Genomic DNA, 54536 nt, shown 5'->3' with positions numbered 1-54536 from the left:
CAGGCGACCGCCTCGATGACCGTCACGCCGAGCGCGGTGAACCCGCTCACCGGCGACTCCGGTTTCGAGGAGGTCGAGATGCAGACCGAGATGGCCACGATGGCCTCGCAGCGCATCACCCTGCGGGCCGCCGCCCTGCTGCAGGACGTCCCCGTCGAGGAGGCCGACCCCGCGCTGGCCGAGGACCTGCTCGAGCGGCTCTCGACCACTGCCCCGGACGACACCCAGGTGCTCCGCGTGACGGTGACCGGCGACGACCCGAACCAGGCCGCCGAGCGCGCCAACGCCCTGGCCACCGCCTACCTCGCCGACCGCGGCGAGGACGTGCAGACCACCGCCGACGACACGCTGAAGCGCATCGACGAGTCCATCGCCGGCCTCGAGCGCAGCGACGACGACTCCTCCAGCCTGCGGCAGCTGCGCGAGCAGCGCACCGCCCTCGCCCTCATCGCCCCGACGCCGGGCCGCGTGATCAGCGAGGCCACGCCGCCGCAGGAGCCCTCCTCGGCCGGCATCCCGCTCTTCGTGGCCGGCGGCGTGGTGGGCGGCCTGGTCCTCGGCGCCCTCGCCGGGGCGTTCCGGGAGCGCGCCGACCGCAGCGTGCGCCGGCCCGACCGGCTCGCCGACGGGACCGGTTCGCCCGCCGTGGTGCTGAACTCCGTGGATGACGAGGACGGCGCACTCGAGCTGCTGCGCCGGCTCTCCCAGGACGAGGACCGCGCGGTGCCGCGGCCCGGCTCCCGGATCGCCGTGCACTCGGCCCTGCCCGGACAGGCCACCGTGGTCGTCCAGGCACTGGACGCCGTCGTCTCCTCGTGGGGCGGCACCGTGGAGGTCGTGGACACCCGCACCCTCACGGACGCCGTGGGCCCGCTGGGCGACACCGACTGGCTGGGCATGGACGACACCACGCCCTCGCTGCTCGTGGCCACGGTCCCGCCCCGCGCGGGTGCCGCCGAGCTCGCCGCCCTGACCGACCGGGTGGACGGCGTGGTGCTGGCCGTGGAGCCCCGGGGCCGGCTGCGCCGGTTCCAGGAGCGCTTCGAGCGGCTCAGCGGCCGCGGCGCCGCCGTGGTCCCCGCGTTCGTGGTGCAGCGCCAGGTGCGCCCGGGCACGGACGCCGCGCCGCAGCACCGCTGATCGTCCGCCGGCGCCGCCTGAACCCGGGAGGTCAGGTCAGATCCAGGCGCCGGCGGTCGGAGGCCAGGGGTCAGGGAGCACGCACCGCGAGAGCGGGCGCTCCCTGGCCCCTGAGCACGTCCGCGAGGTCCTCGGCCGCGGCGGCGTCCGCCACCAGGTGCGCCACCGTGGGCCCGGACCCGGATACGAAGCTCGCCAGCGCGCCGGCGGCCGCGCCCGCGGCCAGCACCGGCCCCAGCTGCGGCGCGAGGGACAGGGCCGCGGCCTGCAGGTCGTTGGCCAGCAGCGGGGCCAGCTCGCCGGCCGCCCCGGTGCCCAGGACCGCCTCGAGGTCGCCCGGCAGCCGCGGCGCGGGGACGTCCTCGTCCGCGCGCAGCCGGTCCAGCTCCGCGTAGACGGCGGGCGTCGACAGCCCAGCCTCGGCCGCCACCAGCACCAGGTGCAGCGCCGCCCCGACCGCCACCGGGCGCAGCCGGGATCCCGTCCCGGTGCCGACCGCGGCCCCGCCCGTCAGCGCGAACGGCACGTCGGCGCCGAGACCGGCCGCGAGCTCCAGCAGCGCGTCGTCGTCGAGCTCGGGCTCCCCCGAGACGCGGGCGGCGAGCCGGTTCACGGCGACCAGGGCCGCCGCGGCGTCCGCGGAGCCCCCGCCCATGCCGCCGGCCACGGGCACGGCCTTGTCGAGCTGCAGGTGCAGCCCGCCCGCCAGGGGCGGGAAGCGGGCGAGCACGGCCTCGGCGGCCCGGACGGCCAGGTTGGACCCGTCGGTGGGCACGGCGTCCAGGGAGAACGTCCCGCGGTCGAGCTGCTGGGCCACGAGCGAGCCCGGGACCGCCGCCACGCCCACGGTGGTGCCGGTGCCCCGGGTCAGCGTGGCCGTCAGGGTCTCCCCCGTGCTCACCGCGCAGTACAAGCTCGCGACGTCGTGGTAGCCGTCCGGTCGCGGCGGGCCCGCGGCGAAGAACAGGTTGACCTTGCCGGGCGCGCCGGCGCGCTCCGTGAGCAGCACCGCGGTCATGCCCCGCACACCCCGGCGGTCAGGCCCGCGGCGGCGCCGGCCCGCGCGATCCGGGCGAACTCGTGGACGTCCAGCTTCTCCCCGCGCTCCCCGGGGTCGATCCCGGCGGCCTCGAGGATCTCGCCGGCCGCCGCGGCGGAGCCCGCCCAGCCGGCGAGGGCGGCCCGCAGGGTCTTGCGCCGCTGGGCAAAGGCGGCGTCCACCGCGGCGAAGACCAGCTCCCGGTCCACGTCCGCCACCGGCTGCTCGCGGCGGACGAAGCGCACCAGCCCCGAGGCGATCTTCGGCGCCGGCCAGAACACGTTCTTCCCGATCGTCCCGGCCTTGGTGACCTCCGCGTACCAGGAGGCCTTGACCGACGGCACCCCGTACACCTTGGAGCCCGGCGCCGCGGCCAGCCGGTCCGCGACCTCCTCCTGCACCATGACCAGCCCGCGGCGGATCGAGGGGAAGCGGGCCAGCAGGTGCAGCAGCACCGGGACGGCCACGTTGTAGGGCAGGTTCGCCACCAGGGCGGTCGGCTCGGCGGGCAGCTCCTGCACGCGCATGGCGTCCTGCTCGAGCACGGTCAGCCGCCCCGCCCGCTCGGGGCGCAGCCGCTCCACCGTGTGCGGCAGCTGCGCCGCCAGCGGGGGGTCGATCTCCACCGCCACGACCTGATCGGCGGCGTCCAGCAGCCCCAGGGTCAGCGAGCCGAGGCCCGGTCCCACCTCGAGCACCGTCTCGTGCTCCCCCAGCCGCGCGGCGGCGATGATCCGCCGGATCGTGTTGGGGTCGATCACGAAGTTCTGCCCCAGCGTCTTGGTCGGCCGGATCCCGAGCTGCTCGGCGAGCGCCCGGATCTCCGCGGGCCCCAGCAGGGCGCGGGCGGCGGGCTCTGGCGCGGTGGATTCTGTCACCGCCCCATCGTATCGGCCCGGTGCCCTGGCACCCCTCGCCCCCTCCTGACGCCGAGCCCACACATTCCGGCCCCCTCGCCGCCGAGCCCCCACTGCGGCTGCATATCCCCAGCATTCCTCTGGGGATATGCAGCCGCAGTGGGGGCTCGGCGAGCACCGCATTCGCACTCCCCATTTCCCTGCGGCGCGGTCCCTCCGGATTGTTGTTCCCCGTTGCGGCGGCACCGGCCCGCCCGGCCGGCGCCGGACCTATCACGGAGTCATGACCGAGCCCATGAGCCTCCACCAGCTGCACGAGACCGGCCTCAGCAGCCGAGGGATCCGGCGCCGCCTCCGCGACGGAGATCTCCACCGGGTCCACCCTGGCTACTTCACGGCGTCGGACGCCTATCTGCGACTCAGACCCGAGGAGCAGGCGCTGCTCCGGCACCGGGCGCTCAGCCGGGCCGCCTCCGTGCCGCCGATCTTCTGTCTCGCCTCGGCGGCCCTGGTGCACGGCCTGGATCTTCGGCGCGTCCCGGCCCGTCTGCACACGCTCACCCGGCCGGGGCAGGGAACCCACAACGGATACGCCGGCATCGTGAGGCACCAGGAGCCCCTGCCGGCGTCCGACATCGTCACGGTCGGCGGGCTGCGCGCGACCACAGGTGAACGAACTCTGCTGGACTGCGCCCGCCTGCTGCCTTTCACGGACGCCGTGGTCCTGGCGGACCAGGCGCACCGTTTCGGTCTCACGCGGGCCCGATTGGAGCAACGACTGCCGGAGTGGGCCGGCCGACGCGGCGTGCGCAGAGCTCGGCGCGTGCTCGCCGCGATGGACACGCGCTCTGAATCCGTGGGTGAGACCCTTACCCGCCTCATGCTGGCGGAGTCCGTCCTGCCGGCGCCGGAGCTGCAGTGGGTGATCGTGGGCCGGACGGGGACCTACCGGGCCGACTTCGCGTGGCCCGCGCAGTGGCTGGTGCTCGAGTTCGACGGCGAGAGCAAGTACAGCGACTCCGCGGCCACGGTGATCCGCAACGAACGGCGGCGCGAGGTCGAGATCCAAGAGCTCGGGTGGACCGTCATCCGGGTCGGTTGGCACGACGTCGTCCGTACCCCGGCCGCGACCGTCGACCGGATCTCGGCCGCACTGCGCCGCACGGCAACGCCCCGCTGACCCAGGCTCCATCCCTCCCGGCCCGCCGCGTACCCGCCACTGGCCCGCCGAGTCCCCAAAGTGCTCGCATTTCCCCAGAGAGTTTCTGGGGAAATGCGAGCACTTTGGGGACTCGCCGCGTAAAGGGGCCAAGCTGTGGGGACTCGGCGGGTCGGGGAGGGGAAACGGGGGCGCCGCGGGTCAGAAGGGGCCGTACACCCCGAGGGTGTTCGCCCAGAGGCGCTCGCACAGCGGCTCGAGCTCCTGCTCGAGGATGCCCGCCATCCCGCGCACCGTGTAGTTGACCACGTAGCTGGCGTTGGGCCGGCCCCGGTACGGGTGGGGGGTGAGGAACGGCGCGTCGGTCTCGGTGAGCACCAGTTCGGGGCGGGCGGTGCGCAGCGCGGCCTTGAGGTCGTGGCTGTTCTTGAAGGTGACGGTCCCGGAGAAGGACATGTACCAGCCGTGCTCGTTGCAGGTGCGCGCGAGCTCCTCGTCCCCGGAGAAGCAGTGGAACACGGTGCGCTCGGGGGCGCCCTCCTCCAGCAGGACGGCGACGACGTCGGCGTGGGCGTCCCGGTCGTGGATCTGCAGCGCCTTGCCGGTCTCCTGGGCGAAGCGGATGTGCTCCCGGAAGGACCGCTTCTGGTGCTCCCGCCCCTCCCCCTCGGTGCGGTAGTAGTCGAGACCTGTCTCGCCGAAGGCCCGGACCCGCTCGTGCTCCCCCAGGGAACGGATCGCGGCGAGCGCCTCGTCGAGGGTCCCGGCGGCCGCGAGCTTCGGCGCCTCGTTGGGGTGCAGCGCCACGGCGGCCAGAACCCGGGGGTCGGCCTCGGCGGCGGCCACGGCGAAGCGGGAGGAGGGGACGTCGCAGCCGACCTGGACGAGCCCGCCCACCCCGGCGAGGGCGGCGGCGTCCGCGGCGTCCCGGACCGAGACCTGGACCCGGCCGTCCTGCAGGTCGAGGTGGGTGTGGTTGTCGGCCACCGGGTGCGGCAGCGGCTCCGGCGCCGGCGGGTAGGAGAGGTTGCGGCGGCGCCCGTCGTCGGCCTGGGCGGAACGGCGCCGGGTGCCCTCCCCCGCGGGGACGTCCTCGGGCACGGCGTAGTGCTCGGGCTCGTAGGCGGCGGGGGCCGCGCCGGGGGCGGGAGCGGGGCGGGCGGCGGGGTCGGGCCACAGGGAGGCGGCGAGGAGGGTGGCGTTGGGGTCGGTCACGGGCGGCACCTCAGGAGGTCTCGGGGAGCGGATCGGGAAAGAGGACGGGACAGCGGACAGGAGAGCCGACGGGAAACACGCGGGCACCGACCAATCTACGAGCTGGGCCCGGGCAGACATACTGGGAGCTGCAGACGCGAGCAGGAAGCCGAGGAGACCATGGAGTCCTTCCCCCAGTACACGCAGGCGATCCTGGACCGGATCAACGCGGTGATCGACGGCAAGCCGGAGGCGGCGCGCACGGCCCTGAGCGTGCTGCTGGCCGGCGGGCACCTGCTGGTCGAGGACGTGCCGGGCGTGGGCAAGACGATGCTGGCGCGCACGCTGGCCACCGCGATCGGCGGGACGGTCTCGCGCGTGCAGTTCACCCCGGACCTGCTGCCCACGGACATCACGGGCGTCTCGGTCTACGACCAGGCCCGGCGCGAGTTCGAGTTCAAGCCCGGCCCGGTGTTCGCCAACGTGGTGATCGGGGACGAGATCAACCGGGCCTCGGCCAAGACGCAGTCCGCGCTGCTCGAGTGCATGGCGGAGGGCCAGGTCACGGCGGACGGCACGACCTACCGGCTGTCGACCCCGTTCATGGTGGTGGCCACGCAGAACCCCGTGGAGATGGACGGCACGTTCCCGCTGCCGGAGGCGCAGCGGGACCGGTTCACGGCCCGGATCTCGATGGGCTACCCGGACACCGCGGCGGAGATGACGATGCTCACCGACCACGGCGGCGGCTCCCCGCTGGAGGGCCTGCAGCCGGTGGTCTCCCTCGAGGACGCGGCCCGCCTGGTGGCGCACGTGCGCGGCATCCACGTCTCGGACGCGGTGCGCGCCTACATCGTGGCGCTGGGCCAGGCCACGCGCTCGCACCCGCAGATCCGGCTGGGCGCCAGCCCGCGGGCCCTGCTCCAGCTGCAGGCCGCGGCCCGCGCGGAGGCCGCCCTGAGCGGGCGCGAGTACGTGCTGCCCGACGACGTGCGGGCGGTCGCGGTGCCGGTGCTCGCCCACCGCCTGATCCTGGACCGGCGCGCCGGCACCGACTCCGCGGAGGAGCTGGTGCGAGCGGTGCTGGACGAGGTGCGGGTCCCGGCCGAGCACACCCCCCGGACCCGATGAGGCGCCGGCCGGCGCCGGGACGCACGGCGGAGGGCGAGCGGGCGGAGCAGCCCGTGGACTCCCGCGCCCGGTTCACGGGGCGCGGCTGGGCCTTCCTGGGGGCCGGCGCCCTGTGCCTTCTGCTGGCCACCTGGCTGGGCCGCAAGGACGTGCTGGCGCTGGCCCTGTTCCTCGGCGGCGCCCCCCTGTTCGCGGCCCTGTCCCTGTACGTGGTGAAGCCCAGGGTGCTGCTCAAGCGCGGCGTGGACCCGGCGCTGGTGACGGCCGGGGACTCCGCCATGGTCCGGCTGCGCGTGCGGCACCGGACCCGGCGCGGCGGGACGGTCACCGGGGCGGTCGCCGTGCACGAGACGGTCCCGGAGCCGCTGGGCGGGGACCGCGAGCTGGTCGTGGAGGCCGGCGGGGAGCCCGCCGCCTACACCGTGCGCCCCCGCCGCCGGGGCGTGTACGCCCTGGGGCCGGCCACCGTGCGGGTGGCCGACCCGTTCGGCCTCGCCGCCGAGCTGCTCGACGCCTCCGAGCGCACGTCCCTGCACGTGGCGCCGGACGCCGTGGAGCTGCCGGAGATCAGCGCCGACCGGCTGCGGGAGTCCGGCACCGACCCGTCCCGGACGGCGCAGCCGCAGCCGGGCCCGGACAACGTGACCACCCGCGAGTACCGGCACGGCGACCCGATGCGCCGGGTGCACTGGGCCGCCTCCGCGAAGCAGGGCCGGCTGATGGTCCGCCAGGAGGACCCCCGCAGCACCCGCCGCCTGACCCTGGTCCTGGACCGCGACGAGGCCTCCTGGCCCGGGGAGCGCCTGTGGGCCGGCGTGCTCCCCAGCACCGCCGAGTTCGAGTGGGCCGTGTCCTTCACCGCCGCCGTGCTCGAGCACCTCACCCAGCGCGAGACCGCCCTGCACGCCCTCGACACCTTCGGCCGCCCGCTCCCCCGCGGCGGCGAGGACGACGACGACGCTCCCGCCCGCACCCGCGCCACCGCCGTCACCGACGACGGCGCCGAGGACGCCCGGCACGGGCTCGCGCGCGTCCGCCCCGAGCCCGCGCCCCGGGAGACGGGGCCCGGCGGGACCGCGGAGGACGCGCTGGCCGAGCGGTTCGACCGCGACGGCATGGTCCACCCCGTGCTGCTGGTCTCGGGGGACCTCTCCGCCGCGGCCGCCGAGCGGGTCCTGGGCGGCACGCAGCGGGCGGCCGCCGGCAGCGCCGTGCTGGTGACCTCCTCTCCCGACCACGTCCCGGACGGGGCGGGGGTGCTCGAGACGGCGGGCTGGTCCGTCGTCGTCGTGCCGGCGTCCGCCGCGCCCGAGGACGCGTGGGCGCAGCTGGGCTCCGGGACCCGCGCGGCCGGGGCCGTCCGGTGAGCGCCGCCGTCCGCGCCCCTGCGCCCACCCGCCCGCCGGAGACCGCCGGACCGCCGGAGGACACCAGGACGGGCCGCCGCCCGGTGCGCGCCGTGCTGGGCCTGGCCGGCACGGTCCTCGTGGCGGTCGGGCTGTCCCTCGTGGCGCTGACCGGGGTCCTCGACGGCGCGGGCTGGGTCCCCGGCGCGCTGCTCGCGGCCCTCGCCGTGGTCGTGGCGACCACGACGTCCCGCCTGCTGCGGCTGCCGGGCCTGCTGGCGCCCCTGTTCGGCGCCGGCGCCCTGACGCTCGTGCTCACGCTGCTGTTCCTGCGCGAGCCCGCGCTACTCGGCCTCGTGCCCACCCCCGGGAGCCTGTCCCTCGGCGCGGAGCTGTGGCGGGAGGCGGCCGGGATCGTCGCGGAGCGGCCGGCCCCGTACCCGGGGGGCGCGGCGCTCGCGTTCGTCGCCGCCCTCGCCACCGGTCTCGTGACCCTGTTCGTGGACACGGTGCTCGTGGCGCTGCGGCTGCCGGGGGTCAGCGCGCTCGGCGTGCTGGCGCTGCTGGTGGTGCCCGCCCTGGTGCTGCCCGGGAGCGTGGGCGCGGCCGGGACGGCGGCCGCGGTGGTCGCGGCTCTGGTCCTGCTCGGCGGCGGACGGCGCTTCGGCGCGGTCCGCGAGCCCCGCACCGCCGCGGCGCCGGGCAGCTGGCCGCGGGCCCTCGTGGTGGGCGCCGGTGTGCTCGCAGTGACGCTGCTGGTCCCGGGCCTGGTGCCCGGCTTCGTCAACGGCGCGTTCCCCCAGGGCAGCGGTCTCGCCGGCGAGCGCGCCTCCGGGGTGGGCCCGCTGCGGGCCGTGGGACAGGACCTGCGCTCCGCGCAGCAGCTGCCGCGCCTCGAGTACACGACGAGCACGGACGAGCCGGAGCTGCTGCGGGTCCTCACGCTCTCCGACTTCTCCGGGGCGGAGTGGTTCCCGGACACCACCGGGCTGGACCCCGAGCTCGACGACCTCGGGCCCACGCCGCTGCACCCGGTGGGCGGGGGCCCCGAGCGCAGCACCTCCGTGGAGCTGCGGGACTGGTCCGAGCGCTGGCTTCCGCTGCCGTGGGCGCCCGTGGACGTGGCGGGGCTCGAGGACGGCGGCTGGGCCTGGAGCCCGCTCGACCTCACCGTGCACGGGGCGCAGGTCCCGCCGGAGGGCACCGCCTACGAGGTCCGCTCGATCGTGCCCGAGCCCACGTCCGCGCGGCTGCGCGAGGCCCCCGCCGCGCCGGACTCCCCGGAGCTCGCCCCGTTCCGCGAGCTGCCGGGCGGGACCCCGGCCGCCCTCCGGGACGCGGCCCGGGAGCGGGCGGGGGACGCCCCCACCGCCTTCGACCAGGCCCTGGCCCTGCAGGAGTGGCTGCGCTCGGACGAGTTCCGCTACGACGTGGACGCCCCGCTCGCGCAGGGCTACGACGCCGGCGGCATGGCCTCCCTCGAGGAGTTCCTGGCAGTGCGCACGGGCTACGCCGGTCACTTCGCCCCGGCGATGGCCGTCATGGCCCGGGAGCTCGGCATCCCCGCCCGCGTGGCGGTCGGCTACCTCCCAGCCACCGGCGCCGCCCCGGACGGGTCGGCGGACGCCGACGAGCCGTTCGGGGACGCGGCGGAGGCGGGCGCCTTCACGGTCCTGCCCCGCGACGCGCACGCGTGGCCGGAGCTGTGGTTCGAGGGCTCCGGGTGGGTGCGCTTCGAGCCGACCCCCGGCACCGGCGACCTCCCCGGCTACGCCGCCGAGGGGCCGCAGGACGGGGACGGGCAGTCGCAGGAGGGCGAGGGCACCGCGGAGCCCACCGGCGCCCCGACCGACGCCCCCACCCCGGCGAGCACGGCGGACAGCCCCGACGAGGACGCCCCCTCCGCCGAGCCGACCGCCGTGCCCACCCCGGAGGCCCCCGCCGCGCCGGAGGCCGACGACGACGCCGGACCGGCCGGGTGGCTGCCCTGGCTAGCCGGGATCCTGACCGCCGCGCTGCTCGCCCTGCTGGCCGCCCTCCCCCGGCTCCTCCGGTCCCGGCGGCGCCGGCGCCGGATGCGGGTGCTGGGCGACGCGCAGGCGCCGGCGGCCGATCGGGCCCTGGCGGGGTGGGCGGAGGTCGAGGACCTGGGTGTCGACCACGGGCTGGGCCGCGCCGCCGCGGAGACGCCCCGGGCCTACGTGGACCGGCTCGGCGCCGTGGTCCCGGCCGCCGCGCCGGCGCTGGGGCGGCTCGGCCGGGACGTGGAGCGGGCCCTCTACGCGCCGGGCACCGCGGAATGGACCCCCGAGGCCGGCCCGGAGGACGTCACGGCGCTGCGGACGGGTCTCGCCGAGCGCGGCGGCCCCGGCGCACGGCGCGCCCGGTGGCTCCCCCGCTCGGTGACGACCCGCTCGGCGACGCCCCGCCGCTGAGCGGCCCGACCGCCGAGTCCCCCCGGTGCTCGCAGTTCCCCCCGATCGATCCGGGGGAACTGCGAGCATCGGGGGGACTCGGCGGGCCACGGGGTCAGGGGCGGGGCGTCACCACTTGTAGTCGAGGAACTTCCCGTCGAAGGTGACCACCACGCGGTCGCCGTCCGGGTCGGGCCGGCGGGAGACGTCGACCCGGAAGTTGATGGCGCTCATGATCCCGTCGCCGAACTCCTCGTGGATGAGCTCCTTCAGGGCCGGCCCGTACACGGAGAGAGCCTCGACGAAGCGGTAGACCGTGGGGTCCGTCATCCGCGCCGGGTCGCTGCCGCGGGACGGCTGCTGCTGCAGGCTCTCGGCGACCGTCCCGTCCAGGCCCAGCAGGTCGCACACCTGCCGGGCCTGCTCCGGGGTCATCGGGTGCTGGCCCAGCAGCGCGGCGGTCGTCCAGACGTGCGGGGCGCGGATCTCGTCGGCGATCTCGCGCCAGGACAGGCCGCGGCGCACCCGGGCGGCGACCACGAGGTCGGCGGCGTCGGACTTGGTCAGGATCGGGGTCATGCGGGGCTCCTCGGGAGTCGGCGAGCTGGTGGGGGCGGGTCGGCCGGATCCGGCGCTCACGCGACCGGGACGCGGTCCTCCTGCGCCGCCGGCCGGATGCGGGGCGCCCCGGTGCGGGCGTGGGTGGCGTAGAGGGTGAGCCCCACGAACGTCAGCCCGCCCACCAGGTTGCCGAGCACGGTGGGGATCTCGTTCCACACGAGGTAGTCCATGACCGAGAAGTCGCCGCCGAGGAGCAGACCGGAGGGGAACAGGAACATGTTGACGATCGAGTGCTCGAAGCCCATGTAGAAGAACAGCATGATGGGCATCCACATCGCGATCACCTTGCCGGAGACGCTGGTGGACATCATCGCGGCGACCACCCCGGTGGAGACCATCCAGTTGCACAGGACGGCGCGGACGAACAGCGTCAGCATCCCGGCGGCGCCGAACTCGGCGTAGCCGACGGTCCGGCCCTCGCCGATCTCGCCGATCTGGCGGCCGACCTCGTCCGGGGGCAGGGAGAAGCCGTAGGTGAAGATGATCGCCATCAGCACGGCCACGACGAACGCCCCGGCGAAGTTGCCGGCGAACACCAGGCCCCAGTTGCGCAGCATCGAGCGGACGGTGACGCCGGGGCGCCTGTCGATGAGCGCGAGCGGCACGAGGGTGAACACGCCGGTCAGGAGGTCGAAGCCCAGCAGGTACAGCAGGCAGAACCCGACCGGGAAGAGCACGGCCCCGAGCAGGGGCTCGCCCGTCCGCACGGTGACGGTGACGGCGAAGGCCGCGGCGAGCGCGAGGATCGCACCGGCCATGAACGCACGGATCAGGGTGTCGCGGGTGGACATGGCGACCTTCGCCGCTCCGGCGTCGATCATCTTCGTGACGAAGTCGGCGGGCATCACATAGGACATGGCATGGCTCCGTTGCTGGACGGACAGGAGGATGCCGGGTCCCGCGCGGCACGTGCCCCGCTCCCGGCACGTCCCAGTCTGGACGGGCCGTGTTTCCGCACCGTGTCCCCGTCCGCTCCCGGGGGTCAACTCGGCCTCACCGGGGCGCGGCGAGCCTGTGAGGCGACGCCCGGGCCGGACCGCCCCTATGCCTTGCGGGCCGCCAGCACCGTCTCGTAGAGCTGCCGCTTGCCCACGCCCGTGCGCTCGGCCACGCGGCCGGCGGCGTCCTTGAGCCGGGTCCCGGCGGCCACGAGCGCCTCCACCTCGGCCACGAGGTCCTCGGGTCGCGCGGCCTCGGGGGCGGGGGCACCGGCGACGACGACGGCGATCTCCCCGCGCACCTGCCCCTGCCCGCACCAGTCCACGAGCTCGGTGAGCGAGCCCCGCACGACCTCCTCGTGCAGCTTGGTGAGCTCCCGGGCGACGACCGCCCGGCGGCCCGGGCCGAACGCGTCCCGCAGCGCGGCGAGCATGACCTCGAGCCGGTGCGGGGCCTCGTAGAAGACCATGGTGCGCCGCTCGCCGTCGAGCTCCGCCAGCCGAGCGGCACGCTCCGAGGACTTCCGCGGCAGGAAGCCCTCGAACGTGAACCGGTCCGTGGGCAGGCCGGACACGGCCAGTGCCATGAGCACCGCCGAGGGGCCGGGGATCGCGGTCACGGTCAGGCCCTCGGCGGCCGCGGCCTCCGCGAGCCGGTAGCCGGGGTCGGAGACGGTGGGCATCCCGGCGTCGGAGAGGACCAGCACGGTGCTTCCCGACCGGACGGCGTCGAGCAGCTCGGCGACCCGTCCGGCCTCGTTGTGCTCGTGGTGGGTGAGCACCCGGCCGCGCGTGGTGACCCCGAGCCCGGCGGTGAGCCGGCGCAGCCGCCGGGTGTCCTCCACGGCGAGCACGTCCGCGGTCTCGAGGGCCGCCCGCAGCCGGGGCGGCGCGTCCCCGAGGTTGCCGATCGGGGTGCCCGCCAGGACCACCTGCCCGGGGCCCGCGGCGGCGCCGTCGGAGGCGCCGTTCCGGGCGTCGGCGGCGTCGGTGGGGGCGCCGTTCCGGGCGTCGGCGGCGTCAGTGGGGGCGTCGGCAGGAGTGTCGTCGTGGGGTTCCGTGTGCACGGGTCCACTCTACGGCGCGCTCCGCGGGCCTCCCCCGCGGCTCAGCGGGCGCCGGGACGCGTCCCCTACGATGACACCGTGAGTTCCTCGGTGCGCGCCCCACTCCTGGCGCCGGAGCCTCGGCCGGCGGCACCGGTGGGCACCCTGCGCCGGTCCCTGGCCCCCGCCGCCCTGCGGGAGCGGCTGCTGCCGGCCCCCGCGGCGGTGGCCCGGCTCGCGTGGCTGGGGCCGCTGCTGGTGGTCCTGCTCGGCGGGCTGCTGCGCTTCCACCGGCTCTCCCACCCGGACGCGATCGTCTTCGACGAGACCTACTACGTGAAGGACTCCTACTCGCTGCTGCTGCACGGCTACGAGCGGCAGTGGCCGGAGGGCGCCGACGAGCTGTTCGTGGCCGGCACCCCGCCGGAGGCCCTGGCCACCCCCTCCTACGTGGTGCACCCGCCGGCCGGGAAGTGGCTCATCGCGTTCGGCATGTGGCTCTTCGGCACCGAGGACCCGCTGGGCTGGCGCTTCTCCGCGGCCCTGGTCGGGACGCTGTCCATCGCACTGGTGTGCGCCGCCGGGTGGCTGCTCTTCCGCTCGGTCACGGTGGCCACGCTCGCGGGGCTGTTCACCGCGGTGGACGGGCTGCACCTGGTGCAGTCGCGGCTCGCGATGCTGGACGTGTTCCTGATGTTCTTCGTGCTGCTCGCGTTCGTCCTGCTCCTGCTGGACCGGGAGCACGGGCGCCGCCGCCTGGTCGCCCGGCTGGGGGTGGCCCCGGGCCGCGACGTCCCGGAGGCGGAGCTGCGGCGCCGCCTGGAGTGGGGGCCGTGGCTGGGCGTGCGCTGGTGGCGGATCGCGGCGGGCGCGGCCTGCGGGCTCGCGGTGGGCGTGAAGTGGAGCGCCCTGTTCCTGGTGGCCGGGCTGGGCGTGCTCACGGTGCTGTGGGACCTCAACGCCCGCCGGGTGGCCGGGGTGCGGCGCTGGTTGCCCGCCGGGGTGCTCAAGGACGGCGTGCCCGCGTTCTTCGCGGTCGTCGGGACGGGCCTGGTGGTCTACGTGTCCACCTGGGCGGGCTGGTTCGCCTCGACGGACGCCTACGACCGCACCTGGGCGCAGCAGCACCCGGGCGAGGGCCCCCAGTGGCTGCCCGCGCCCCTGCGCTCGCTGTGGGCCTACCACTCCTCCGCCTACGGCTTCCACAGCGGCCTGGGCACCGAGCACGCCTACGAGGCGCTGCCGTGGCTGTGGCTGACCCTGGGCCGGCCCACCTCCTACTTCTACGAGGACCCGGAGCGGGGCAGGTCCGGGTGCGCGGTGGAGCACTGCTCGCAGGCGATCCTCAACATCGGCAACCCGCTCCTGTGGTGGACGGCGATCGCCGCCGTGCTCGTGGCCGCGTGGCTGTGGGCCGTGCGGCGGGACTGGCGCTTCGGGGCGCTGACCGGTGTGTTCGCCGCCGGGTACCTGCCCTGGTTCCTGTACCCCGAGCGCACCATGTACTACTTCTACGCGCTGCCCGTGCAGCCGGCCCTGATGCTCATGCTCGCCGGCATGCTCGGCCTGGTCCTGGGCCGTCCCGGGGACACCGTGCGGCGCCGGCGCGCGGGTCTCGCGGTGGTGGGGGTGTTCACGGCCGCGGTGCTCCTGCTCAGCGCGCACTTCGCCCCCGTCTGGTACGCGGAGACCGTCGAGTACGCCCAGTGGCGGGAGCGGATGTGGTTCACCGCCTGGATCTGACCCGCCGGCTCAGCGACCGGCCAGCCGCCGCTTGAGCTCCTGCCGCCGGCGCACCCGGTCGAGGGCCCGGTGCCGGCGGAAGGCCGTGGGCCAGGTGGCGGCCATGACCGCGAGCGCCCCCAGGAGGGCGAGGCCGGCCACGGCGATCGCGGCGTCCATCCAGAACTGGGTGGGGTACAGCCGGATGAGGGTGTCCGAGGCCCGGAAGGTCCAGGACCCGTCCGCGAAGAACAGGGAGTGGAACAGCGCGAAGAACTGCTGCCAGCCGAGCACCGCGGCGACGGCCAGCGCCACCAGCAGCGCCACGGTCAGCCACGAGCCGAAGAACAGGGCGCCGGAGGCGGCCCCCGGGGCCTTCGCCCGCAGGTACAGGCACGAGACGAGGCCGAGCAGCGCGAGGACCGCGACCACCGCGAGCGCGGCCTGCAGCACGATCTTCACGTCGGTCATGTGCGCGACCTCGGAGCCCAGGAACAGCGGGGCGCCGTCCGCGTCCTGCAGCCCGCCGAGGAACCCGGCCGGGGCCCAGTTCATGACGTAGTCCAGCCCGTAGGAGCCGAAGACCATCCGCTCCTCGGTGGAGAAGCCGTAGGAGTCCGCCGGGAAGCCCGGGCGGTGGTACTCCGCCCACAGGAACAGCGGCGTGGCCACCACGCGCACGGCCGCGGCGAGCAGCGCGAGCGGGAGCACGAGCGCCAGGAGGACCTGCTGCAGCCGCGGCAGCCGCGGCTCGTCCGCCAGCGCGTCCCGGCGCAGCGCGGATCGGCGGCGCGCCTCCGCGTCCGGGTCCTCGTCCCCCGCGGCCTCGTCGGCCCCGACGGCGCGGGCGCCGCCCCCCGTGCGGCCCGTCCCGGCGCCGCGGCTCCCGCCGCGCCCACCGGGGCGGTCGTCGTCGTGCGCGTCCTCGGACGCGCTCTCCGCGGGGACGACGGCGGGGAGCAGGCCCGTCCACACGGGCTCCTCGCGCTGCCGGTCGTCCGCGGGCGGGTCTGCCTGCTGCCAGGGCGCCTTGTCGTTGCTGGGGGTGGCCACGGGCGGGTCCTTCGGTCGGAGGGGGTCGGTGGTCCGGGGCGGGCGGGTCCGCTCCGGCCGGTCCCGATCCTACCCACCGCCGGCCCCCTCCCTCACCTGCGGGGGCTCACCAGTCGCCCTTCCACTCCTCGTCCGCGTAGTGCTCGAGCGGGATGTTCCAGTCGCCGTACCCGTCGTCGGGATCGGCCTGCGGGTAGCCGGTGCCCACGACCTCCACGACGTCCCCGGGCCGGAACACGTCGTGGATGAACTTCGCGCCCTCGGGCGGCATGCCCACGCATCCGTGGGAGACGTTGGCGATCCCCAGGACGGGCAGCGCGGAGGGCAGCGCCTGGTGCACGAACTCGCCGCTGGCGGTCAGCCGGGACACGTTGGAGGCCCAGAACGTGTCGTACCAGTGCGGGTCCCCCGGCTCCAGTTCCAGCGAGGAGGCCTTGAACAGGTACGTCGGGGCCTGCTCCATGATGACCTTCTGCCCGGTGGTCGAGGGCCAGTCCGGATTGCCCAGGGTCACGGGGAACGTCCCCGCGACCTCGCCGTCCACCCAGGCGGTCAGCGTCTTGGTCTCGTTGTCCACCCGGGCGTAGTGCTCGGCGCCGGTCGAGAAGCTCCGGCGCAGGTCGTGGTTGCCCACCATGCCGTGGCCCACGTCGAGTCCGAGGAGGTCCAGGGAGACCGTGATCTCCGAGCGCGGCGCCCACTTCTCGGCGGGGCGGTAGCGCAGCATCGTGTCCGAGTACCACCGGAAGGCGCCCGCCCGGTCGCCGCCGCCGTCCACGGTGACGGCCTCCTCGACCTGCTCCTTGTGCACGACGGGCTCGGAGAAGGTGAACTCCAGGACCTGACCGGTGCCGTAGACCCCGCCCTCGGCCACGTTGAGGCGCGCGTCGACCTCGTTCGCCGCGAGGACGGTCGTGAACGTGCTGGTGCCCGTGGTCGGTCCCGTCCCGGAGGCGGTGCTCCAGTGCACGACGTAGGGGGTGTCGAAGGCCAGGACCGCGGTGCTGGTCCAGGTGCGGCCGTCGGCGGAGAGCTCCCCGGGCACCGGATCCCCGCCGGCGGCGGGCACCAGCACGACGTCGGTCAGCTCGCCCCCGTCGGCGCGCACCACGACCGGTTCCACGGGGTTGTGCTCGACCGCCGCGTCCGCGGGGGCGACGGTGACCTCGGCCGGTGCGGCCGTGGCCCGCCCGCTCGGGGACGGCGTGGCCGAGGCGGTGGTAGTCGGGGCGGTGGCGGCCGGGGCGGTGGCGGCCGGCTCTGCCGCGGGGGTCCCGGAGGCCTGCGCGCAGCCCGTGGCGAGCAGGACCGTCACGGCCCCCAGCGCGACCAGGCGCCGGGGGGACGGCAGCGCTCGCGGGGCGGGGGGCGCGGGAACCGGGCAGGAGGACAGGGGCATGGGAAGCGGCACCTCGGGCGTCTGGGGGGTGGGGGGAACGCTGGGGAACTGCTTCCCACGATAGGTCCGCCGGCCGCGCAGGACCGCACCCGCCGCCCCTCGGTCACGAATGTTAACGCCTTCGTGACCCCCGGCGACGTGGCCGGTGCGTCATCACCCGGGGGTCAGGCAGGCGATGCCGTGGGCGATCGGATAGACCGGGTGCACGCCGTCCCGGAACGGGCGGTCGCTCATCAGCCGGTCGGCGTCCACGGGGATCAGCGTCCCGCCCGTGAGGGGGCACCGCAGGAGCTCGAGCAGACCGGGCGCCAGGGCGACCGCCACGGGGGGCACCGGCTCCGGCTCGGGCACCGGCAGCGCCCAGGGGGCGGGGCGGCGGTCGGCCGGTGCCTCGTGGTGCCGCGCCGGCCGGCTCTCGTGGCGGGTCTCGGTGCGGAGACCGGTGTGGAACTCGGTGTGGAGTTCGTGAGCCGGCTGCGTCGTTGCAGGGACAGTCATGGGGGGACTCCTGGTGCTCCGGGGGGAAGAGCCTTCCGCACCGGACAGGTGCGGTCTGCGGCTCATCCTAGGGGCGGAGCACGGGCACGGTGCGGAACCGGCCGGGGACGCGCGGTTCAGGCCTCGGGCCGGGCGGAGCCCCCGGGCACGGCGGGCCGGCGCAGGTGCGCCCGGTGCAGGGCCGCGGGCACCGGGACGTCGTTCCACGGCACCTCGGGGGCCGGCTCCGGGGCCGGCCGCGGAGCGCGCTCGGGCACGGCCGGGCGGGAGATGCCGGTGGCGGGGCCCCGGGGGTCCTCCGCGCCGGCAGCCCGGGGGTTCTCCGGGGCGGGCACCGAGGGGCGCTGCGGGGCCGTCGTCGGGCCGCCCGGTGCGGCACGCTCCGGGGCACCCGCCCGGCCGCCGGTCCGGGGGCTCGTGCGGGGGCTCTCAGGACGCGGCGCGTGCGGTGCCGGGGATGCCGGGGAGGAGGGTCGCGGCAGGGAGACGTCGCGTAGCACCGTCCGCGGGCGGTCGCGGACGGGCGCCGGGGGCTCGCCCTCCCGGACCGCCTCCGCCACGGCGCCGATGTCCTCGCGCCGGGCCCTCGCCTCCGGCGGCTCCAGCCGGACCACGCGCCAGCCCCGGGGCACCGTGAGCCGGTCGGCGTGCACGGCGCACAGGTCGTAGGCGTGGGGCTCCGCGTGCCCGGCGAGCGGGCCGACGACGGCGGTCGAGTCCGAGTACACGTAGGTCAGAGTCGTGACGGCGTCCCGCCTGCAGGTCTGGCGGGAGCAGAGGCGGGTGGGACTGCCGGAGGAGCTCATGGCCCGAAACTACCTCAGCGGGCGAGACGGCGGAGGCGGCGGCGCTCGCGCTCGGAGAGCCCGCCCCAGATGCCGAACTTCTCGTCCTTGCTCATCGCGTAGTCGAGGCACTCCGCCTGCACGGGGCAGGCCTCGCACACGCGCTTGGCGTCACGCGTGGACCCGCCCTTCTCGGGGAAGAAGGCCTCCGGGTCGGTCTGGGCGCACAGTGCGTCGGTCTGCCACGCGAGCTCGCCCTCGTCCTCGTCCACGGCGTACAGCCCGGCCACGGCGCTCCAGTCGGAGCCCTCGTCGGCCGCCGGTGCCTCGAGCAGGTCGAGAGCGGGTGCCGCGCCGGCGCCGGAGAGGTTCTGGACGGCCTCGTGGGCCCGGAGGTAGGCCGTGGCCTGGTCCTCCATGCTCCCGGCCGCCCGGCGGGCGTGCCGCTCGGCGGCCCGGGGGTCGACGGGATCGACGAACCAGTCCTCCGGCACCGAGCGCATGCTCAGCCGACGGGCCTCGAGGGGGCTGGATTCCACGACCTGCTGTCGTGCGGCCTCTCCCATGACTTTCCTTCCATCCGACACGATTGCTCGGGTGCGGCGCAGTACGGGGGTCGCCGACCCTGTGCATCCCGGAGAACGTATCCTTGCTGATCGTCTGCCGGACTTCCCAATTACACGTGTGTAACTAGTACGGAGTCAACCCGTCCCGGGTGACCGCCCATGCCACGATATCCGGGAAGAATGTCTTTGGGAGTAGACGTTTTTCCACGTCACGGCCCGATTTTCGACAGGAATGCCGCAGAGGGCGAAGAATGCGGCCCTACGCATATGCCGAACCGCCGCCGCGGGCACGGCAGCCACGAGGAGGAACCATGGACACCCCGACCCCCCGATCTGTCCCCCGCTTGGTGGACAAGCTGCGCAGCAGCAGCCGCCCGGCCCTGATCTGGTACGGCCGGGACGGCGAGCGCGTGGAGCTCTCGGGGCGGGTCCTCGACAACTGGGTGGCCAAGACCGCGAACCTGTGGGTGGACGAGCTCGACCTCGAGGCGGGCGACGTCGTGGCCGTCGGCGACGAGGTGCACTGGCGCAGTCTCGCGGCCGTCCTCGGGTCGTGGACCATGGGGGCCGCGGTGCGGGTGGTCGATCCCCGCGAGGACGCGGCGGAGCCCGGGGACCGGGCCGTGGTGGGCCTCGTCGACCCGCAGGGGGCGACGCCCCCGCTGCTGGACCGGGTGCCCGCCGGGGCGCGGGCCGTGGTCCTGGACCGGCCGGCGCTCTCGCTCGGCCACCGCGGCGAGCTGCCGGACGGGGACGTCCTCGACTACTGCGCCGAGGTCCGCTCTCACGCGGACGTCTACGACGGCCTCGAGGAGCCGGCGCCGGACGGTGCCGCGCTCCGGGCCGCGGGCACCGACGACGGCTTCCTGCCGCACGACCGGCTGATGCCGGCCGCGGGCGAGCTCGCGGCCGGGCGGGAGGACGTGTGGGGGACGGCGTCGGCCGTGCACGTGCCGGGCCGGCGGATGGACGCCGAGTTCCTGCTGCGCGTGCTGGCCGTGCTGGCCGGGGGCCGGGCCGCGGTCGTCACGGACCGTCCGGCGGACGCGGCCGACGACGGCTGGCGGTCCGTGCTGGCGGCCGAGAACGCCGTCGCGTTCTGAGCGGAACGGCTCAGCGCCCCTCCGCCGGCTCCGTGCTCCCGTGGCTCTCGTGGCTCTCGTGGGTGTCCGAGCCGGGGGCCGCCGCGCTCCCCGCGCGGTGGCGGGCGCCCTCCCGGTGGGGGTGCTGGTGCGCGCGGTGGGGGTGCTCGGCGCCCTCCGCGGGCTGGTGACCCGTGATCAGGGCGATCTCGAGGGCCGCGGTGTCCGCGAAGTTGGGGTCCTCGTCGAGCTCCTCGGTGAACACCCAGAAGCGGTAGGCGAAGTACCGGAAGACGGTGCCGAGGATGGTCCCGATGATCGTGCCGGACACGAAGGACGCGTAGGCGCTGGTGAGACCCAGCACGTAGTAGCTGAAGCCGAGGCAGCCGAGCTCGATGGCCATGCCGATGCCGTTGGCCACGAGGAACTGGACCAGCTCGCGGCGCTTGTCCGACTGGCGCTTGTGCCGGAAGGTCCACAGCCGGTTGGCGACCCACGCGAAGACGATGGCCACGGCGGTCGCCACGAACTTGGCCTTGAGGTGGCCGTCCTCGAACACCGTGTGCATCAGGATCCAGGTGAGCGACGCGTTGATCACGAACGCGAGGGCGCCCACGACGCCGAACTTCATGAGTTCCTTGACGAAGAGGTGCCACAGGGCATCGAAACGGTCGACGAGGCGGTTCACGCGGCTTCAGGTCTCCCAGGTGGTGAGGCGGTGGGCGCCGGCCGGCGCGGCGGTCGACGCGCACGGGAGAGCACCCGCGGCGGACCTCGGCACATCCTACCCCGCCCCTCCTGCACGGCACCGGAGAGTTACAGCACAGTCCCCTGGCCGTCGCGGGGCCCGTGCCGGGCAGGTGCCGGGGCCGAGGCGGGAGCACGACGCCGGAGACCGGGCGGCGGGCGGCCCCGGAGGCAGGGCATCCCGGCCCGCCGAGCGGTCCCGGCGGACCGGGATACCCTGGTCGGGTGAATTCTTCTGTGACCGCCCCTGTCGTCGGCGTCGTCGGAGGCGGGCAGCTCGCCCGCATGATGGCGCCCTCCGCCACCGCCCTGGGGATCGAGCTGCGCGTGCTCGCCGAGGGCCCCGACGTCTCGGCGGTCGCCGCCGTGCCCACCGCCCCCGTGGGCGACTACACCGACCTCGACGTGCTGCGCCGGTTCGCCGCGGGCGTCGACGTGCTGACCTTCGACCACGAGCACGTGCCCACCGAGCACCTGCAGACCCTGCTCGCCGAGGGCGTGGACGTCCGCCCGGGCCCGGACGCGCTGGTGCACGCCCAGGACAAGCTGTGGATGCGCGCGGCCGTGGAGCGCCTCGGGCTGCCGAACCCGCGGTGGGAGGCGGTCGCCGACGTCGAGGAGCTGATCGCCTTCGGGGAGCGCACGGGCTGGCCGGTGGTGCTCAAGACCCCGCGCGGCGGCTACGACGGCAAGGGCGTCATGGTGCTCGGCACCGCCGAGGACGCCCGCGGCGCCGAGCCGGCGCAGTGGTTCGCCCGCACGGACGGGCCCCTGCTGGCGGAGGAGAAGGTCGGGTTCTCCCGCGAGCTCTCCGCGCTCGTGGCCCGGACCCCCTCCGGCGAGGTGCGGGCGTGGCCGGTGGTGGAGTCCATCCAGGTGGACGGCGTCTGCGACGAGGTGCTCGCGCCCGCCCCGCATCTGCGTCCCGAGGTCGCGTCCGCGGCCGCGGACGCCGCCCGGACGCTGGCCACCGAGCTGGGCGTGACCGGCGTGATGGCCGTGGAGCTCTTCGAGACCCCCGGCCGCGGCACCGGGTTCCTGGTCAATGAGCTCGCCATGCGCCCGCACAACTCCGGGCACTGGACCATGGACGGATCCGTGACCAGCCAGTTCGAGCAGCACCTGCGCGCCGTGCTGGACCTCCCGCTCGGGGACACCGGGCTGATCGGCGGGTCCGCGGTGATGAAGAACTACCTGGGCGGGGCGAACCAGGACCTCTTCGGCGCCTACCGGGCGGCCATGGGCGCAGAGCCCCGCGCCAAGATCCACAACTACGGCAAGGCCGTGCGGCCCGGGCGCAAGATCGGCCATGTCAACCTCACCGGCACCGCGGACGAGATCCCGGAGCTGCGCCGGCGGGCCACCCGCGTGGCCGCCGTGCTGCGCGACGGGCAGGCCTGACCCGCGTGCCTCCCACGGCCCGTCCAGCCGGGACGGATAGCGTAGCCCCAGACCGGACCGCGATGGCGGCCCCCACCCGCCGAGCAGCCCAGGAGCACCAGTGAACGAGAAGCAGCAGCCCGTCGTCGGCGTCGTGATGGGCTCGGACTCCGACTGGCCCGTGATGGAGGCCGCCGCCACCGCCCTCGAGGAGTTCGGGATCGCGTACGAGGCCGACGTCGTCTCCGCCCACCGGATGCCCACCGAGATGATCGAGTACGGTCGGCGGGCGCACGAGCGGGGGCTGCGGGTGATCATCGCCGGGGCCGGCGGCGCCGCCCACCTGCCGGGGATGCTCGCCTCGGTGACGCCCCTGCCCGTGATCGGCGTCCCCGTCCCCCTGAAGACCCTCGACGGCATGGACTCGCTGCTGTCGATCGTGCAGATGCCCGCCGGCGTCCCGGTGGCCACCGTGTCCATCGGCGGGGCGCGCAACGCCGGGCTGCTGGCCGCCCGGATCCTCGCCGCCGGCGCGGACCCGCAGGCCGAGGTCCTGCGCGGGCAGCTCCTGCGCTTCGCCGACGAGCTCCGGGAGACCGCCCACGCCAAGGGCGCCGCCCTGCGCACCCGCCTCGACGGCTGACCCGGGCGCCCGCGCTCCCGCCCTCCCGTCCTTCCCCCTGCCCGCCCTTCCTCGCCGGAGCTGCCCGTGAACGGCCACACCCCCCGCGCTGAGCACGATCCCCGCCCGCCCCACGACCCGTCCGCCGAGGGTTCCCGGTCCCGGGACCTCCCGCCCGACGCCGTGACGGCCGTGCGGGGCGTCGACGACGACGCGGCGAGCCCGCCCCGGCTCACGGATCCGCTGCGCCACCCGCAGCACGCCGGGGACGGCACCCGGGCCCGGCGCGCGTGGACGCTGCTGCTGTCCACGCTCGTGGTCCCCGGCAGCGCGCAGCTCGTCGCGGGCCGGCGGGCCGTCGGCCGGGCGGCCCTCAAGGTCGACGTGGTGGTCTGGGCCGCGGCGGCGCTGGCGCTCCTGTCCCTGGTGCTGTGGCGCACTCCCCTGGTCTGGTTCCTGACGAACTCGTTCACGTCCCTGCTGCTGATCGCCGGGCTCGTGGCCCTGGCGGTGGGATGGGCGCTGCTCTTCTTCGACACGCTCCGGCTCGTCCGGCCCGGCCTGCTCGTGCAGCGGACCCGCCGCGCGGTGGCCGCGGCCACCGTGGCGCTCATGCTCGTGACCTCCGGCGGACTGGCCTGGTCCGCCTACCTGCTGTCCGTGACGCGCGGCGCGGTCTCGGACGTCTTCGGGGGCGGGCTGCCCTTCCGGCCCGCGGACGGGCGGTACAACATCCTGCTCATGGGCACCGACTCCGGGGAGGACCGCTCGGGCCGCCGCCCCGACTCGATGACGGTGCTCAGCGTGGACGCCGACTCCGGGCGGACCGTGACCGTCTCCCTGCCGCGCAACCTGCAGAACGCGCCCTTCCCTTCGGACTCGCCGCTGGCCGACGTCTATCCCGAGGGCTTCGACTGCGGCGACGAGTGCATCCTCAACGCCCTCTACACCGACGTCACGAACAACCACGCCGAGCTCTACCCCGACGCCGCGGACCCCGGCGCCGAGGCCATGAAGGACGCCGCCTCGGGCGTCCTCGGCATCGAGGTCCAGGCCTACGCGATCGTCGAGATGAACGGTTTCGAGCAGCTCGTCGACGCCCTCGGCGGGATCACCATCGACGTCGGCGGGCGCGTCCCGATCGGCGGCGGCACCGACCTGGTGACGGGCCTGCCGAACGAGATCTTCGGGTACATCGAGCCCGGCGTCCAGCGCCTGGACGGCTACCACGCCCTCTGGTACGCCCGGTCCCGCGAGGGGGCCACGGACTACGACCGCCAGGCGCGCCAGCGCTGCGTACAGGCCGCGATGCTCAAGCAGCTCAACCCCGTCAACGTGCTGACCCGGTTCGAGGACCTCGCCAACTCGGGCACACAGGTCGTCGAGACCGACATCCCGCAGAGCCAGATCGGCTCGTTCGTGGACGTGGCGCTCAAGGCCAAGGAGCACGAGCTCGTGCAGTACGCCGCCGGCCCGCCGTACTACGACCCGTCCTTCCCCACCTACCCGGACTTCGATCTGCTGCACGAGGACCTCGACCGGGTGCTCGAGGAGGCCACGGACCGCGGCGCGCGGGACGCGCAGGCGCTGCCGGCCGGCACCCCGGTGGGCTCCGGGATCGCGATGGCCGCCCCCCTCGCGGCGGCGAAGCCCCTCGTGGGGACGCAGGAGCTCACGCCCAACGGCACCTGCTCGGTGCCCTGACCGGCCCGGACCGCGGGGCGCCGGCGGCGCCCTGACGCCCCGGTACAGTGGGGGCGTGGCGAACATACTGCAGTCGAACGCATGGGCCGGATTCCAGCGGAACCTGGGGCACAAGGTGTTCCAGGCCTCCGGGGACGGATGGCGCTACCTCGCGATCCTCGAGGGCGGCCGGACGGGCCGCTACCTCTACTGCCCGTACGGTCCCGAGGCGCGGACCCCGCAGGCCTTCGAGGCCGCGCTCGACGACCTCGCCCGCACCGCCCGGTCCGAGCGCTGCTGGTTCGTGCGGGTGGAGCCCGTCGACGCCGCGGTGACGGACGGGCTCGAGACGCCCGAGGCCTCGCTGCGCCGGCGCGGGCTGCGCCCCGCCCCCCGGCAGGTGCAGCCGGGGCACACCCAGGTCATCGACCTCACCCAGGACGAGGACGCGATCCTCAAGGACATGAAGTCCACCAACCGCAACCTGCACCGCAACATCGCCAAGAAGGGCGTGACCTTCACGACCTCGGCCGACCCCGAGGACGTCGACGTACTGCTGGGCTTCCTCGAGGCCACGGCCGAGCGCAAGGACTTCGCCCGGCAGCAGGACGCCTATCTGCGCGAGGCCGCCCGCAGCCTCATGCCCGTGGGCGCGGCGGCCCTCTACGTGGCCCGGCTGGACGGGGAGCCCATCGGCGCCTCCCTCGTCTACGACTCCGACGACACCCGCACCTATGCCCACGCCGCGATGGACTTCGAGCACCGCAGGCTCTCGGCGGGGATTCCCCTGGTCGTGCGGATGCTCCTGGACGCCAAGCAGAAGGGCCTGAGCCGTTTCGACCTCTTCGGCACCGCGCCCGAGGACGCCGGCCCGGATCACCCGTGGCACGGCTTCACGAAGTTCAAGAAGTCCTTCGGCGGCCGCCCGGAGTCCTATCCCGGGACCTGGGACCTGCCGCTGAGCCGCGGGAGGTACGCCGCGTACACCGGTGTGCGCGCCGCCCGGGAGGCCGCCGTCTCGGCCCGCAAGAGCCTCCCGGGCCTGACCGGCCGACTCCGGGAGTCCGTCGCCGGGATGCGCCGCCGGGAGTCCTGAGCGCCCGGTCTCAGCGCCCCGCCGCGTCCCGGAGGGCGGAGATGCTCTCGCCGACCACGCGGCGGGTGAGGTCCCGGGCCCGCCGGGCACGCCCCCGCGCGGGACGCGACGCGCCGTCGTCGTCCTCGGGCACGTCGTCCGGCTCCCCGAGGTCGGGGGACCACGCCGGGGCCGGTTCGCCCAGGCCCAGCTCCGCGGCGACCGCGGTCCCCGAGGCCTCGGCGGCGGCCTCGGCGACGTCCTCCGAGAACTCCCCCGCCGGGCCACGGCCCAGGGCCTTCTCCCAGGGGCCCAGCACCGGGCGCTCCGTCGCCGCCAGCTCGCGGACCACGAGCGGCACCTCCGTCTCGTCCGGGTCGCCGCCGTCGAGACGCTGCACGCGCCGCTTCTGCAGCTCGACGATCCCGGTCAGCAGCAGGGCGTCGTCCACGCCCAGGTCCCGGCCCCGGCGGGTGAAGCCGAGCCGGTAGATCATCGCCAGACCGCGCGTGTGCACGAACCACAGGTAGCCCAGGGCGGCCTCGCGGCCGTCCTCGGCGGCCTCGGTGGCCACGAGCAGCAGCGAGTCCTCGCCCAGGTCCTCCAGCAGCTGGGTGATGAGCCGGGTCCGCAGCCCGATGTTCGCGAGGACCCGGCTGCCCGCCGTGACCTCCCGCACCGTCACGCCCGGGGTGCGCAGTGCCGTGCGGCAGCGGTCCAGGGTGGCCTCCGAGAGCCGCCGCGAGAGGTCCCACTCGGTCTCCCCGAGCACCACCTCCAGCCGCCGGGGCTCCTCCGGCCCGGCGCCCGCGGCGGGCCTGGTGAACCCGGCGGCCTCCAGCGCCTCCGGGGTGCCGGGCGCGCGCAGGGTGTCGGCCTGGAAGCGCAGCAGGACGGCCGAGTGCTCCTCCCGGGCCCAGTCGGCGAGGGCGGCGGCGACCACGGGCAGGTCCTCGGGCCGGTGGACGTGGCAGTGCACGGTCCCGGCGACCACGCGCTCGGCCTCGGAGCGCAGGTAGAGCTGCGCGTAGCCCACGGTGCGCTGCTCGGCGTCGTGGACCATGACGCGGTCGACCCGGAGACCGGGGCCCTCGGCGGAGACCTGGGCCTCGCCGATGCCCCACAGCTGCTGCGGGTGCCCGCCGGTCACCCGGACGGTGGCGTCCCAGGTCTTGCGGTTGGGACAGGGGCTGACCGTGGTGCTCACGTGGGGATCCTCCTCGTCACCCGGGCGCTCCGCCCCGGCTGGGGGACCGCGGTCGGCGCCCGCAGTTCGGCCTCCAGTCTAGGGCCGGGACGGGCTGGGAGAGGGGCCGGACACGGTGCGACGGGGACGGGAGGACCCCCGCACCGGAGGTCGGTGCGGGGGTCCTGTCACGGCCGTGCGGGCCGGGCCCGGCGCCGGCCCGGTGTCAGGCTCAGCGGCAGGCTCAGTGGCGCGCGTACTTCTCCCACTTGGAGGCCAGGTGCTCGGCCTCGACCATCCGCACGGTCCCGGAGCGGGAGCGCATCACGATGGACTGGGTGGTGATGCGGCGGCCGCGGTAGCGCACGCCGCGCAGCAGGTCCCCGTCGGTGATGCCCGTGGCGGAGAAGAAGCAGTTGTCCGAGGTGACGAGGTCGTCGGTGGTCAGCACCGCGTCCAGGTCCAGTCCGGCGTCGAGGGCCTTCTGGCGCTCGTCGTCGTCGACCGGGGCGAGCCGGCCCTGGATGATGCCGCCGGTGGCCTTGACGGCGCACGCGGTGACGATGCCCTCCGGGGTGCCCCCGATGCCCATCATGACGTCCACGCCGGTGCCCTCGCGGCAGGCCGCGATCGCCCCCGCCACGTCCCCGTCGAGGATCATCCGGGTGCGGGCGCCGGTGGCGCGGATCTCGTCGACGAGCTGCTGGTGGCGCGGGCGGTCCAGCACGCACACGGTGAGCTGGTTGATGTTGACGCCCTTGGCCCGGGCCACGAGGTGCAGGTTCTGCTTGACGGGCAGGCGCAGGTCCACGAAGTCCGCGGCCTCCGGGCCCACCACGAGCTTGTCCATGTAGAAGACGGCCGAGGGGTCGAACATCGACCCGCCGTCGGCCACCGCGATGACGGCGAGGGCGTTGTTCATGCCGAGCGCGGTGAGGCGGGTGCCGTCGATCGGGTCCACGGCGACGTCGGAGGCCGGCCCGGAGCCGTCGCCCACCTGCTCCCCGTTGAACAGCATCGGGGCCTCGTCCTTCTCGCCCTCCCCGATGACCACGGTGCCGTTGAAGTGCACGGTGGAGAGCAGGGACCGCATGGCGTCGACCGCGGCCCCGTCGGCGGCGTTCTTGTCGCCTGCGCCGACCCACTGGCCGCCGGCGATCGCCGCCGCCTCGGTGGTCCGCACCAGCTCCATCGCCAGGTTGCGGTCGGCCACGTTGTTGGTGCGCGCGGGGATCGTTCCGGTGGATTCTTCGGCCACGTTGTTCCTCACCTTCGAGTTCACGTTCTTCGGGACCCCCGGGCCGGGCTCGGCCGCGGGCGCGGTCCACGTCCCGCCCAGCATATCGCCCGCGTCCGCGCGGACCGCGACCTGTGCCACATTGCGGCCGGGTGCGTCCTGGTCCGCCCGGGCGGGTCCGCGGCGGAGGGAGCCGGCGCGGCGGACAGCGGCCGGCGGACAGGGCACAATGGACGGGTGAGTTCCTCGACCCCCGACCGTCCCGCCGAGCACCCCGCGGCAGAGCACCCCGCGGCCGGCTCTGAGGCCGCCGCGGCCCCGGAGCAGCCGCTCCCGCAGATCACGGAGAAGCAGGCCCGGCGGCTCAACGCCCCGGTGCAGGGGATGATCATCTCCATGGCGGTCCTCCTCCTGCTGGTCCTGCCGTTCGTGTGGCTCCAGCCGCGCCCCGACGCCCAGCCGTACCGCCCCGACGTCGACGTCGCCCAGGAGGCGGCCTACGTCGCGGACGAGGCGCCCTTCACCCCGGTGGTGCCGGAGCCGGGCGAGGACTGGACCGCGAACTACGCCCGGTGGAACGGCGGCGCCGCCGAGGGGGTGCCCTTCTGGGAGATCGGCTGGGCCACCCCGCAGGGCAGCTTCATCGGCCTGGTGCAGACGTCCATGGCCAATCCCACGTGGCTCGCCCAGCAGGCCGAGGCCGTCCCCGCCACCGCGACGGTCGACGTGGGCGGCGTGCCGTGGGACGTCCACGTCCGGGAGGAGTCCCGGAACCAGGACGCGCTGACCGTGTACACCGGTGAGATCAACGGCTCCACGGTGGTGCTCAAGGGCGACGCGCCCGGCGCCGAGCTGGACCGACTGGCCGCCGCCGTCGCCGAGGACCTCACCGACGCCCCTGCCCCGCGAACCACGGAGATGCCATGACCCCGGACACCCGCCCCGACGACACCTCGCCCCGCACCCCGGCCGCCGCCTGGCAGCGCCTGCGCGAGGGCAACGCCCGCTTCGTGGCGGGCGAGTCCATGCACCCCAACCAGGACGCCTCCCGGCGGCAGTCCGTGGCCGGCGGGCAGAACCCGTTCGCCGTGATCTTCGGCTGCTCGGACTCGCGGCTGGCCGCCGAGATCATCTTCGACCTCGGCCTGGGCGACGCGTTCGTGGTGCGCACCGCCGGGCAGGTCATCGACGACGCCGTGCTCGGCTCGATCGAGTACTCGGTCGCGAACCTCGGCACACCGCTGATCATGGTCCTCGGCCACGACTCGTGCGGGGCCGTGACCGCCGCGCACAGCGTCGCCGGCTCCGGGCAGATGCCCCGCGGCTTCCAGCGGGACCTCATCGAGCGGATCATGCCCTCCGTGCTCGAGACCCAGCGCCTCGGCCACCAGGACGTCAACGCGGCGGTCGTGGAGCACACCAAGCAGACGGCGTCCCGCCTCATGGAGCAGTCCCGGGTGATCGCGGACGCGGTCTCCAACGGCGACGTCGCCGTGGTCGGCGTCTTCTACCACCTCGAGGACGGCGAGGCGGAGCTCGTCCACGGGCACGGCACCTGGCTGCCGGGCCGCTGAACCGGGCGCCCGGCACGGCGGCCGTCACCCCGGGTCGCCGTGCCGGGCGTCACCCGGCGCTGTCCTAGACTGGCGCCATGGCTGATACCACCGCAGAGACCACCGAGTACCGCATCGAGCACGACACCATGGGCGAGGTCCGCGTTCCCGCGAACGCCCTGTACCGCGCCCAGACCCAGCGTGCGGTCGAGAACTTCCCCATCTCGGGCAAGCCCCTCGAGCCCCAGCACATCGTCGCGCTGGCGCAGATCAAGAAGGCCGCCGCCAAGGCGAACGCGGAGCTGGGGGTGCTCGACGACGAGCGCGCCCGGGCCATCGCGGACGCCGCGGACAAGGTCGCCACGGGGCAGTACGACGAGCACTTCCCGATCGACGTCTTCCAGACCGGCTCCGGGACGTCCTCCAACATGAACACCAACGAGGTGCTGGCGACCCTCGCCAACCAGGCGCTCGAGGGCACGGACGTCGAGGTCCACCCCAACGACCACGTCAACGCCTCCCAGTCCTCCAACGACGTCTTCCCGACCTCCGTGCACGTCGCCGTCACGGGCGCGCTGATCAACGACCTGGTCCCGGCCATGACGCAGCTCGCCGAGTCGCTCGAGCGGAAGGCCGCGGAGTTCCAGGACGTCGTGAAGTCCGGGCGCACGCACCTCATGGACGCCACCCCCGTGACCCTGGGCCAGGAGTTCGGCGGCTACGCCGCGCAGGTCCGCTACGGCATCGAGCGGGTCGAGTCCTCGCTGCCGCGGGTGGCCGAGGTCCCGCTGGGCGGCACCGCCGTGGGCACCGGCATCAACACCCCCGCCGGCTTCTCCGCCCGCGTCATCGAGCTGCTCGCCGAGGAGACCGGGCTGCCGATCACCGAGGCCCGCAACCACTTCGAGGCCCAGGCCAACCGGGACGGCCTGGTCGAGGCCTCCGGGCAGCTGCGCAACGTCGCCTACAGCTACATGAAGATCAACAACGACCTGCGCTGGATGGGCTCCGGCCCCAACACCGGCCTCGGCGAGATCCTCATCCCCGACCTCCAGCCCGGCTCCTCGATCATGCCCGGCAAGGTCAACCCGGTGATCTGCGAGTCCACGATCCAGGTCTGCGCGCAGGTGATCGGCAACGACACCACCGTCTCGCTGTCCTCCACCAACGGGGCGTTCGAGCTCAACGTGGGCATCCCGGTCATGGCCTCGGCCCTGCTGGAGTCCATCCGCCTGCTCGCGAACTCCTCGCGCGTGATGGCGGAGAAGATGATCGACGGGCTCGAGGCGAACACGGAGCGCTGCCGCTTCCTCGCCGAGGCGTCCCCGTCCATCGTGACCCCGCTGAACAAGGCCATCGGCTACGAGGCCGCCGCGAAGATCGCCAAGCACTCCGTGGCGAACAAGATGACGGTGCGCGAGGCGACCATCGCCCTCGGCTACGTCGAGAACGGCCAGCTCACCGAGGAGCAGCTGGACCGGGCGCTGGACGTCACCACCATGACGGGCCCCAACGCCTGACCCTGCGCTCCCGGCGCACCGAGGGGTCGCGTCCGGACGGAAATGCTGCGGCATTCCCTCCGGACGCGACCCCTCGCTGTGTCCGGGCTCAGTTCGCGACCCCTCGCGGCATCCGGGGGCTCAGACCACGAAGCGGGGCGGGCCGCTGTGCGCCCGCGCGGCCCGCAGGCGCTCGAGCTGGTGGGTCGGCATCGGCGGGAGCTCGTCCATGGAGTACCAGCCGACCTCGAGCGACTCGTCGTCGTTGACGCGGGCCTCGCCGGACACCCAGCGGCAGCGGAAGGTGTGGTCCAGGAACTGGCAGCGGTCCCCGTTGGGGTACTGCACGGGCTCCCCCGCCCTGACCGCCACGAGCTCCTCCACGACGGCGACGACGCCGGTCTCCTCCAGGCACTCGCGCACCGCCGTGACCGCCGGCTCCTCGCCGGGCTCCACGATCCCGCTCACCAGTCCCCAGTTGCCGTTGTCGCTGCGCCGGGCCAGCAGCACCCGGCCGTCCTCGCGCAGCACCACGGCGGTGACGGCGGGCAGCCACAGGAGGTCGTGGCCGATCTTCTCCCGCAGGGACAGGATGAACTCGGGGGTGGGCATGCGGGCTCCTCGTGCGGCGTCTCGGGGTGGGGTCCGGCCCATTCTGGCAGGCCGGCGCGCATCACAGCAGCAGGAGGACCCCGAGGGCCCCGGTGATCATGGCGGGACCGAACGCCACCCGGGAGCGGGCGTCGACCCGGCCGAGCACCACGAGCACCGCCCCCGCCAGACCGCCGAGCACGAACCCGGCCGCCGCCCCCAGCACGGCGTGCCAGACGGAGACGAAGCCCAGGCACATGCCGAGCAGACCGGAGAGCCGGACGTCGCCCATGCCCATCCCGGCCGGGTGGAGCATGCGGAGCAGGACGTAGAGCCCGCCCACGACCACCAGGCCCCACAGCATCCACAGCAGCCGGACCGGCTCGCCGGCCACCACCGCCGCCCCGCCCAGCAGCACCCCGCACACGGGGTACAGCGGGCGCACCACGCGGCCGGGCAGCCGGTGCTCCCGCACGTCGGTGCGCCACAGCCACGCGCACGCGACCACGAGCACGGCGGTGCCGAGCAGCGCGAGGGCCCCGGCGACCCACCCGGCGGCGTCCCCGGGGGTGAACTGCTCGGTCAGGAAGGTGCCCACACCGGGCATCGTAGCCCCGGCCCCCGCCGGGACGTGGCGCCTGTGGACGCGCGAGGCCCTCCCTAGACTGGGGTCATGCACCGCTCCCCCGTCCCTGCGCCCACCGACCAGGACGAGTTCTGCGCGCTCAGCCGCTCCTCCCCGTGGCGCTGGGACACCCTGCGGTTCGTGCTGTCCTGGCCGGGACCCGCGGACGCCGCGCCCCGCCGGCCCGTCCGGGCCTGGGTCCGCCGCCCGGACGGCCTGCGCGTCGAGGCCCTGGACGGCACCCCCCTCTATACGGCCACCACGCGGGAGCAGTCGCGCGACGACTTCTACGTCGCCTCGACCTCGGCCTCGTGGCTGCTCGCGCCGCAACTGGTGGCCCCGGTGTTCACGGACTCCGGGCTCGTCGAGCGCCGGCCCGAGGCGGCCTACGGGGACCCCGTCTTCGGCGGCGGCCGCTGGCAGGCCATCCTCGACCCCGTCGAGCTGGCCGGGGACGCCCCCGTGCCGCCCTACCTGCCGGAGCGGCGGCCCTGCACGGTCGAGGACGTCGGCACCGGCACCCACCACGGGCGGCCCGTGCGCGGCGCCGTGGTGGTCCCCGGCCATGCCTACACCCCGACGACGCCGGGGCACCCCCTCGCCCCGGCCCGCACCCGGGTGCTCCTCGACGAGCGGACGGCCGTCTGCGTCCGCTCCGAGGTGCTCGAGGGCCCGCTGGCCGGCACGGGCCACGACCTGCGGATCGAGGCCGTGGACGAGTACTTCATCGACGACCTCTTCCGCTCGGTGCCCCTGGACCTCACGGACGTGAGCAGGCACCTGCCCTGGCCCGTCGGCCCCTGAGGCCCCCGGTTCAGCTGTCCAGGTCGCCCAGCACCTCCGTGACCAGGGCGGCGATCGGCGAGCGCTCCGAACGGGTCAGCGTGACGTGGCCGAAGAGCGGGTGGCCCTTGAGCGCCTCGACCACGGCGGTCACGCCGTCGTGGCGGCCGACCCGGAGGTTGTCGCGCTGGGCGACGTCGTGGGTCATGACCACCTTGGAGTTCTGCCCGATCCGGGACAGCACGGTGAGCAGCACGTTCTTCTCGAGGGACTGCGCCTCGTCCACGATCACGAAGGCGTCGTGCAGGGACCGGCCGCGGATGTGCGTCAGGGGCAGCACCTCGAGCATGCCCCGGTCGAGCACCTCCTCGACGACCTCCTGCGAGACCAGCGCCCCGAGGGTGTCGAACACCGCCTGGCCCCACGGGTTCATCTTCTCCTCCTCGGAGCCGGGCAGGTAGCCGAGCTCCTGGCCGCCCACGGCGTAGAGGGGACGGAAGACCATGACCTTGCGGTGCTCCCGGCGCTCCATCACCGTCTCCAGGCCCGCGCACAGGGCCAGGGCGGACTTGCCGGTGCCGGCGCGCCCGCCCAGCGACACGATGCCCACCTCGGGGTCCAGCAGGAGGTCGATGGCGAGCCGCTGCTCGGCGGAGCGCCCGTGCACGCCGAAGACGTCCCGGTCCCCGCGCACCACCCGGGCGGAGCCGTCGGCGCGGACCCGGGCCAGGGCGCTGCCGCGCACGGAGTGCAGGGTCAGGCCCGTGTTGGCCGGCAGCCCCTCGGCGCCCGGGACCACGACGGCCTCGCCGCCGTAGAGCCGGTCCACCACGTCGTCGGGGACCTCGAGGGCCGCGGTCCCGGACCACTCGACGTCGGAGCCGACCCACTCGGCCCGGTACTCCTCGGCCTCCAGGCCCAGGGCGGAGGCCTTGACCCGCATGGGCAGGTCCTTGGAGACGATGCACACGTCCTTGCCCTCGTTGGCGAGGCTCAGCGCCACCGCCAGGATCAGGGAGTCGTTGTCCTTGAGCCGGAAGCTCACCGGCAGGACGGTGTCCGAGACGTGGTTGAGCTCCACCACCAGGCTCCCGCCCTGGTCCCCGAGGGGCACGGGCCGGTTGAGCCCGCCGTGCTCCACGCGCAGGTCGTCGAGCAGCCGCAGGGCCTGCCGGGCGAAGTAGCCCAGCTCCGGGTCGTGCCGCTTGCCCTCCAGCTCGGTGATGACGATGACGGGCAGCACCACCTGGTGCTCGGCGAAGCGCAGGATCGCCCGGGGGTCGGACAGCAGCACCGAGGTGTCGATCACGTAGGAGCGCACCCCGGCGCCCAGGGGGGCGGAGATGTCGGTGATGCGCTCCTGCTTCTTGGAGATGCTCATGGTGGCCCTTCCTCCTCGGTCCGGCGGGCGGCGTCAGCGCCGTCCGCCTGAGGACAACGTATGCGGACCGGACCCGCCGCGCGAGCAGAAACGGTGAACGGCGCGCAAATTGCCGGCGACCGCCCCGGGCGTGCCCGGCGCCGCGCCCGGGGACGGCGTCCGGGACGACGACGGGCGGGGTCCGGTGGGCTCAGCCGCCGAAGCGCCGCTGCCGCGAGGCGTAGTCGCGCAGCGCCCGCAGGAAGTCGACGCGCCGGAAGTCCGGCCACAGCGCCTCGCAGAAGTAGTACTCGCTGTAGGCGGACTGCCACATGAGGAACCCGGACAGCCGCTGCTCGCCCGAGGTGCGGATCAGCAGGTCCGGGTCCGGCTGCCCGCGCGTGTAGAGGTGCTGGGAGATGTCCTCCACGGACAGGCTCTGCGCGAGCTCCCGGACGTCCGCGCCGGCGTCGAGGGCATCGGTGAGGACCTCCCGCACGGCGTCCACGATCTCCTGCCGGCCCCCGTAGCCGACCGCGATGTTCAGGTGCGGGCCGGCGTTGCCCGCGGTGCGCTCCGTGAGGTCGGCCAGGCACGCCGCGAGCCGCGGCGGCAGCATCTCGAGGGCGCCGACGGGCTGGACCCGGCAGATGCCCGTCTCGGTGAGCGTGTCCATGAGGTCGGAGATGATCTCGAGCAGGGGTTCCAGCTCCGCGGCCGGGCGCTTGAGGTTCTCGGTCGAGAGGATGTAGAGGGTGACCACCTCGATGTCCAGCTCCCGGCACCAGCCGAGGAACTCGACGATCTTCTGCGCGCCCGCCTTGTGCCCGTCCGCGGTCGAGGCGCCGAACTGCTTGGCCCACCGCCGGTTGCCGTCCACGAGGACGCCGACGTGCTTGGGCAGCCGCCGGGGGTCGAGCTCGGCGGAGAGCCGGCGCTCGTAGAACCGGTAGAGCGGCCGTGGCTTGGGCATCTGTGCTTCCTCCCGGGTTCTCGCGCACGGTGTCGGGGGTTGGGCCGGACGTGGTGGGGGCCACGGTGCCGGGCGTGGTGGTGATCACGGACCCGGCCGGCTCTCGGCGACGCCTCCTAAACTACCCGGTGGGAGACCGGACGGACTCACGCACAGCACGCCGGGAGGAACATGATGGAGCACACGCACAGCGCCGCCCGCCGGGCCGCCGGCCGCGTCGAGGAGGCGGTCGAGCACGGGATCGAGGGACTCGTGGAGCGCAAGCCCGCGTGGCGGGGCTGGATCCACGCGAGTTTCACGCCCGTCGTCGTCGCCCTGGGTCTCGTGGCGATCCTGCTGGCGCCCAGCACCGAGCTGCGGATCGCGTGCGCCGTGTACGGCGTGACGGGCATCCTGCTGTTCGGCGTGTCGGCGATCTACCACCGCGCCTACTGGCCCCGGCGGCTGCACATGGTCCTGCGCCGGATGGACCACTCGAACATCGCGCTGCTGATCGCCGGCACCTACACCCCGCTGGCGGTCGCGCTGCTGGACCCGCCGCAGTCCCGGCTGCTGCTGGTCGTGATCTGGTCCTGCGCCGCCGGTCTGGTGCTCTTCCGGCTGCTGTGGACCCTGGCGCCCCGCTGGCTGTACACGCCGCTGTACGTGGTGATGGGCTGCCTGGCGCTGTTCTACCTGCCGCAGTTCTGGCAGACCAGCCCCCCGGCGGCCGCGCTGACCGCCGCCGGCGGCATCGCCTACATCACCGGCGCCGTGGTCTACGGCACCCGGCGGCCGCGCCTGCTCCCCGAGGTGTTCAGCTTCCACGAGGTCTTCCACGCCTTCACGGTGCTGGGCTTCGTGCTGCACTACGTGGCGATCATGCTCGCGATGCTCCGCTGAGCGGCTCCGCCCCGCCCACCCGCTCACCGAGCTCCGCGGGCCCCGGGGCCGCGCCCGCGAGGCCGGGCTCTTGCCTCAGCCGCGCGGGTCGGGCCCCTCCGGCTCCTCGGCCCGCGCCGCCGGCCCTCCCCCGGCCCGGTCGCCGTCGGCGCCGGTCCTGGCGTCGGCGCCGCCCGTCCCGGCGCTGTCGGTCCCGGCGGGGCCGCCGGCCCGCTCCTCCGCGGCGCGGCGCTCGGCGTACTCCGCGCGGTAGCGCAGCCGCCGGTTGCGGCGGTTGAAGTCGCGCACGAGGAAGATGACGGCCACGGCCAGCAGCAGCGTCATGAGGAACCCCAGCATCCCGGGGGTCACCTGGCTCGGGTCCAGGCCGGGGCGCAGCGTGCCCTCGTCGATCGGGTTGGGCGCCATCGCCGGCAGCAGGGCGAGCACGTTCAGCACGGTGGTCATCCCGGCGCTCAGCCCACGATCCCGGCGAACAGGTCGTGCTCCGGCAGGTCGGTCGGCACCCGGGACTCCGCCAGGACGTAGTCCTCCCACGGCCACACCTGGGACTGCAGCTCGGCGGAGACGGCGAAGAACATCCCGTCCGGCGCCACCTGGGTCCGGTGGCTGCGCAGCGCCTCGTCCCGCAGCGCGAACGTGTCCGGGCAGCGCACCTTGGTGGTGGTCTCGTGCCGGGGGGCCGGCGGGCGGTGGCCCTCCGGGTCGCTCTCCTGCAGCATCGCGATCCGGGCCGCGTACGGGGACTGCAGGCCGCGCTCCTCGAGGGCCTCGTGCAGGGCCACGAAGCGCTCCAGGTTGAAGGCCCGGTCGTAGTAGAGCTTCTGCGGGGTCCACGGCTCGCCGAGGCCGGGGTACCGCTCGGGGTCGCCGGCGGCGCGGAACGCCTCGACGGAGACGTTGTGCGTCTGGATGTGGTCCGGGTGCGGGTAGCCGCCGTTCTCGTCGTAGGTCAGGATCACGTGCGGGCGGAACCGGCGCACGAGCCGGACCAGGGGCGCGGCGGCGCGCTCGAGCGGCTGCAGGGCGAAGCAGCCCCACGGCAGCGGAGGCAGGGGGTCCCCCTCGGGCAGCCCCGAGTCCATGAAGCCGAGCCAGCGGTGGTCGACGTCCAGCGCGGCGGCCGCCTGCGCCATCTCGTGCCGCCGCAGACCGGTCAGGTCCCGCTCGGCGTGCGGGTGGCCCTCCATCTCGGCGTTGAGGATCGAGCCCCGCTCCCCACCGGTGCACGTGGCCACCATGACCTCGACCCCCTGCCGGACGTAGTGGGCCATGGTCGCGGCGCCCTTGCTCGACTCGTCGTCGGGGTGGGCGTGGACGGCCAGCAGGCGCATCTCTGACAGGGAGGTCACTCGGGGGGTCCTCTCGGGAACGGTCGGGGAGTCGGGGAAGCGGCCGGTGCGGGCACGGGCCGCGGCCCATTTTACGCGTTCGCCGGGCGGTCCTGCGCCCGGGGTGCTCCCAGGGGCCTCGGCTACAGTGGTCGGGCGGTCGCCGGGCCCGGCGCCGCCCCCTTGCCCCCGAGACCCGAGGCCGCCGTGTCCACCGACTCCCCAGACCTGCTCCGCGACCGCTACGGAGCCCCCCGCCGCGAGCGCCGGATCGGGACGCGCGGCTGGATCGGTCTCGCCCTGGCGGCCACCCTGGTCACCGCCGTCTTCGTCGTCTGGGTGGTCACGGCGCGGCAGAGCGCCCCCACGTTCAAGGACATCGGCTTCGAGGTGGTCTCGGAGGCGCGGGCCACGGCGGACTTCGAGCTCACCAAGCGTCCCGAGGACGTCGTCACGTGCGCGGTGCAGGCCCTCAACCAGGAGTACGCCGTGGTGGGCTGGTCCGAGGTGACCATCGGGGCCGTGCCCGAGGACCGCCTGGGCGACGGCGGGACGAGCTCCCACCGCGCGGCCGTGCGCACCACCAACCTGGCGACCACCGCGGTCGTGGACTCCTGCTGGCTCGAGGACTGAGCCCCCGGCGGTCGTCCCGCCCGTGTGTCGCCGCCGCCGTCGAGCCTTTGGGCTTGTCCGCCCGCCCCGCCTAGACTGGGCAGCAGGACTCCCCGTCCCCGGCAGCCGGACACCGTCCGAAACGGACGACCCGCACCGGGGCGGGGTCTTTGCGTAGCGGACCCCCGCACCGCCGGCGGCCCCCACGCCGTCGTCCCGGTCCGCCGCGGACCCGCCCGGACCCCGGGAGGACAGCCGCGGCCCGACCGCCCGTTCACCGAGGAGAGATTGTGACCACCACGAACAAGACCGGCGCCTGGCTGACCCAGGAGGCCTACGACCGCCTGAAGAAGGAGCTCGACCACATCTCCGGCCCGTACCGGCACGAGATCGTGGAGCGCATCGACCAGGCGCGCTCGGAGGGCGACCTCAAGGAGAACGGCGGCTACCACGCCGCCCGCGAGGAGCAGAGCAAGAACGAGGGGCGCATCGTCCACCTCAAGAACCTGCTCGAGAACGCCCAGGTCGGCGAGGCCCCTGCCGACGACGGGGTCGTGGAGGCCGGCATGGTCGTCACCGCGGAGATCGCCGGCGAGGCGATGACCTTCCTCATCGGCTCCCGCGAGGTGGCCGAGGACCTGGCCGCCGGCAGCGAGCTGGAGGTCTTCTCCGAGAAGTCCCCGATGGGCTCCGCGATCTCCGGCCACCGGGTCGGTGACGAGCTGTCCTACACCGCCCCCAACGGCAAGGAGATCCCGGTCAAGATCCTGGACGCCAAGCCGTTCAAGGTCTGAGTCTCCCGTGACGACCCACTGGTTGCGCAGCCCCGGCCCCGGCACCAAGGCGCTGATGGTCCTGACGGCGGTGCTCGGGGTCGTGGCCGTGGTGCTGCACTTCGCGGGTCAGGGCGACCCCGCCGCGAGCGCCCCCGGCAGCCTGCGCAACGTCTTCGTCTTCGCGACGTTCGTCAGCGCGTTCGTCACCTACCTCACCGGCCGGCGCCGCACCTGACGCCGCCCCCGGACGACACCGGCGCCGGTCCCCGCGGGGACCGGCGCCGTCGTCGTCGGGGGCCGGGACCGGTGCCCGGCGGCGGTCAGTGCACGACGACGGGGTGGTAGCCCTCCGCCTCGAGCGCCCGGAGGATCTGGCGGCAGTGCTCGTGCCCCTTGGTCTCCATGTCGATGGTGATGGACACGTCCCCCAGGCTGAGCGAGCCGCCGATCCGGGTGTGGTCCACGCCGGTGACGTTGGCGTCCTGGACGGCGATGAGCTCGGAGATGCGGGCGAGCTCGCCCGGGCGGTCGGTGAGCATCATCTTGATGGTCATGTACCGGCCGGCGGCGGAGAGCCCCCGCTGGATGACCTTGAGCATGAGCATGGGGTCGACGTTGCCGCCCGAGAGCACCACCACGGTGTTGCCGAGGTCCGGGTACGCGGCCTGCAGGCGGCCGTCCAGGAGGGCCGCGACGCCGACGGCGCCGGCCGGCTCCACCACGAGCTTGTTGCGCTCGAGCAGGAAGATCAGCGCCTGGGCGAGGGAGTCCTCGGAGACCGTCACGACGTCGTCGGTGAGCTCCTTGATGATGCTGAACGGCAGCTGCCCGGGCTTGCCCACGGCGATGCCGTCGGCGATGGTCGAGACCCGGTCGAGGGTCACGAGCGCGTCCCCCGCGAGGGACGGCGGGTAGGCGGCGGCGTTCTCCGCCTGCACGCCGATGAGCCGGATCGGCCGGCCGAGCTGCTCGGCGCGGGCCTTGACCGCCACGGCCATGCCGGCGAGCAGCCCCCCGCCGCCCACCCCGGTGATGACGGTGTCGACGTCGGGCACCTGCTCGAGCACCTCGAGGCCGAGCGTGCCCTGCCCGGCCACGATGTCCGGGTGGTCGAAGGGGTGGACGAACACCGCCCCGGTCGCGGTGGCGTGGCGCTGGGCCTCGGCGAGGGCCTCGTCCACGCTGGTGCCGTGCAGGATCACCTCGGCGCCGTGGTCCTGGGTCGCGGCGATCTTGGGCAGGGCCGCGCCCAGCGGCATGTAGATGCGGGCGGTGATGCCCAGCTTGGCGGCGGCGAGGGCGACCCCCTGCGCGTGGTTGCCGGCGGAGGCCGCCACGACACCGCGGGCCTTCTCCTCGTCGGTGAGCTTGGCCATCCGCACGTAGGCGCCGCGGACCTTGAAGGAGCCCGCGCGCTGCAGGTTCTCGGCCTTGAGGTTGACCTCGGAGCCGATGAGCCGCGAGAGCGCCCGGGAGTGGGTCACCGGGGTCCGGTCGATCACGCCCTCGAGGAGCGTGGCGGCGTCCTGGATGTCGGCGAGACGGACGGGCAGTTCGGCCAGGCTCACAGTGCGTCTTCTTTCCCGGTCGGTGCGTCGGTGCGGGGCCGTGCGGGACCCGCTGGGTCGTGCCACGGTGAGCGCCCGCCGGCGGCGGGCGCGGTCCTCATCCTAGTCGCTGTCCGGTCTGCGCTCCGGCGAGGCGGGAGCACCGGAACCCTCCCCCTGGCCGCCCCCCTGCTCGTCGCTGCGGCCGCGGCCCTGACCCGTGCCGGCGGCGGCCAGGGCGCGGTCGTCCCGTCGGCCGCGCTTGAGCGCGGCCTGCAGCCGTTCCTTCGCGCGGGTCCGGCGGAAGCGCTGGAGCTGGGCCATGACCTGGTCGCGGGTGAGATCGTTCTTGCGCGCGTGCTTCTTGATCTCCCACGGGAAGTAGTACGGCTCCCACGGGATCTCGTCGTCCGCCTTCCACGTCCCGCCCACGAGGTAGCGCACCACCGTGTTGAGGAAGGCCATCACGGGCACCGCGAACAGGGCGCCCGCGATGCCGAAGAGGATGGTGCCGGACGCGACGGCGAGGAAGACCGCGAGGGGGTGCAGGGACACGGCCCGGCCCATCACGAGCGGCTGCAGGACGTTGGACTCGATCTGCTGCACCAGCAGCACCACGGCGAGCATGGCCAGGGCGGTGCCGAAGCCGTTGGCCACGAGGGCGACGAGCACGGCGACCGCGCCGGTGAGCACGGCGCCCACGATCGGGATGAAGGAGCCCAGGAACACGAGGATGCCGATGGGCAGGGCGAGGGGGACGCCGAGCAGCGCCGCGCCGAGCCCGATGCCCACGGCGTCCACGAACGCCACGAAGCCCTGGATGCGGGCGTACTGCACGAGCGAGGTCCAACCCCGGCGGCCGGCGCCGTTGACGGCCCGCCGCGCGCTGACCGGGAACAGCCGGACGAGGAAGAGCCAGATCCGCTCGCCGTCCATGAGGAAGAACAGCAGGGTGAAGAGCATGATGATGATGCCGGTCAGCACGTTGCCCGCCGTCGAGCCGAAGGACATGGCGCCCGAGAGGATGGCCTCGCTGTTGTCCTGGATCGTGGTGCCGAGGTCGTCGATCCAGTCGTTCACGCTGTCGGCGCTGAGGTTCAGCGGCCCGTCCTCGAGCCAGCCCAGCAGCTGCTGGGTGCCGACCACCACGTTCTCGGACAGCTGCGCGAAGCCCAGCACGATCTGCCGGCCGGCGAGCACGAGCAGACCCGTCACGAGGCCGATGAGCACGAGCACCGCCGTGCCCGAGGCCAGGCCCGCCGGCACGTGCTGTCCGCGCAGCCACTTCACCAGCGGGAACAGGAGCCCGGCGAGCAGGCCGGCGATGAGCACGGGGATGATGACCACCGTGATCGTCGACAGCATGTACCCGAGCAGCCCCACGGCCGCGAGGATTATGATGAGCCGCCACGACCACGCCGCGGCCACCCGCACCGGGACCGCGACGCCACCCGCGGCGTTGCCGTGCAGCGGGGGGAGCTCGGTGCCGGGTCCCGGCCGCAGCGGCCGCTCGGCGTCGTGCGATGTCGAAGGCATGGAGCCATCTTGGCACGGCGGTCCGACCGCCGGGCGCCCCCCCGGCCGGGGCCGGACGACGATTCCGCGGGCCGGTCCGGCACGCGGGGCGCGCGCGGTGGAAGACTGGCGGGATGTCACGCACTTTCCTCCGCGTTCTCGCCCAGCGCCGGCCGGCTCCCGGCCTGACCCCGGACGCTCCGCCGCGGGAGGAGCTGGAGGCCGTGCTCCGCGCCGCCGCGGGGACCGCGGCGGCCGATCCGGGCCTGAGCTGGCGGGTGGCCGTGACCACCCGCCGCTCCGCGCCGGAGCTCGCGGCCGCGCTGGCGGGGCTGACCCGGGTGCCCAACATGTCGGCGCCCTTCCCCCGGCTCAAGGGCAAGCAGCTGCGCCGGCTCGCGGCCTTCCGGGGCGCCCTGAAGTGGGCGAGCACGGGCGGCCTGGGGTGCGCGCTCGTCTTCAGCCCCGACGACACCCTGGGCATCCCGCGGAAGGAGCAGCTGAACGCGGCGCACGGGGCCCGCCCCCTGCTCGAGGCCGCGTTCTGGGCCGCCGGCTGGGGCACCGTGTGGGCCCACCGGGACGGCGAGGGCGAGGACGCGGTCCGCGCGTTCTACGGGCTGACGGAGGAGGAGAAGCTGCTCGGCTGGCTGTTCGTGGGCCGCCCGCCCCGCGCCGTGGCCGCCGAGCACACGGCCACCCGTCCCACGCCCGGGCCTCGGATCTCGTACCACTGAGCCCCTCCCCCGCGTCCGCCCGCGGGTCACGGCACGACGACGGCCCGGGGGACCCGCGGTGCGCGGGTGCCGGGCCGTCGTGGGTGGTGCAGGCGGGGCGGGGACCTAGTTCGAGGTCATCTCCCGGATGATCGCCAGGATGCGCAGGATCTCGACGTAGGTCCAGATCAGCGTGACCGTCAGGCCGAAGGCCGCGGACCAGGCCATCTTCTCGGGGACGCCGACCTCGACACCGCGCTTGATGTTGTCGAAGTCCAGCACGAAGCTGTAGGCCGCGAGCAGGATGGCCACGGCGCCGATGAGCAGGCCCAGCCAGGGGCCGAGCGGGCTGTCCGTGCGGATGTTGAAGCCGAATAGCAGCACCGCGCCCAGGTTGACCAGCGCGAAGACGGCGTAGGCCATGAGCGCGACCATGAAGATCTTGGTGGCGCGCGGGGAGGCCCGGACCTTGCCGGAGCGGAAGAGCACGAGCACCGAGACGAACACGGCGATGGTGCCGATGACGGCCTGCACCACGATGCCCGGGTACATGGCCTCGAACATCCCCGAGATGCCGCCCAGGAACATGCCCTGGAACAGGCCGTAGGCGAGGATCAGCGCGGGCGAGGGCTCGCGCTTGAAGGCGTTGACCAGGCCGAGGACGAGACCGACGAGGGCGCCGGGGATGGTGAGGATCGGCATGATCCAGCCGGCGAGCGCGCCGACGACCACGGCACCGAGCACCGTGGCGGTGCGCATGATGACGTCGTCGTAGGTCATCCGGCCGGTCTGGTTCGTCCCGGCGGCCGGGGCGTTGTACATCGAGTCCAGGCGCTCGGCCGAGTACGGGGCGCCCTGCTGGTAGCCGGTCCGTCCGTAGCCGGGCTGCTGCTGGTAGGGGGTTCCGTAGGAGGTCTGTCCGTACTGGTTCCCGTGGGACTGGGCGCTGCCTGCGCCCGGCTTCGAGAGATCGCGGAGAAGCGGGTTACCGCCGGCCATTGAGGGGTCCTTCCGTGGCACTGATGTGCGAGATGTGCGACCAGCGTAGCAAGGCCTGCCTGACGAAAGCATGAGAACTGCTGTGCTTAAGCCGAGGGCGTGCGGGCGGCCCGGCCGGCGCGGGCCCCGGCCCCCAGGAGAGCGGACAGACAGGTCTTTGCTGGTGCACACATGCTGGGGAGAACGACCGCTGTCCCGATCCGGAGGCCCCTCATGCCCGAGTCCCCCGCCCACTGGGTGCCGCTGGCCGCGATCCCGGTGCTGCTCGCCGTCGGGGCCCTGGCCGTCCTGCACTGGAGCCGCTACCTCGGGGCGATCGGCCGGCTGGATCGCGCGCGGACCTCTCCGGACGCCGCCCCGGCGACCGCCGCCTGGCTCGAGCTCCGCAGCGAGGAGCACTACCGCCGGGCCTACAGGCTCACCTGGGCGGTGGCCGCGGTGCTCGCCGTGGGTCTGACCGCCGCCGTCCTCGCGGGCTGAGCGGCGGCATGCCCCGTGGTCCCGCTGCCCGGAGCCGTCCTCCTCTACGGCTGCCTCGTCGTCGCCGGGGCGGGCGCCACTGCCCTGTGGAGCCTCGTCCAGGTCGCGCTCGACCTGGCCCCGGCCGCCCGCCGCCGGTCCCGCGGCGCCCGCGCCTCCGCGCGGAGGCACCTGGGCCGCGCGACGTCCGCGACCGCCGTGGCCCTGCTGACCGCGGGCGTCCCCTCGCTGCTGCGCCATCTCGAGTGGCTCGCCGTGCTGGTGGGGACGGCCTGAACCGCCCCGACGGGACCGTGGGCCGACGGGGCTGGCGTCACACTTCGTGATGAAGCCGTGATCTTGTTTTAGATCTGTCCGCATTGATTTGCATGTGAGAACCTTTTCCGGGATCCCCCCAGCCCCCAGGAGTTCGCCCATGCAACGATCCATGCTCGCCCCCACCCTGTCCGCCCTCTCCCTGGCCCTCGTGCTGGCTCCTCTCACGCCCGCGACCGCCGCCCCCGCCGAGAACGCCACGACCCTGTCCGCCCAGCAGGTCAGCGCCGAGGCCCCGCCCGAGATCACCGACCGGATGATCGTCAAGTACCGCACCCCCGTGACCGACGCCGAGTCGGAGCAGGTCGTCGAGGACGCCGCCGCCGAGGCCCACGTCCCGGAGGCCGAGGACACCACCGAGGTCCGGACCACCGGCGACGGTGCGGCCGTCGTCGAGCTGGCCGGCGAGGTCTCGACCGACCAGGCCGAGAAGCTGGCCGAGGAGCTCACCAAGGACCCGGCCGTGGCCTACGCCGAGCCCGACCGGCTCGTCTCGACCGCCCGGATCCCGGGCTCGGACGAGGGGGAACCGGAGGACATGGGCTCCGTCGCCGCGACCGCCGCGGACCCGGACGTCCCGTCCCTGTGGGCCCTCACCAACCTGCGCGCCTTCGAGGCGTGGGACACCGCCACCGGCAAGGGCGTGACCGTCGGGGTCGTCGACACCGGCTTCGCCAACCACCCCGACCTGGACTCCCAGACCATCGGCGGCTACGACTTCGTCTCCACGGCCGCCCTCGGCAACGACGGCAACGGCCGGGACTCGGACCCGCGGGACCCGGGCACCTACTCCACGGCCGGCCAGTGCTACGCCGGCTCCGCGGCCACCAACTCCATCTGGCACGGCACGCACGTGGCCGGCACCGTCGCAGCCAAGCGGGACAGCTACGGCACCGTGGGCATCGCCCCCGACGCCACCCTGCTCAACGCCCGGGCCCTGGGCGCGTGCGGCTTCGGCTACGTCTCCGACATGGCCGACGCCGTGCGCTGGCTGGCCGGCGACGCCGTGGCCGGGGCCCCCGCCCCGCGCAAGCGCGCCGACGTGATCAACATGTCCCTGTCCATGGGCGGGGGGTGCCCGGCCACGCTGCAGAACGCCATCAACACCGCCTGGTTCCGGAACATCCCGGTGGCCGTGGCCGCGGGCAACAGCGGCCGCCCGGCGATCGAGTACGCCCCGGGCAACTGCTACAACGTCATCACGGTCGGGGCCATCGGCTCGGACCGGGTGCGGGCCAGCTACTCCAACCACGGCGGCGCCGTGGACATCTACGCCCCGGGCCACCACATCCTGTCCGCGGGCAACACGGGCACCCGGGGACCGGTCGCGCCCAACAGCCGCTTCGACTACGGCACGTCGATGGCCACCCCGCACGTGGCCGGGACCCTGGCCCTGCTCAAGCAGAAGAACCCGACGTTGAGCTCCGACCAGTACAAGCAGCTGATCCTCGACTCCGGGGACGCCTGGGACAGCCTCCCCGGGGGCAAGACGCTGAACTCCCACGACGCGCTGTGGATCACGAAGGCCGCCGACACCGCCGCACCGGCCGCGCCCACCCCGACCTACACCACCAAGGGCGCGATCGGGGCCCTGTACCAGCGGATCAAGAGCCAGACCGGGGCCCCGACCTCCCACGAGCAGGCCGTCGCCGGCGGGGTCCGCCAGAGCTTCGCCAAGGGCACCATCTACTGGTCCTCGGCCACCGGCGCCTACTGGGTGCGGGGCGGCGTCGAGACCGCCTACAAGCGCAACGGCACCGCCGCCGGCGTCCTGCGCTTCCCCCGTTCGGACGAGAAGTCCAACGGCATCGGCGGGGCCTACCAGCTGTTCCAGAACGGCCGGATCCTCTGGTCCTCCCGCACCGGGGCCCACGCTTTGACCGGGGACATCGAGACGGTCTTCGCCGCGGCGGGCAACGAGAAGGGCGCCCTGGGCTACCCCACCGCGGACCGGCGGAGCAACGGCATCGGGGGGTTCTACCAGACCTTCCAGAAGGGCCGCATCCTCTGGAGCTCCGCCCACGGCGCCCACCCGATCACCGGCGCCACCAGCGCGGCCTACTCACGGGCCGGCAGCGAGCGCGGGTCGCTGGGCTACCCCACGTCCGGGGCCGTCGCCGACGGACGGGGTGGCACCTCCCAGTCCTTCCAGAAGGGCCGGATCGTCTGGAGCGCCGCCGGCGGGGCGCACGCCCTCAAGGGCTCGATCGGCGCCCAGCACAACCGCTCCGGCGGCACGGCCGGTGCCCTGGGCTACCCCACCACCGACGAGGCGTCCACCGGCACGGGCGGCGTCTACCAGGTGTTCCAGAAGGGCCGGATCTACTGGAGCCCCAGGACCTACGCCCAGGAGACCAAGGGCTCGATCGGCAACGCCTACGTGGCGCTCGGCGGCACGAAGAGCCGCCTGGGCTTCCCCCGGACGGGTGAGATCACCCGCGCCGACCGCTCCGTGGTGCAGTACTACCAGGGCGGTTCCATCACCTGGCGCCCGGGAGGATCCATCCGGATCGACTACCGCTGACCCGGCACCGGTCCCGCCGCGGCCCCGCTCCGTCCTGTCGGAGCGGGGCCGCGGCGCGTCCGGCGCCCTGCTGGGCACCGTACGCGCCGAGGTCCTGGAGTCCACGCGCCGGCCGCCCCACCGGTCCCGCCACCGGCGTCCCCGCAGTAGAGTCACGCCCATGGGGACTCTGCTGTACGAGTGGATGACGGCGCGCCAGGCCGCGGACGCGCTCGACGCGTACCTCGCCGAGCGCGGTCCGGCACTCGAGCGCCTGCGCGCGGCACTGGCCGAGCACGGCCTGGAGTCCGACGAGATGCTCGACGGCTCCCTCTACTCCGTGTCCCCGCTGTGGGCCTGGATCAGCGCCCGGGCCTCCGGGCTCGGCGTGGACCCGCGTCCGCTCGCCGAGGACCCCACCCGCCCCGCGTGGCCGAGCTGGGCCCGGCACGGCAAGCTCGTGGACCCGCACCCGCCGGCCGCCACCATCGCGCTGCTGGACGGCTTCGTCTCCTACCTCGGGCAGCTCGTCGGCGACGCGGCACCGGAGGCGACCTGGCAGGTCGGCGAGCACCTGATCGCCGACCACCCGCTGCTCAACTACCCGGTGCTGGGCTCGGAGCACCACCAGGTCTTCCTCCCCGGCATCCCGCTCTACAGCGCCTACCAGTCCGCCCACGGGCGCGCCCCGATGACCGGGACCGAGATGCTCGCCCACATCCGCCGGACCGTGGACGCCCTCCACGGCGGGGGCCCGGAGGCCGCCGCCGTCGAAGAGCCGCTGGTGACGGTGGTCGCCGAGGTCGACTGCTTCGACGTGGGGCTGCGCGAGGACATCCCGGCCCTGCACCCGCAGGTCGTGGAGCAGCTCATCGACGAGCTGTGCGACCGCGACGGCGTCGAGTCGGTGCACCGGTACGGGCCCGCCGCGCTGGTCGTGGACGTCTCCGGCTGGGACGAGCTGCGGCTGAAGCTGTGGTGCACGCTGTGGCTGCAGCGCCACCTGCCGCGCTGAGACACACCTCCGGGCAGGTGCTCGGCCGCCTGGACCGCCCGTTCCCCCACCGGGGAGGAATTGGACCCGCTGACGCTGCACACCGCGGTCACCGACTCGGCCTGGGTGACCGGACCCATCATCGGGACGGCGTTCATCCTGGGTGCTCGGACGGAGTCCGCTCACGCCAGGACGATGGACTCCTCCGCGGGATCCCGCCGGCGCCGGCCGCCCCCGAATGAGGGGTCAGACCGTCCTGGTTGCTGCGTGGCACGATGCGAGGACCACGACGGCGATCCGGGAGGTCCACCTTGTCGAGACGGGCCAGGCTGCTGACGCTGGACGTCGTCGTCCTCATCGCCTGGGTCATCGGGATCCGTCTGATTCTCGGCGAGTGGGACTGGCTCATCACGGGCATCGGCGCCGTGTTCCTGGGGGCCCGGATGGCCTGGGACGCCCGTCCCCGCCGCGACCCGGGGATGGAGGCGTCCCGATGACGCAGGACCGGCGAGGTCGTCGCGGCGGAGTGTTTCCGGCGCATGGTGCGGCGGCTGCCCGTGGTCGGCCCACTGGGGGTCGCCATGATCGTCCTGTGCTCGCACGAGCAGGCGCTCAGTTCCGGTCGGTGCCGGCCGGCAGAGCAGCCGGCGGCCCGGGTACGCCGTCCGGGCACGGCCATGGTGGCCCACCGACCGCGGGCAACCATCCAGGTAGGCTCGTTGCACAGCGCCGCCACCGCCTTCCCCCAGGAGCTTCGAGCCGCATGACCCGATGGACCACCGCGGAGAACCTGCACGACCTGGGCTCCGGCACCACCCTGGTGACCGGCCCCGCCGCCAACTGGCTGATCCTGCGCGAAGGCAGCAGCTGCACCCTGATCGACTGCGGCTACCCCGGTGACCGCACGCTCGTCGACGCCTCCCTGCGGGCGGCCGGGGTGCCCGGCCTGCCCGACGCCGTGGTCATCACCCACGCCCACGCCGACCACATCGGCACCCTGGGCCGCTTCGTCGCCGCCGGCGTCCCGGTGCACTGCTCGGCCGCCGAGGTGCCGAACATGGCCGGCACCGCCCGCGAGCAGATCGGGCCCAGGGAGTCCCTCCCCCGCGCTGCCCGCTCGTGGAAGTGGCTCACCTGGAGCATCCACGCCATCCGGGTCGGCGGCCTCAAGGACGTCACCGTGGACCCCGAGGCGCTCACTCCTTTCACCCCCGACGCGACCGCCCTGGACGTCCCCGGGAGCCCGCGCCCGGTGGCGACCACCGGACACACCTCCGGGCACACCTCCTACCTCATCGGTGGCACCGGGGTGCTCGCCTCCGGCGACGCGGTGATCACCGACCACATGGTCGCCGAGAAGCACGGTGTCCCGCAGCTTCTCGCCGACCCGTTCCACCACGATCTGCCGACCGCATCGCGGACCGCGGTCCGGCTGCTCTCCGACACGGACTTCGACGTCCTGGCACCGGGCCACGGCCCGCCCCTGCGCGTGCCGGCCGGCCGGCGTCTGTCGATCCACTAGAGCGCCCGCGCCTCGTGTGCTCGAGGTGGTCCGCTCGGGTCCCGACAGCTTCGACGGCGCCGGCAGATGCCGCGGCCTGCGGTCATCCGCTACGAGGGCAGGCTCCCGCTGGTGCCGGGCGCGGGGACGCCGCGTTGCTTGCGCACCCTGGACGCGCGGTGCTCGTCCCTGGCCATCCTGAAGGTGTACCAGCCGAGGAGTTCCCCGATCCCGGTGAGGAACAAGGCACTCCACATCGGCGGATCGCCCTGCGCCACGGGGGCGACGAGCAGCACCAAGGAGAAGACGACGCCGATCCAGAGCACCGTCGTCACGATGCCCATGCCCCACCAGGTGCTGACCTGCACATGGCCGCGGCCCGGGGTGAACCCGATCTCGTCACCCGCGTAGCTGTGCAGCGCGCCGGTGGCCGTCGTGCGGAGCACCCGCTTCTCACCTCTCGCCAGCGCCCGCTGGTGCTCTGCCCGTATGGCGTCATCACGCCGCTGGCGGTCCTGCATCATGGCCTGTCCTCGCTGATGGATCGGATGAACGGTGGGGCGCGCAAGCGCAGCGACTACTTCTCCCCCGGTCGCCGCTGCCCGGGCATGACGCCCGCGTCTGCTCATCGGTTCGGCGGCCGGGGCCGCCATCGACCGGAGAGCGGCCCCCTCCACGAGGGACAGGTTGCGGTCATGGCAGCGGGAGGACGGTGATGAACCAGAACAGAACGGCGGCGAAGACGACGAAGAACGGGATGAGGCAGCCCAACGCGACCCTCGTCTGGTTCGAGACCTGGAAGGACTCCATCGGGTCCTCCGGGTTGTAGGCCACCTCCACGACCGTCCCCGGCACAGGCCGTGCGCCGCAGGAGATCTCCGACGCCCCGGTGAACGCCGTGCCGTGCAGGTCGGCGAACCGGTACGTGGGCCAGAAGCGGCGTGACCGGCTGGTGCTGCCGACGCCGCTGGTCCAGCCGGCCCGGCTGCCGGTCACGGTGGCCTCCGCCCTCGGCCAGTGGGCGGTCAGCCGCTCGTGCCGCCTGTTCTTCCGGACCGTGTGGACGACGGAGCCGGCGGCCCCGGCGACGAACAGCGCCCAGACCGCGTACAGCACGGTGCTCACCCGGGCATCCCAGAACCGCCGCGCACCAGCGGGGCGGCGGGCATCGTCGACGCCTGACCGGAGTCGAGGACGCAGGGAGCGCAGCAGAGGGCTCGTCGGGGGTCGGCCATGGTCTCAAGCTATCCTCCCACCCGCCGTTGTCCCCGCACCCCCGGGCTGTCACGCACACGGAGGGTGGCAGCCGGGAGGCCTTCAGCACGATCCGCCGGGTCGGCTGGCCGCGAAGCGCACCAGAGGTTCCGCAGCTTGCGAACCCGGCAGTAGGGTCACGCCCATGGGAGACCAGCCGTACGAATCGATGGACGCGCGCCAGACCGCCGACGCCCTCGACGTCTACCTCGCCGAACGCGAACCGGCCCTGGAGAGGCTTCGCGCAGCACTGACCGGCGCCGGCTTGGACACGCGCGAGACGCTCGACGGGTCCCTCTACTCCGTCTCCCCGCTGTGGGCATGGCTCACCGCTCGAGCCGCGCGGCTCGGCGTCGACCCGCGGTCACTGGAAGACGATGCCACCCGCCCCTCCTGGCCGTCCTGGGCACGCCACGGACGACTCGTGGACCCGCACCCACCGGCCGCCACGATCGCACTCGTCGACGGCTTCGCCACCTACCTCGGCCAGCTCCTGACCGCCGCGGTCCCCGCTGCGTCCTGGCAGGTCGGTGAGCACCGCATCAGTGACCACCCGCTGCTGAACTACCCGGTGCTCGCCTCGGACCACCACCAGATCTTCCTGCCGGCCCTGCCGCTCTACAGCGTCTACCAGTCGGCCCACGGCCGCGATCCGATGTCCGGCACCGAGATGCGCACCCACGTCCAGCGGACCGTCGACGCTCTGAACGGGCGAGGACCGGAGGCCGCTGCCGTCGACGAGCCGCTGGTGACGGTCGTCGCCGAGCTCGACTGCTTCGACCTGGGCCTGCGCGAAGACATCCCGGCCGAGCGCCCGGAGATCGTGCCCCTGCTGATCTCCGAGCTGTGCAATCGCGACGGCGTCGTATCGGTCCACCGGTACGGACCCGCCGCCCTGATCGTCGACGTCCCCGGCTGGGACGAGCTGCGCCTGAAGATGTGGTGCACCCTGTGGCTGCAGCGGAACCTCCTGCGATGACCCGCCGGCGTCACGATCTCCGCCGCCGGCCTCGTGGCCGTGCGCGCCGGCGCCCGGACGGGGCCGGTAGCCTCGGCACCATGAACGAGTCCGCCCAGCAGACCGCCGAGGTGCCCGTGCCGACCGGCGGCCAGGTCCTCGCCCGCGCCGTGCCGGCGGCCGCCGTGCTCACGGTCGGGTTCCCAGCCCTGGTCCACTGGGGACTGGACGACAGCGGTACCGCACGCAGCCCCTGGGTCACCTTCGGACCGGCTCTGCTCCTGGGACTGGCGCTCATCGTGCAGCGCCTCGTCCAGGCGCCCCGTGCCCGCCTCGACGTCCACCAGGACAAGGGAGCGCTGCGCCGATCGATCGGGATCACCGCCTCCTCCGGTCTGGTCCCGGACGATCCGGGCACCCGCGTCGCCGCCGGGGTGCTGGCTTGCACTCAGCTGGAGTCGGCGACCACGATCGTGGCTGGGATCGCCGGCGTCGTCGCCGTCTGGATCCTGCGCACCGAGACGTGGTGGGCGGTGACCGCCGTCCTGATGATGCTGATCGCAGTGGTCCCGGTCCTCCGCGCCCGCCGCGGCTGGGCCTACCTGGACGCCCTGCACGCCGCCGAGCGCACCGGCTGACGGCCTGCTGCCCCGGCGGGGCACTAGGGTGACGGACATGACAAGCCGTACGTCCGCAGCCCTGGCTGCCGCCGCTGTGCTGCTGATGATCACAGCCTGCGGCCCGTCAACGGAGTCCTCATCGGCTCCCTCGGTCGACCTCGAAACGTGGGCGGCCAACACCCTTCCTGCTGTCGCCGAGGGAGGATTCTCCATCGCCGGCAGCACCGGCACCGACGGCAGTCGCGCCACCGGTTCGACGACCGATGTGGAGCCCGGGTGGTACGCGGTCACGATGGCGTGCGCACCGGCTGACCGGGGGGCTGACGCCGGTCTATCCTCCGGACGGATCAGTCTGAGCGGGGAACACGGGTCCTACGGCGAAGGGGACTGCGCGGGCTCACCGGTGACCACGACCGTGCAGCTCGGCGCCCCCGACGACACGACGCCGGAGACGGTCACGGTGGCAGCTGAAGCCGAGGGCTACGAGGCCTTCTGGGGCGTGTCCGCCGCACCAACGACTGCACCCGAATAGCGCACCTGCCGCACCGGTCGACGACCCGATGACCGGAACGAGCAAGGCCTGCTCGTCCGGCACGTAGGCCGGCAGCTCCGCGTCGTCGGCGACCTCCAGCTGCACCCGGTAGGCCAGCACCTCGTGCTCCCGCGTGCGCCCCGGCAGCTGCGTCGCGGCGCCGGGAACGGCGTCGAGCTCCACGGCCACTTCGCTGTCGGGGCGGATGATCAGCTCGCCGGGGTCCGCGCCCTCGTCGAAGGCGTAGTGCAGCGCCTGGACGGAGCGCACGACGCCGGTGACCGGCAGGTGCGGCACGTGCTCGGGTGTCCGGTCGTGGTGCTCCTCCCAGTACCCGGGTATCGGCCGGCCGCTGTCCTCGTCCGGGTCGTCAGGCCGTGACTCGCGCGGGCCGGTATCGCTGGGCGACCGCCCCCGACCGGAACTCATGGCGGTCCACGAGCTCGAGCTGGACGCGCTCGCGCAGACCGGCGAGCAGCGTCGGTTCGTGTCCGGCAAGGACCGGCTGCACCACGAACTCGTACTCGTCAATCAGCCCCAGGTCCGCCAACGCCGTCGGCAGCGTCACGCCACCCACCCACAGACCCTCGCCCGGCTCCTGCTTGAGCCGCTGAACCGCTTGGCCCAGGTCGCCTCGCACCAGCTCGGCGTTCCAATCGACCTCGCTCAGCGTGCTCGACACGACGTACTTCTTCACCCGGTCGATGGCCTCGGCGAACGGGATCTCCCACTCCTCCATCCAGTCAGGCCACGTGCCCGTGGCCGGCCTCCGCCACGCCGACTCCATCATCTCGTAGGTCACCCGGCCGAACAGCAGGGCATCGGCTCGCTCCATCTCAGCGGTCCAGTAGCGCATCGACTCCTCGTCCGGGGGAAGCCCGGCCTCGTGATGGCAGCAGCCGTCGAGCGTGACGTTGATCGAGTATCGAAGTGGTCTCATCTCGTTGTTCTCCCTTGCTGTGGCGCCGGCGCGGTTGTCTCAGCGCCCGGTCGGTTCCGTGCCTGATGCTCGCTCGGCGATGACGTGCTCGCGCTTCCGCTGGATCGCCCCGACCACCCGGTAGGACTCCTGGGCCGAGACCACCACCGACTCCAACCCGGTGCTGATGCGAACGCTGGGCCCGCCCATCAGGTAGCCGGTGGCCCCGTCGTCCATTCGGCGCCGGCCGATGCGCCACCACTCGGTGCGCGGCCCGACGGCTGCTTCGGTGATCTGCTCGTACGGGATCTGCTGCTGCTTGCGCCAGCCCTGCCGGATCTCCACGGCGTGGTCCCCCAGACTGAGGACGACCGATCGATGCACAACGAACGAGAGCGCTGTGCAGCCGACTACGAAGACAGGTCCGGTCGTCAGCAGATACGGTCCCTCCGGCACGAGCTCGGCCGCGACCACGATCAGTACGAGGAACACGACGGCGATCGCGATCCGGATCCGCGACGGCTGGAACGTGACGAACCGCGGTGTCTCCTCCGGGTCTGCGTGCTCGGCCATGCCTCATGATCGCCGACCACACCGGCCGGGGGTAGACCCGATCCCCGGAACAACGGCCGACATCCCTCACGGCCGCCGGCGGCACGCAGTCTGTCGCCGCGACGCGACTGGATCAGCCGGTCTCGATCTGCAGCTGTGGGGTGAGCCGCACCCATCCCTCTGGTTCCTCCCCCGGAAGGCCGGCCGGAGCGAAGTCCGCCTTGAT

Annotated in this window: 57 protein-coding genes (2 of these 57 cut by a window edge); 28 read left to right on the top strand and 29 right to left on the bottom strand. The window is 74.1% G+C overall.

Features of this window, described 5'->3' with window-relative positions:
• A protein-coding gene (locus tag E7Z53_RS14680) for a hypothetical protein (RefSeq protein WP_176338048.1) crosses the window boundary here: on the top strand, positions 1 to 1140 show its 3' portion. 204 nt of this gene lie to the left of the window's left edge; the window shows 1140 of its 1344 coding nt (coding positions 205–1344); its start codon lies beyond the left edge, outside the window; the stop codon is at positions 1138 to 1140.
• A gap of 70 nt (positions 1141 to 1210) precedes the next feature.
• On the opposite strand, the gene E7Z53_RS14675 is transcribed toward E7Z53_RS14680, so the two are convergent.
• Both E7Z53_RS14675 and rsmA read right to left on the bottom strand, forming a co-directional pair.
• A complete protein-coding gene (locus E7Z53_RS14675) occupies positions 1211 to 2158 on the bottom strand; it encodes a 4-(cytidine 5'-diphospho)-2-C-methyl-D-erythritol kinase (protein WP_176338047.1) in 948 nt (315 codons plus the stop codon).
• Positions 2155 to 3057: a 16S rRNA (adenine(1518)-N(6)/adenine(1519)-N(6))-dimethyltransferase RsmA gene (gene rsmA / locus E7Z53_RS14670; protein ID WP_176338046.1), complete on the bottom strand. Its 903-nt coding sequence runs from the start codon at positions 3055 to 3057 to the stop codon at positions 2155 to 2157. The genes E7Z53_RS14675 and rsmA overlap by 4 nt, the downstream gene beginning before the upstream one ends.
• A gap of 262 nt (positions 3058 to 3319) precedes the next feature.
• Between rsmA and E7Z53_RS14665 the strand changes: the two genes are divergently transcribed.
• The gene (locus E7Z53_RS14665) at positions 3320 to 4216 is read left to right on the top strand and encodes a DUF559 domain-containing protein (RefSeq protein WP_176338045.1); all 897 of its coding nucleotides are present in this window, start codon (positions 3320 to 3322) and stop codon (positions 4214 to 4216) included.
• Positions 4217 to 4396: 180 nt separating this feature from the next.
• On the opposite strand, the gene E7Z53_RS14660 is transcribed toward E7Z53_RS14665, so the two are convergent.
• Positions 4397 to 5410: a TatD family hydrolase gene (locus E7Z53_RS14660; protein WP_176338044.1), complete on the bottom strand. Its 1014-nt coding sequence runs from the start codon at positions 5408 to 5410 to the stop codon at positions 4397 to 4399.
• Between the two features lie 159 nt (positions 5411 to 5569).
• Here E7Z53_RS14660 and E7Z53_RS14655 point away from each other — a divergent pair, with 159 nt between their 5' ends.
• Genes E7Z53_RS14655 through E7Z53_RS14645 form a run of 3 tightly spaced genes read left to right on the top strand, consistent with a single transcriptional unit; the run spans position 5570 to position 10301 of the window.
• Complete coding sequence (locus E7Z53_RS14655; RefSeq protein ID WP_017832385.1) at positions 5570 to 6520, top strand: AAA family ATPase; 951 nt, start codon at positions 5570 to 5572, stop codon at positions 6518 to 6520.
• The gene (locus E7Z53_RS14650; RefSeq protein ID WP_176338043.1) at positions 6517 to 7887 is read left to right on the top strand and encodes a DUF58 domain-containing protein; all 1371 of its coding nucleotides are present in this window, start codon (positions 6517 to 6519) and stop codon (positions 7885 to 7887) included. Before E7Z53_RS14655 ends, E7Z53_RS14650 begins: the two co-directional genes overlap by 4 nt.
• The gene (locus E7Z53_RS14645) at positions 7884 to 10301 is read left to right on the top strand and encodes a transglutaminaseTgpA domain-containing protein (protein ID WP_176338042.1); all 2418 of its coding nucleotides are present in this window, start codon (positions 7884 to 7886) and stop codon (positions 10299 to 10301) included. The genes E7Z53_RS14650 and E7Z53_RS14645 overlap by 4 nt, the downstream gene beginning before the upstream one ends.
• Before the next feature lie 108 nt (positions 10302 to 10409).
• Here E7Z53_RS14645 and cynS read toward each other — a convergent pair whose 3' ends face one another.
• The 3 genes from cynS to rsmI all read right to left on the bottom strand — a co-directional run bounded on the left by cynS (position 10410) and on the right by rsmI (position 12906).
• Positions 10410 to 10859: a cyanase gene (gene cynS, locus E7Z53_RS14640; protein WP_035926675.1), complete on the bottom strand. Its 450-nt coding sequence runs from the start codon at positions 10857 to 10859 to the stop codon at positions 10410 to 10412.
• A gap of 56 nt (positions 10860 to 10915) precedes the next feature.
• A complete protein-coding gene (locus E7Z53_RS14635) occupies positions 10916 to 11758 on the bottom strand; it encodes a formate/nitrite transporter family protein (RefSeq protein ID WP_115162401.1) in 843 nt (280 codons plus the stop codon).
• A 185-nt stretch (positions 11759 to 11943) separates the two neighbouring features.
• Entirely contained in the window at positions 11944 to 12906 is a 963-nt protein-coding gene (gene rsmI, locus E7Z53_RS14630; RefSeq protein ID WP_425323782.1) for a 16S rRNA (cytidine(1402)-2'-O)-methyltransferase, read from the bottom strand.
• 78 nt (positions 12907 to 12984) lie between these two features.
• Between rsmI and E7Z53_RS14625 the strand changes: the two genes are divergently transcribed.
• Positions 12985 to 14628 carry a dolichyl-phosphate-mannose--protein mannosyltransferase gene (locus tag E7Z53_RS14625; RefSeq protein ID WP_369597994.1) on the top strand — a complete coding sequence of 548 codons (1644 nt, stop codon included), beginning with the start codon at positions 12985 to 12987 and terminating at the stop codon, positions 14626 to 14628.
• Positions 14629 to 14637: 9 nt separating this feature from the next.
• On the opposite strand, the gene E7Z53_RS14620 is transcribed toward E7Z53_RS14625, so the two are convergent.
• The 5 genes from E7Z53_RS14620 to E7Z53_RS14600 all read right to left on the bottom strand — a co-directional run bounded on the left by E7Z53_RS14620 (position 14638) and on the right by E7Z53_RS14600 (position 18908).
• The gene (locus E7Z53_RS14620; RefSeq protein WP_081615703.1) at positions 14638 to 15660 is read right to left on the bottom strand and encodes a TIGR01906 family membrane protein; all 1023 of its coding nucleotides are present in this window, start codon (positions 15658 to 15660) and stop codon (positions 14638 to 14640) included.
• Positions 15661 to 15766: 106 nt separating this feature from the next.
• A complete protein-coding gene (locus E7Z53_RS14615) occupies positions 15767 to 17059 on the bottom strand; it encodes a L,D-transpeptidase (protein ID WP_035926681.1) in 1293 nt (430 codons plus the stop codon).
• Positions 17060 to 17212: 153 nt separating this feature from the next.
• On the bottom strand, positions 17213 to 17557 hold the full coding sequence (locus tag E7Z53_RS14610; RefSeq protein WP_176338041.1) for a hypothetical protein: 345 nt from the start codon (positions 17555 to 17557) through the stop codon (positions 17213 to 17215).
• A 116-nt stretch (positions 17558 to 17673) separates the two neighbouring features.
• Complete coding sequence (locus E7Z53_RS20845) at positions 17674 to 18363, bottom strand: DUF3499 family protein (RefSeq protein ID WP_081994390.1); 690 nt, start codon at positions 18361 to 18363, stop codon at positions 17674 to 17676.
• Positions 18364 to 18377: 14 nt separating this feature from the next.
• A complete protein-coding gene (locus tag E7Z53_RS14600; RefSeq protein ID WP_176338040.1) occupies positions 18378 to 18908 on the bottom strand; it encodes a WhiB family transcriptional regulator in 531 nt (176 codons plus the stop codon).
• A 311-nt stretch (positions 18909 to 19219) separates the two neighbouring features.
• Between E7Z53_RS14600 and E7Z53_RS14595 the strand changes: the two genes are divergently transcribed.
• Positions 19220 to 20011: a TIGR03089 family protein gene (locus E7Z53_RS14595; RefSeq protein ID WP_146202119.1), complete on the top strand. Its 792-nt coding sequence runs from the start codon at positions 19220 to 19222 to the stop codon at positions 20009 to 20011.
• A 10-nt stretch (positions 20012 to 20021) separates the two neighbouring features.
• On the opposite strand, the gene E7Z53_RS14590 is transcribed toward E7Z53_RS14595, so the two are convergent.
• Positions 20022 to 20678: a GtrA family protein gene (locus E7Z53_RS14590; RefSeq protein WP_095650444.1), complete on the bottom strand. Its 657-nt coding sequence runs from the start codon at positions 20676 to 20678 to the stop codon at positions 20022 to 20024.
• Positions 20679 to 21022: 344 nt separating this feature from the next.
• On the opposite strand from E7Z53_RS14590, the gene E7Z53_RS14585 reads away from it, so the two are divergent.
• From E7Z53_RS14585 to E7Z53_RS14570, 4 genes are all read left to right on the top strand, one after another.
• Positions 21023 to 22138, top strand: a complete 1116-nt coding sequence (locus tag E7Z53_RS14585; protein WP_255219595.1) for a 5-(carboxyamino)imidazole ribonucleotide synthase — start codon at positions 21023 to 21025, stop codon at positions 22136 to 22138.
• Positions 22139 to 22274: 136 nt separating this feature from the next.
• Positions 22275 to 22760: a 5-(carboxyamino)imidazole ribonucleotide mutase gene (gene purE / locus E7Z53_RS14580; protein WP_095650486.1), complete on the top strand. Its 486-nt coding sequence runs from the start codon at positions 22275 to 22277 to the stop codon at positions 22758 to 22760.
• A 66-nt stretch (positions 22761 to 22826) separates the two neighbouring features.
• Positions 22827 to 24443, top strand: coding sequence for an LCP family protein (locus tag E7Z53_RS20840; RefSeq protein ID WP_176338039.1), 1617 nt, complete (start codon positions 22827 to 22829; stop codon positions 24441 to 24443).
• A 55-nt stretch (positions 24444 to 24498) separates the two neighbouring features.
• Positions 24499 to 25518, top strand: coding sequence for a lipid II:glycine glycyltransferase FemX (locus E7Z53_RS14570; protein ID WP_176338038.1), 1020 nt, complete (start codon positions 24499 to 24501; stop codon positions 25516 to 25518).
• Positions 25519 to 25528: 10 nt separating this feature from the next.
• On the opposite strand, the gene E7Z53_RS14565 is transcribed toward E7Z53_RS14570, so the two are convergent.
• Both E7Z53_RS14565 and glpX read right to left on the bottom strand, forming a co-directional pair.
• The gene (locus tag E7Z53_RS14565) at positions 25529 to 26704 is read right to left on the bottom strand and encodes a hypothetical protein (protein ID WP_176338037.1); all 1176 of its coding nucleotides are present in this window, start codon (positions 26702 to 26704) and stop codon (positions 25529 to 25531) included.
• A 223-nt stretch (positions 26705 to 26927) separates the two neighbouring features.
• Positions 26928 to 27875, bottom strand: a complete 948-nt coding sequence (gene glpX / locus E7Z53_RS14560) for a class II fructose-bisphosphatase (RefSeq protein ID WP_109222828.1) — start codon at positions 27873 to 27875, stop codon at positions 26928 to 26930.
• A 282-nt stretch (positions 27876 to 28157) separates the two neighbouring features.
• Between glpX and E7Z53_RS14555 the strand changes: the two genes are divergently transcribed.
• From E7Z53_RS14555 to E7Z53_RS14545, 3 genes are all read left to right on the top strand, one after another.
• The gene (locus tag E7Z53_RS14555; protein WP_176338036.1) at positions 28158 to 28847 is read left to right on the top strand and encodes a DUF4245 domain-containing protein; all 690 of its coding nucleotides are present in this window, start codon (positions 28158 to 28160) and stop codon (positions 28845 to 28847) included.
• Positions 28844 to 29494 (top strand): carbonic anhydrase, encoded by a 651-nt coding sequence (locus tag E7Z53_RS14550; RefSeq protein WP_176338035.1) that lies wholly within the window; start codon positions 28844 to 28846, stop codon positions 29492 to 29494. The genes E7Z53_RS14555 and E7Z53_RS14550 overlap by 4 nt, the downstream gene beginning before the upstream one ends.
• 77 nt (positions 29495 to 29571) lie before the next feature.
• Positions 29572 to 30993 carry a class II fumarate hydratase gene (locus E7Z53_RS14545; protein ID WP_035927125.1) on the top strand — a complete coding sequence of 474 codons (1422 nt, stop codon included), beginning with the start codon at positions 29572 to 29574 and terminating at the stop codon, positions 30991 to 30993.
• A 120-nt stretch (positions 30994 to 31113) separates the two neighbouring features.
• On the opposite strand, the gene E7Z53_RS14540 is transcribed toward E7Z53_RS14545, so the two are convergent.
• Positions 31114 to 31584 (bottom strand): NUDIX hydrolase, encoded by a 471-nt coding sequence (locus E7Z53_RS14540; RefSeq protein WP_176338034.1) that lies wholly within the window; start codon positions 31582 to 31584, stop codon positions 31114 to 31116.
• A 61-nt stretch (positions 31585 to 31645) separates the two neighbouring features.
• The gene (locus tag E7Z53_RS14535; RefSeq protein WP_217905809.1) at positions 31646 to 32170 is read right to left on the bottom strand and encodes a prepilin peptidase; all 525 of its coding nucleotides are present in this window, start codon (positions 32168 to 32170) and stop codon (positions 31646 to 31648) included.
• A gap of 66 nt (positions 32171 to 32236) precedes the next feature.
• Between E7Z53_RS14535 and E7Z53_RS14530 the strand changes: the two genes are divergently transcribed.
• Positions 32237 to 32992 (top strand): hypothetical protein, encoded by a 756-nt coding sequence (locus E7Z53_RS14530; RefSeq protein ID WP_176338032.1) that lies wholly within the window; start codon positions 32237 to 32239, stop codon positions 32990 to 32992.
• Positions 32993 to 33002: 10 nt separating this feature from the next.
• Here the strand turns inward: E7Z53_RS14530 and E7Z53_RS14525 are convergent, their stop codons facing one another.
• Together E7Z53_RS14525 and E7Z53_RS14520 are read right to left on the bottom strand one after the other, a co-directional pair.
• Positions 33003 to 34352: a PhoH family protein gene (locus tag E7Z53_RS14525; protein ID WP_017832410.1), complete on the bottom strand. Its 1350-nt coding sequence runs from the start codon at positions 34350 to 34352 to the stop codon at positions 33003 to 33005.
• A gap of 190 nt (positions 34353 to 34542) precedes the next feature.
• A complete protein-coding gene (locus E7Z53_RS14520; protein WP_095650453.1) occupies positions 34543 to 35304 on the bottom strand; it encodes an isoprenyl transferase in 762 nt (253 codons plus the stop codon).
• A 174-nt stretch (positions 35305 to 35478) separates the two neighbouring features.
• Between E7Z53_RS14520 and trhA the strand changes: the two genes are divergently transcribed.
• Positions 35479 to 36186, top strand: a complete 708-nt coding sequence (gene trhA, locus E7Z53_RS14515) for a PAQR family membrane homeostasis protein TrhA (protein WP_035927115.1) — start codon at positions 35479 to 35481, stop codon at positions 36184 to 36186.
• A gap of 75 nt (positions 36187 to 36261) precedes the next feature.
• On the opposite strand, the gene E7Z53_RS14510 is transcribed toward trhA, so the two are convergent.
• Together E7Z53_RS14510 and mca are read right to left on the bottom strand one after the other, a co-directional pair.
• On the bottom strand, positions 36262 to 36633 hold the full coding sequence (locus E7Z53_RS14510) for a hypothetical protein (protein WP_176338031.1): 372 nt from the start codon (positions 36631 to 36633) through the stop codon (positions 36262 to 36264).
• Positions 36634 to 36641: 8 nt separating this feature from the next.
• On the bottom strand, positions 36642 to 37520 hold the full coding sequence (gene mca, locus E7Z53_RS14505) for a mycothiol conjugate amidase Mca (protein ID WP_031282471.1): 879 nt from the start codon (positions 37518 to 37520) through the stop codon (positions 36642 to 36644).
• A gap of 204 nt (positions 37521 to 37724) precedes the next feature.
• Between mca and E7Z53_RS14500 the strand changes: the two genes are divergently transcribed.
• The 3 genes from E7Z53_RS14500 (at position 37725) to E7Z53_RS14490 (ending at position 39140) form a co-directional block, all read left to right on the top strand.
• Entirely contained in the window at positions 37725 to 38150 is a 426-nt protein-coding gene (locus E7Z53_RS14500; protein WP_017832415.1) for a DUF4307 domain-containing protein, read from the top strand.
• A 269-nt stretch (positions 38151 to 38419) separates the two neighbouring features.
• Positions 38420 to 38923 (top strand): transcription elongation factor GreA, encoded by a 504-nt coding sequence (greA, locus tag E7Z53_RS14495; RefSeq protein ID WP_017832416.1) that lies wholly within the window; start codon positions 38420 to 38422, stop codon positions 38921 to 38923.
• Between the two features lie 7 nt (positions 38924 to 38930).
• A complete protein-coding gene (locus tag E7Z53_RS14490; RefSeq protein WP_017832417.1) occupies positions 38931 to 39140 on the top strand; it encodes a hypothetical protein in 210 nt (69 codons plus the stop codon).
• 85 nt (positions 39141 to 39225) lie between these two features.
• On the opposite strand, the gene ilvA is transcribed toward E7Z53_RS14490, so the two are convergent.
• Positions 39226 to 40473, bottom strand: a complete 1248-nt coding sequence (ilvA, locus tag E7Z53_RS14485) for a threonine ammonia-lyase (RefSeq protein ID WP_017832418.1) — start codon at positions 40471 to 40473, stop codon at positions 39226 to 39228.
• A 102-nt stretch (positions 40474 to 40575) separates the two neighbouring features.
• On the bottom strand, positions 40576 to 41988 hold the full coding sequence (locus E7Z53_RS14480) for an AI-2E family transporter (RefSeq protein WP_176338030.1): 1413 nt from the start codon (positions 41986 to 41988) through the stop codon (positions 40576 to 40578).
• A 113-nt stretch (positions 41989 to 42101) separates the two neighbouring features.
• Here E7Z53_RS14480 and E7Z53_RS14475 point away from each other — a divergent pair, with 113 nt between their 5' ends.
• Positions 42102 to 42704, top strand: a complete 603-nt coding sequence (locus E7Z53_RS14475; protein WP_052132943.1) for a nitroreductase family protein — start codon at positions 42102 to 42104, stop codon at positions 42702 to 42704.
• A gap of 105 nt (positions 42705 to 42809) precedes the next feature.
• On the opposite strand, the gene E7Z53_RS14470 is transcribed toward E7Z53_RS14475, so the two are convergent.
• Positions 42810 to 43682, bottom strand: a complete 873-nt coding sequence (locus E7Z53_RS14470) for a Bax inhibitor-1/YccA family protein (RefSeq protein ID WP_017832220.1) — start codon at positions 43680 to 43682, stop codon at positions 42810 to 42812.
• Between the two features lie 213 nt (positions 43683 to 43895).
• On the opposite strand from E7Z53_RS14470, the gene E7Z53_RS14465 reads away from it, so the two are divergent.
• The 6 genes from E7Z53_RS14465 (at position 43896) to E7Z53_RS14440 (ending at position 49496) form a co-directional block, all read left to right on the top strand.
• Complete coding sequence (locus E7Z53_RS14465) at positions 43896 to 44162, top strand: hypothetical protein (RefSeq protein ID WP_109222767.1); 267 nt, start codon at positions 43896 to 43898, stop codon at positions 44160 to 44162.
• A gap of 15 nt (positions 44163 to 44177) precedes the next feature.
• On the top strand, positions 44178 to 44438 hold the full coding sequence (locus tag E7Z53_RS14460) for a hypothetical protein (protein WP_035927104.1): 261 nt from the start codon (positions 44178 to 44180) through the stop codon (positions 44436 to 44438).
• Between the two features lie 139 nt (positions 44439 to 44577).
• Positions 44578 to 47001, top strand: coding sequence for a S8 family serine peptidase (locus E7Z53_RS14455; RefSeq protein ID WP_176338029.1), 2424 nt, complete (start codon positions 44578 to 44580; stop codon positions 46999 to 47001).
• Between the two features lie 160 nt (positions 47002 to 47161).
• Positions 47162 to 47995, top strand: coding sequence for a hypothetical protein (locus E7Z53_RS14450; RefSeq protein ID WP_035927102.1), 834 nt, complete (start codon positions 47162 to 47164; stop codon positions 47993 to 47995).
• A 290-nt stretch (positions 47996 to 48285) separates the two neighbouring features.
• Positions 48286 to 48471, top strand: coding sequence for a hypothetical protein (locus E7Z53_RS14445; RefSeq protein ID WP_017832214.1), 186 nt, complete (start codon positions 48286 to 48288; stop codon positions 48469 to 48471).
• Positions 48472 to 48737: 266 nt separating this feature from the next.
• Positions 48738 to 49496, top strand: coding sequence for an MBL fold metallo-hydrolase (locus tag E7Z53_RS14440; protein WP_172604339.1), 759 nt, complete (start codon positions 48738 to 48740; stop codon positions 49494 to 49496).
• Positions 49497 to 49585: 89 nt separating this feature from the next.
• Here the strand turns inward: E7Z53_RS14440 and E7Z53_RS14435 are convergent, their stop codons facing one another.
• Together E7Z53_RS14435 and E7Z53_RS14430 are read right to left on the bottom strand one after the other, a co-directional pair.
• Positions 49586 to 49999, bottom strand: coding sequence for a hypothetical protein (locus tag E7Z53_RS14435; RefSeq protein WP_176338028.1), 414 nt, complete (start codon positions 49997 to 49999; stop codon positions 49586 to 49588).
• A gap of 169 nt (positions 50000 to 50168) precedes the next feature.
• The gene (locus E7Z53_RS14430; protein WP_017832211.1) at positions 50169 to 50600 is read right to left on the bottom strand and encodes a DUF3592 domain-containing protein; all 432 of its coding nucleotides are present in this window, start codon (positions 50598 to 50600) and stop codon (positions 50169 to 50171) included.
• Positions 50601 to 50874: 274 nt separating this feature from the next.
• On the opposite strand from E7Z53_RS14430, the gene E7Z53_RS14425 reads away from it, so the two are divergent.
• Together E7Z53_RS14425 and E7Z53_RS14420 are read left to right on the top strand one after the other, a co-directional pair.
• The gene (locus E7Z53_RS14425) at positions 50875 to 51708 is read left to right on the top strand and encodes a hypothetical protein (protein WP_255219586.1); all 834 of its coding nucleotides are present in this window, start codon (positions 50875 to 50877) and stop codon (positions 51706 to 51708) included.
• Between the two features lie 80 nt (positions 51709 to 51788).
• Positions 51789 to 52325: a hypothetical protein gene (locus tag E7Z53_RS14420; RefSeq protein ID WP_035927081.1), complete on the top strand. Its 537-nt coding sequence runs from the start codon at positions 51789 to 51791 to the stop codon at positions 52323 to 52325.
• 379 nt (positions 52326 to 52704) lie between these two features.
• On the opposite strand, the gene E7Z53_RS14415 is transcribed toward E7Z53_RS14420, so the two are convergent.
• From E7Z53_RS14415 to E7Z53_RS14400, 4 genes are all read right to left on the bottom strand, one after another.
• Positions 52705 to 53136, bottom strand: a complete 432-nt coding sequence (locus E7Z53_RS14415; RefSeq protein ID WP_176338027.1) for a hypothetical protein — start codon at positions 53134 to 53136, stop codon at positions 52705 to 52707.
• Between the two features lie 73 nt (positions 53137 to 53209).
• The gene (locus E7Z53_RS14410) at positions 53210 to 53779 is read right to left on the bottom strand and encodes a dihydrofolate reductase family protein (RefSeq protein ID WP_176338026.1); all 570 of its coding nucleotides are present in this window, start codon (positions 53777 to 53779) and stop codon (positions 53210 to 53212) included.
• A gap of 39 nt (positions 53780 to 53818) precedes the next feature.
• Complete coding sequence (locus E7Z53_RS14405) at positions 53819 to 54331, bottom strand: hypothetical protein (RefSeq protein WP_176338025.1); 513 nt, start codon at positions 54329 to 54331, stop codon at positions 53819 to 53821.
• A 112-nt stretch (positions 54332 to 54443) separates the two neighbouring features.
• Positions 54444 to 54536, bottom strand: partial view of a hypothetical protein gene (locus E7Z53_RS14400; protein ID WP_109149400.1) — the 3' portion only. It continues 315 nt past the right edge of the window; the window shows 93 of its 408 coding nt (coding positions 316–408); its start codon lies off the right edge, out of view; its stop codon occupies positions 54444 to 54446.

The organism is Kocuria salina (assembly GCF_013368965.1).
In the GTDB taxonomy this organism is placed as follows: Bacteria; Actinomycetota; Actinomycetes; order Actinomycetales; family Micrococcaceae; genus Kocuria; species Kocuria rosea.
Note: the sequence above shows the minus strand (reverse complement) of the source record. Positions and strands in the feature narration are given on the sequence as shown.

What these genes read in the sequence shown, in the direction of transcription:
- E7Z53_RS14675 (WP_176338047.1), bottom strand. Translation starts at nt 2,158, where the DNA reads ATGACCGCGGTGCTGCTCACGGAGCGCGCCGGCGCGCCCGGCAAGGTC.
- E7Z53_RS14665 (WP_176338045.1), top strand. Translation starts at nt 3,320, where the DNA reads ATGACCGAGCCCATGAGCCTCCACCAGCTGCACGAGACCGGCCTCAGC.
- E7Z53_RS14655 (WP_017832385.1), top strand. Translation starts at nt 5,570, where the DNA reads ATGGAGTCCTTCCCCCAGTACACGCAGGCGATCCTGGACCGGATCAAC.
- E7Z53_RS14650 (WP_176338043.1), top strand. Translation starts at nt 6,517, where the DNA reads ATGAGGCGCCGGCCGGCGCCGGGACGCACGGCGGAGGGCGAGCGGGCG.
- cynS (WP_035926675.1), bottom strand. Translation starts at nt 10,859, where the DNA reads ATGACCCCGATCCTGACCAAGTCCGACGCCGCCGACCTCGTGGTCGCC.
- E7Z53_RS14635 (WP_115162401.1), bottom strand. Translation starts at nt 11,758, where the DNA reads ATGTCCTATGTGATGCCCGCCGACTTCGTCACGAAGATGATCGACGCC.
- E7Z53_RS14615 (WP_035926681.1), bottom strand. Translation starts at nt 17,059, where the DNA reads ATGCCCCTGTCCTCCTGCCCGGTTCCCGCGCCCCCCGCCCCGCGAGCG.
- E7Z53_RS14610 (WP_176338041.1), bottom strand. Translation starts at nt 17,557, where the DNA reads ATGACTGTCCCTGCAACGACGCAGCCGGCTCACGAACTCCACACCGAG.
- E7Z53_RS20845 (WP_081994390.1), bottom strand. Translation starts at nt 18,363, where the DNA reads ATGAGCTCCTCCGGCAGTCCCACCCGCCTCTGCTCCCGCCAGACCTGC.
- E7Z53_RS14600 (WP_176338040.1), bottom strand. Translation starts at nt 18,908, where the DNA reads ATGGGAGAGGCCGCACGACAGCAGGTCGTGGAATCCAGCCCCCTCGAG.
- E7Z53_RS14595 (WP_146202119.1), top strand. Translation starts at nt 19,220, where the DNA reads ATGGACACCCCGACCCCCCGATCTGTCCCCCGCTTGGTGGACAAGCTG.
- E7Z53_RS14585 (WP_255219595.1), top strand. Translation starts at nt 21,023, where the DNA reads ATGATGGCGCCCTCCGCCACCGCCCTGGGGATCGAGCTGCGCGTGCTC.
- purE (WP_095650486.1), top strand. Translation starts at nt 22,275, where the DNA reads ATGGGCTCGGACTCCGACTGGCCCGTGATGGAGGCCGCCGCCACCGCC.
- glpX (WP_109222828.1), bottom strand. Translation starts at nt 27,875, where the DNA reads ATGGAGCTGGTGCGGACCACCGAGGCGGCGGCGATCGCCGGCGGCCAG.
- E7Z53_RS14550 (WP_176338035.1), top strand. Translation starts at nt 28,844, where the DNA reads ATGACCCCGGACACCCGCCCCGACGACACCTCGCCCCGCACCCCGGCC.
- E7Z53_RS14545 (WP_035927125.1), top strand. Translation starts at nt 29,572, where the DNA reads ATGGCTGATACCACCGCAGAGACCACCGAGTACCGCATCGAGCACGAC.
- E7Z53_RS14540 (WP_176338034.1), bottom strand. Translation starts at nt 31,584, where the DNA reads ATGCCCACCCCCGAGTTCATCCTGTCCCTGCGGGAGAAGATCGGCCAC.
- E7Z53_RS14535 (WP_217905809.1), bottom strand. Translation starts at nt 32,170, where the DNA reads ATGCCCGGTGTGGGCACCTTCCTGACCGAGCAGTTCACCCCCGGGGAC.
- E7Z53_RS14530 (WP_176338032.1), top strand. Translation starts at nt 32,237, where the DNA reads ATGCACCGCTCCCCCGTCCCTGCGCCCACCGACCAGGACGAGTTCTGC.
- E7Z53_RS14525 (WP_017832410.1), bottom strand. Translation starts at nt 34,352, where the DNA reads ATGAGCATCTCCAAGAAGCAGGAGCGCATCACCGACATCTCCGCCCCC.
- E7Z53_RS14520 (WP_095650453.1), bottom strand. Translation starts at nt 35,304, where the DNA reads ATGCCCAAGCCACGGCCGCTCTACCGGTTCTACGAGCGCCGGCTCTCC.
- trhA (WP_035927115.1), top strand. Translation starts at nt 35,479, where the DNA reads ATGGAGCACACGCACAGCGCCGCCCGCCGGGCCGCCGGCCGCGTCGAG.
- E7Z53_RS14510 (WP_176338031.1), bottom strand. Translation starts at nt 36,633, where the DNA reads ATGACCACCGTGCTGAACGTGCTCGCCCTGCTGCCGGCGATGGCGCCC.
- mca (WP_031282471.1), bottom strand. Translation starts at nt 37,520, where the DNA reads ATGCGCCTGCTGGCCGTCCACGCCCACCCCGACGACGAGTCGAGCAAG.
- E7Z53_RS14480 (WP_176338030.1), bottom strand. Translation starts at nt 41,988, where the DNA reads ATGCCTTCGACATCGCACGACGCCGAGCGGCCGCTGCGGCCGGGACCC.
- E7Z53_RS14475 (WP_052132943.1), top strand. Translation starts at nt 42,102, where the DNA reads ATGTCACGCACTTTCCTCCGCGTTCTCGCCCAGCGCCGGCCGGCTCCC.
- E7Z53_RS14470 (WP_017832220.1), bottom strand. Translation starts at nt 43,682, where the DNA reads ATGGCCGGCGGTAACCCGCTTCTCCGCGATCTCTCGAAGCCGGGCGCA.
- E7Z53_RS14465 (WP_109222767.1), top strand. Translation starts at nt 43,896, where the DNA reads ATGCCCGAGTCCCCCGCCCACTGGGTGCCGCTGGCCGCGATCCCGGTG.
- E7Z53_RS14455 (WP_176338029.1), top strand. Translation starts at nt 44,578, where the DNA reads ATGCAACGATCCATGCTCGCCCCCACCCTGTCCGCCCTCTCCCTGGCC.
- E7Z53_RS14450 (WP_035927102.1), top strand. Translation starts at nt 47,162, where the DNA reads ATGGGGACTCTGCTGTACGAGTGGATGACGGCGCGCCAGGCCGCGGAC.
- E7Z53_RS14440 (WP_172604339.1), top strand. Translation starts at nt 48,738, where the DNA reads ATGACCCGATGGACCACCGCGGAGAACCTGCACGACCTGGGCTCCGGC.
- E7Z53_RS14435 (WP_176338028.1), bottom strand. Translation starts at nt 49,999, where the DNA reads ATGATGCAGGACCGCCAGCGGCGTGATGACGCCATACGGGCAGAGCAC.
- E7Z53_RS14425 (WP_255219586.1), top strand. Translation starts at nt 50,875, where the DNA reads ATGGGAGACCAGCCGTACGAATCGATGGACGCGCGCCAGACCGCCGAC.
- E7Z53_RS14420 (WP_035927081.1), top strand. Translation starts at nt 51,789, where the DNA reads ATGAACGAGTCCGCCCAGCAGACCGCCGAGGTGCCCGTGCCGACCGGC.
- E7Z53_RS14410 (WP_176338026.1), bottom strand. Translation starts at nt 53,779, where the DNA reads ATGAGACCACTTCGATACTCGATCAACGTCACGCTCGACGGCTGCTGC.
- E7Z53_RS14405 (WP_176338025.1), bottom strand. Translation starts at nt 54,331, where the DNA reads ATGGCCGAGCACGCAGACCCGGAGGAGACACCGCGGTTCGTCACGTTC.